Origin of the sequence: Granulicoccus phenolivorans DSM 17626 = NBRC 107789 = JCM 15570, assembly GCF_000423085.1 — a bacterium.
GTDB classification, from domain to species: domain Bacteria; phylum Actinomycetota; class Actinomycetes; order Propionibacteriales; family Propionibacteriaceae; genus Granulicoccus; species Granulicoccus phenolivorans.
Window position 1 is genome coordinate 1 of the sequence record NZ_AUHH01000019.1, and the last position, 57,671, is coordinate 57,671.

Consider the following 57,671-nt stretch of genomic DNA (forward strand, 5'->3'; position numbering starts at 1 on the left):
CGCGGGTCGGCGTACCAGTTCGCGGGCCGGCGTAAGGAGTCGCGGGCGCTCATCCGACCCGCGGGTCCTGCAGGGCCCGCGCGACCGAATTGGACCTGCGCACTCCCGCCAGGCCCCGCGCACTCTCGTCAGACCCTGCGTACTCCCGTCAGACCCCGCGTGGCCGAGACGAACCACCGGCCCTGACCTGCGCCGCCTCGAAACACGCGGGTCGGCGTACCAGTTCGCGGGCCGGCGTATGGAGTCGCGGGCGCTCATCCGACCCGCGGGTCCTACAGTGCCCGCGCGACCGAACTGGGCCCGCGCACTCACGCCAGACCCGCGCACACCGCCCTAGCTACGGGCGAGCACCACCCCACCACTCACATTGAGCGTCTGCCCGGTCACGAACCCGGCGTTCTCATCGGCGAAATAGGCAATCGCGTCGGCAATGTCCTGCGGGGTGCCCGGGCGTCCCACCGGGATCGGCCGGGCCGCCTGGGTGGCCAGGAATTCCGGCGTACGCCCCACCCAGAAGCCGGTGTCGGGGACATAGCCGGGCGCGACGGCATTGATCGTGATCCCGGTCGGCGCCAACCGCCGCGCCAGCCCGACGACCCAGGTGTTCATCGCCCCCTTCGCGCTGGCGTACGCGTGGAAGGCCCCGTTCCCGGTGAAGCTGGCGATCGAGGACACCGCCACGATCCGCCCCGGATTGTTCAGCTGCGGCAGCAGCGCCTCGGTCGGCAACACCGCCGACAGCAGGTTCTTGCTGAGCAGGGTGAACCAGTGGTCCCGGATCTCCTCCAGCGACGCCGTTTGCGGCAGGTCGGCCGAACCACCGGCATTGAGCACCAGCACGTCCACCCGCTGCCCGTCGAGGCTGTCGACCATCCCCCGGACCTGGTCGGGTTCGGTCATGTCCCCGGCGTGGGTGAGGACGGTACCCGAACCGCCGAGGGCCCGGATCTGCTCGGCCGCTTGGGCCAACACCTCCGGCCGGCGCCCCACGATCCGGACCTCACAGCCCTGCGCGACGAACCGCGCGGCGGTGGCTTTCCCGATCCCGGTGCCACCGCCGGTGATCACAACACGTCTGGGCATACTTACACTTCCTTGGTCCGCAGGCAGAACTCGACGACGGTCTCGGTGAACACGTCATTGACATCGGAGGCGGCCGTGTGACCCGCACCGACCAGGCTGCGGATCTCCAGGTGCGGGGCGACCGCCCGGAACTCCTCGATCGCCTCTTCATCGACCACATCGGAGGAACGCCCGTACACCAGCAGCGTCGGGCAGGTCAGCGTGGCACCGGCCCGCAGCGCCCGGGCCTGGGTGTCGGTACGGTGCTCGCCCTGCTGCATCGCCATGATCGCCGGGTCCCAGTGCCAGTACCAGCGGCCGTCCTCCCCCTGCCGCAGATTCTTGCGCAGCCCCTGCGGATTCGGGTTGCGACGGCGGTGCGGAAGGTAGTCCGCGATCGCGTCGGCGGCCTCCTCCAGCGTCGCGAAGCCGCCGATGTTGCCGGACATGAATGCCCGGATCCGCTGCGAGCCCTCTTCCCGGGCCCGGGCCACGATGTCGACCAGCACCAGGCTGCGTACGCGATCCGGCACCGCCTCGGCGACCAGCAGCGACGTCAGACCCCCCATCGAGGCTCCCACCAGCGTCGCCCGCCCGGGCAACTGGTCCAGCACCGTCAGCAGGTCCTCGGCCAGCCGCGGCAGGTCGTAGCGACCGTCGGCCGACCAGGCCGAATCCCCGTGCCCGCGCGCGTCCAGGCTGAGCACCCGGAAGCCGCGGGCCGCCAGATTCGGCCCGGCCTGCCGCCAGGAATGCCGGGTCTGCCCGATCCCGTGCAGCATCAGCACCAGCGGATCGTCCTGGGCCCCCCACGCGGACGCCGCCAGCAGATTGCCGTCGACGCCGCGCAGGGTGACTTCCTCGACCACCTGCTGGGTCATCGGATCACCTTCGGCAGGCCCAGGCCCAGGGTGGCCAGGAACTCCCGCTGGATCTCGCTGACCCCGCCACCGACCGGCAGCCGCAGCTCGTGGGTGTAGGAGAAGTAGGTCTCATCCAGCAGGTGCCGGGTGGCCTTGTCGGACGGATCGCCCACCCGACCCACGACCTCGCCGATCAACTGGCCGAACTCACACAACTGCTCGGAGTTGTACAGCTTGGTGGCCGCGGCGTCGGCCGGCGGCACGGAGCCCCCGGCGGCATCGCCGACCACCCGCCAGTTCATCATCCGGTTGGTCACCTCGGCGGCCTGCAGCCGACCGATCAGTCGCCGGACCTCAGCAATGTCGCGGACCGGCCGACCGTCGGCGGTCTGCGCGGTCTGCGCCCAGGCCCGGACCCGGTCCAGGTGCGCGTCGATCTTGCCCGAGGGCCCGACGGTGAACCGCTCGGAGTTGAGCTGATTGGTGATCACCCGCCAGCCCTTGTTCTCCTCCCCGACCAGCATCCGCGCCGGGATCCGGACGTTGTCCAGGTTCACCACATTGACCTGCCGCGACCGGTTGAGCAGCCGCATCGGGGTCATCGAGACCCCGGGCAGTTTGGTGTCCAGCAGCAACAGCGAGATGCCCCGGTGCCGCGGTTCCTCGGGATTGGTCCGCACGGCCAGGAACAGGTAGTCCGAGGTGTGTGCCCCCGAGGTCCACATCTTGGTGCCGTTGACCACATAATCGTCGCCGTCGCGGACCGCTCGGGTCCGCAGGCTGGCCAGGTCGGTCCCCGATCCGGGCTCGGAGTAGCCGACGGAGAACTGCACGTCCCCGCTGAGGATCCGGGGCAGGAAGTCGGCCTTCAACTCCTCCGAACCGAACGCCATCAGCGCCGGGCCGATCGAATAGACCGTGATCAGCGGGTAGGGCACCTCGTACCGGAAGGACGTGGAGATGACGATCTGGTCGGCCATCGGGCCCAGGGCCCGGCCGCCGTGCTCGGTGGGCCACCCCAGGCCGAGCCAGCCGTCGCGGCCGAGTCGGCGCGCGATGTCCTTGATCTGGGGTCCGTAGAAGTCCTGGGTCATGGCGGCCCGTTCGTCCTCGGTCATCGCCGAGCTGAAGTACTCGGTCGCGCGATCCTGGAGCTCCTGCTCCTGGTCGGTCAACGCAATGCGCATGTCAGATCCTCTCCAGGGCCAGGTCGCCGGCCCGGTCCAGCGCCGCCTCGTGCCCGCCCAGCACGTGCGTGGTGGCCAAGTAGTTGGTGAAGTACCGGTGCAGCGGGAAGTCCCGGTCCAGACCGGTGGCGCCGCTGACGTGCAGGCAGTTCGCGAACGCGGTCCGGACATGGTCGGTGATCATCAGTTCGGCCGCGACCAGCGCCTGTGCCGCGGCGTCCCAGTCGCCGGTCTCCAGTTGCCAGCTCGCCGCCCGCAACAGGTTGTCCAGCATCCGCGAGGGCAGGTACGCATCGGCCATCTGCATCGCGACGGCCTGGAACTGGGCGATCTTGCGCCCGAACTGCTCACGCATCGAAATGTGCTCGGAGGTGACCCGGATCGCGGCGGCCAGACCGCCGGCGGTGCTCGCGGCCAGCCCGAGCTGGGCCAGCAGATCCAGGTAGCGGGCCGCCTCGACACCCAACGAAGCACCGGCCGGCACGTTGGTCAGGGTGATCGTGTACGCCGGCACCTGGCTCGGGGTCGGCATCTCGTTGATGCTCACCCCGGCCGCCTGCGGGTCGACGACGAACAGTTCGACATCCGCACCGGTACGCGCCGGCACCAGGATGGCCCGGGCGCTGGCGGCGTACAGCACGTGCGACTTGGCCCCGCTGAGCCGGACGCCGTCCGCGGTGGACTCGGCCACCGTGGTGACATCGCTCACCCGGGCCCCGCCCGGTTCCCGGATGGCTGCGGTGAGCAGCGCCTCCCCCGCGGTCACCGCGGAGATCAGTTCGGCGTACGGCTCGGCGCCGTAGCGCAGCAGCGGCAGCAGCCCGAGGGTGACCGGCAGGGCCGGAACCAGGTCGCCGTGGGCCCCGACCGAGGTCAGCACCGCGGCCAGCGCGGTCTCCCCCGCCCCGAACCCGCCGGCGCTCTCCGGCAGGAAGGACTCCGCCAGTCCGGCCGCGAGCAACTCCTGCCAGGCCTGCGGGCTGTAGCCCAGTTCCTCATGGGTTTCGCCGGCCACGGTTTCCGGTGGCAGCAGCCGGTCCAGGGTCGTCTCGGTGACGCCGGCCAGTTCGGCGGCCACCTCGTCCAACTCAAAGTTCACGGTCGGGTTCCTCCTTGAAGGCGACAGGGAAGCGGATGTAGGCCAGCCCATTGGCCTGCGTCCGGGCCACCAGCCCACGGGCGGTGGCCTGTTCGGAATCGGTCAGTTCGGCGGGGTTGACCACCTCAGCGACCGGGACGTCGACGGCGCTCAGCGCGTCGACCACCTCCCGGGCGGTCATGGTGGCCGTCCGCGCGGCCACGTGCTGGTTGATCTCGGCGTTGCGCTGCACCCGATCCCGGTGCGGCGCCCCCTTCAGCGACTCGTCCAGACCGAAGGCCTCCACCAGCCGGTCCCAGAAGTGCTGCTCGATCGAGGCGATCGACACCCAGCGCCCGTCGGAGGTCGGGAAGACCCCGTAGCCGGGCTTGGTGAAGGCCCGCCGCCGGATCTCGGCCAGGTCGGTGACCCCGTCGAGTTCGTACTGCCCCAGCTGCAGGTTCATCGCATGCATCGCGGCATCGGTGATCGCCACGTCCAGGTGCTGCCCGCGCCCGGTGCGGTGCCGCTGCTGCAGGGCCGCCAGGGTGGCGATGGTGGCGTACAGGGCACCGGTCAGGTCGGCGATCGGGACCCCCTGACCGAGTGCGGGAGGCTGGTCCAGACCGCCGCCGAGCGCCAGCAACCCGGCCATCGCCTGGTAGTTGATGTCGTGACCGGCGGCCTTGACGTTCGGTCCGCTCTGGCCGAAGCCGGAGATCGAGACGTGGATCAGCCGCGGGTTCAGCTCCGCGGTGACCGCCGGGCCCAGGCCGAGCCGGTCCAGCACGCCGGGCCGGAAGCCCTCCACGAGCAGGTCGGCGTCGGCCAGCAGTTCCTTGAGCCGGGCCAGGCCGGCCGGGTCCTTCAGGTCGACGGTCTCCAGCTGCTTGCCGTCGGCGAGCACCTCGAAGGTACCCGGGGCCATGATCCGGGCCAGGTCGCCCTGCGGGCGCTCGACCTTGATCACCTCCGCCCCGAGATCGGCCAGGATCCGGGTCAGGAACGGGCCGGGGGCCAGTTCGGACAGATCGATCACGCGTACCCCGGCGAGGGGTCCTTGGGCGCTCATCGTGCCTCCTGCATCTGTTTGACGGGTCCGTGCTCGTGATCGGTGACGATGCCCAGGGCGTACAGGTCCTCGATCACCTCGGGGGCGTAGCCGAGCTCGGTGAGAATCTCGGCGGTGGCCGATCCGAGCAGGGGTGCACTGGGCGTGTCGACGACACCGCTGCGGGAGAACGACACGGTCGCCCCGGTCAGCAGGATGTCGCCCTTGTCGGCGTCGTGCAGGGTGCTCACCACCGGGCTCCCGGCGGCCCGGAGTTCGGCCCAGCCGTCGGCCACCGCCTCCTCGGCCCAGACCTCGGCCTCGTTGAGTTCGGCCAGCGCCGCGGCGGTGGTCCGCGCCGCGAAGGCCCGGCCCAGGGTGTCGAAGTCGGCGCGGTCGGTCTCGGCCCAGGCGAGCAGGCGCTCGACCATGTCGGCCGAGGGAGCCGCCACCGCGACCCAGCCGTCGCTGGTTCGGTACAGCGCCTCGGTCGGCTGGTATCCGGTGCGCTCGGCGTTGGTGCTGCGCGCCCCGAAGAAGGTGCCCTCGGTGTCCTGCATCAGCTCCGACAGCAGGAACAGGCCGGTGTCCAGCAGGTTGAAGTCGATATCGACCGCGCGACCGTCCTGCTGTTCCAGCACGCCCACCAGCATCGCGATGGCGCCCAGCAGACCCGCGGAGTAGTCCACGGTCAGCAGCCGGTACCACAGCGGATCCCCGCCGCTGCCGCCGGCGCGCACCTCCAGGCCGGTGCAGGCCTGGATGATCGGGTCGAACCCGGGGTCCTTGGCCTTCGGCCCGGTGTTGCCGTACGCCGAACTGTGCAACGTGAACAGGTCGGGCCGGGTGCTGCGCAGGGTGGCACCGTCCAGCCCGAGCCGTTCGGCCACCCCGGGCCGGAAGTTGTGGCTGGTGCCGTTCATCCGGCCGGACAACCGACCGATGATCTCCCGGCCGCGCGGATCCTTGGCGTTGATGGCCAGGGTGCGCTTGCCCCGGTTGACCGACAGGTACGCCGAGAAGCTGCGATCGCGCATGATCTCACCGTGGGTGGTTTCCACCTTGACCACGTCGGCGCCCAGATCGGCCAGCAGCTTGGTGGCGTACGGACCGGCGACGAAGTGGCCGAAGTCGATGAACCGCAGGCCGGCCAGCGGCCCGTTCCCGGTCCCGACCTCGGTGTCGGCCGCGGCCTCGCGCCGGTCGGCGGGAGCCACCTCGGTGCTCGCGAAGTTCAACGGCTGGGCGACCGAACGTCCGCCGGCATGCTCCTCGATGATTCCGTTCGCGACCGCCTGCGGGTGGTCCCACATCTCGCCGGGATCGCGCACCAGTTCGACGGCCATGCCGCCCTCGAGCAGCACCTTGAGCGCCTGCTCGCTGGTCATCTTCGCGATCGCGGCCCCCATCGACTCGGGATCGCCGAACCAGTTGGGGTGCGGGGTGTCGGGCACCTCGATGCCGAGCACCTCGTACGCCTTCTCCGGCCGGGCCCCGGTGCCGAAGTGCAGCCAGCGACCGTCGGAGCAGCGGAACAGCAGCGGGACGGTGCCCTTGGGGATGGTGCGCCCGAAGCTCGGCGCGGGCCGGCTGGGCAGCATCCAGAACGGCAGGAAGTGCAGCGTGCCCTGTTGCAGCGAGGTGGTGACGAGCTGGCCGGCCCCGGAGCGGGTGCGCTCGACCAGGGCCGCCAGCGCGCCGACCATGCCCTGGAATGCCGCGCCGAAGCTGGGCGCGGCAAAGGTCAGGTGCACCGGGCGTCCGTCGACGATCTCGTTGGCGATGCCGCTGCGGGCCTGGACCAGCAGGTCGACCGCGGGTCGCCCGGCCGCCGGATGGGACTGCGGATAGCCCTCGATGTGCACCACCACCGCGCGCGGGTGGCGCTGCGCCAGTTCGGCCGGGTCGGCATGGGTGACCGCGGGATGGTCCTCGCCACCGGTGAGGATCACGTCGGCGCGCTCGAGCCACGCCGCCAGTTCGTCAGCGGCCGGGCGTACGGCCTGCCGACGCCAGTCGGCCTGGTAGGGCTGGGCCTGCTCCAGCGGATCGCCGCCGGTGGGAGCGAACCGAGCCACGGTGGCACCGAGCCCGGTGAACATCTTGGTCAGCAGCGCGCTGGGCATCCCCAGACCGAGGTCGACCACGGTGAGGGCCTGCATGCTGGGTGCCTGTTTGATTGTGTGTTGAGTCATCGTCCTCGTTCGTCCGTTCCGACGCCGGCCTTCTTCGGGTGGGCGTAGCTGTGCATCACTTCGGGCCGGTCGAGCCGGTCGGCCCATTGCCCCTGCCACTGCCGCAGCGCGGCGTACACCTCGTCCTCGAGCTGATAGTCGAAGGGGTCGCGCTTGTTCTCCCGGGCGTGTTCGCGCACCCAGCGCACGGTCTCCCCGAGCGCCTCCCGGGCCGACTGCTGCTGGGTGTAGCCGAGCAGCCGGCGGATCTTCTCGGTGGAGACGGTCATGTGCTTCGCGGTGGTGCCGCCCAGGGTGAGCAGGTGGCCCATCACCGGGTTCAGGAACTCCGGCAGTCCGACGATCTCCGCGGAGATCCCGACGGCGTCCATGATCAGTTCGACCCATTGCGCGTGGTCGTACTGATCATCGTCGGCGACGTTGAAGATCTCGCCCGCGGCGGCCGGGTGGTCGATCGAGAGCAGGATCGCGTGCGCGGCGTTGATTCCGGCGCACCGGGTGTAGGTGGTCATCCCGGCGTTCGGCAGCAGCAGGAACGGTCGCCCGTCCTCCAGCCGCTTGATGTAGGACCATTCGCTGGTGGCCGGGATCGGCACCGCCTGGGGTCCGTAGATCGCGGGGTAGCGGAACAGCGTGGCCGAGTACGAGCCCCGGGCGTGTTCGGCGAAGACGGCGTCCTCGGCGGCCACGACCTTCTTCACGAAGCCGGCCGCCTTCGTGTTCACCGGCTCCGGGACGTCCCCGCGCAGGGCCTGTTCGGTCGCCATCAGCGGGAAGCCGCGCGGCGACATGGCCGCCGGGTCCATGAAGCCGGCGTACGCCGCAATCGCCCCGACGGCGATGAACCGTCGGCACTTCCCGGCAAAGACCTTGGCCAGGCCTTCCAGGCGGCCGTAGGCGGCGATGACCAGGTCGAAGGTCCGATCCCCGATCGCCTCGGCGACCTGGTCGGGGAAGTTGGGGTCGACGTGGAGGTGCGGGAACCGCTCGATGTCGGGGCTCTCGTGGACCCCGCGATGCAGGATCGTCAGGTCGAACCCGCGCTCGGCGAGGCCGGCGGCGATGTGGCCGCCGGTCCCGCCGGTGCCCCCCACCAGGAGTGCGGTGCGGCTCATCGAGCGGCTCCGCTGAGGGCGTGCACCAGGGCGTCGACCCCGGGCTGGGCGGCCAGGTCGTCGAGGATCTTCAGCGCGTCGTCGATCGCGCCGTCGGCCAGCAGGCCGGTGGTGAAGTTGCGGAACTTGGTGTCCACATCGGCGTCGGTGAACCGGGTCTGCTCGCTGTAGGGGTCGCCGTGGGCGAACTCGCGGTAGTCGGTGTACACCTGATCACCGACGGTGACCTCGATGCTGGCCGGCATCCGCACGTTGTGGCCGTGGGCGTCCAGGTCCTCCTTGGCGACCGGGCCCGAGCGCGGCTCGAGCTCGACGGTGACCTTCTCGGCGAAGCCGCGGACCCGCTGATCGGCGCGGGCGTCCTCGGTGTGCCAGTTCGGGCCGGGTACGCCGCGGTAGGAGGCGGCCCCCAGCAGGTACGGCAGGGAGAACATCCCGTCGACGGCCGTCTCCACCGCCGGGGAGTCCATGTGCTTGGCCAGTGCGGCACCGTGCACCCGGGAGGTGATCGCGGTGACGTCGTCGGGCCCGAAGCCGTGCTCGCTCATCAGGCCGGTGAGCATGTCGATGGAGGAGTTGAGGAACCGGCAGGCCGGGTACGGCTTGTAGGTGACCTCGCCGCACAGCCAGCGCTCCCCCAGCCCCTCGGTCAGGATCGCCTCGTTCACGTCGACCGAGCCGGCGACCCGCCAGAAGGCGCGTTCCCCGTCGAAGACCGAGGTTTCGGAGGTGAACCCTTCGGCGGCCAGCAGCGCCGCCTGGACGCCGGCCTCGGCCAGCGTGCCGTACAGGGCGTACTTGGTCATCGGGCGGGGCAGTTCGAGCCCGAACTGCGAGGACGCCGGCAGCGGCGCGCTGGCCAGCGCGATCCCGAAGGCGTGGCGCATCCGGTCGGCGTCCAGGCCGAGCAGTCGGCCGGTGGCGCTGGTGGCGCCGAAGACGACCGCGGTGTAGCCGCTGACCTTGCCGAAGACGATCTGGCCGTCCTCGCCGACGGTCAGCGAGCGCATCGACATGGCCACCCGGCTGGCCACCTCGTAGCCGATCATGCAGGCCGCGAGGTATTCCTCCCCGGTGTTGCCGTGCCATTCGGCGACCGCGAGTGCCGGCGCGATGACCGCGGCGGCGACGTGTGCCTTGTAGTGGATCGTGTCGTCGGAGTCGATCGCATTGCTGAGGTGACCGTTGATGTTGGCGGCCGCGGTGACCGGCAGCTTGCTGCCGCCGGCCCCCAGGACGGTCGCCTCGGGGTTCCCGCCGCGCGCGGTGACGACCCGTTCCAGGATCACGCTGGAGGGGATGGTCCGGCCGGCGACCGCGCAGGCCAGGGTGTCCTTGATCAGCATCGCGCCGGCCCGCCGGTCGGATTCGGAGATCGCGCTGAAGGGATGGTCGGCGGCGAAGCTCGCCAGCCGGGCGGTGTTGTTCGGGGTGCTGTTCATGGTGCCGCTCACTTCGTGGGTCGATTGGGGACGATGTCGTCGGCGACGATCTTGTCGACGAACGGCTTGACGTTGAGTTGGCCGGACTTCACGTAGGTGTCGATGTCGGACCAGGTGGTGTTGGCCTGGCCGTAGCCGAGCTGTTCGGCCTCTGCACGCCACTTGTCGTGGCTGGCCTTGAGGTCGCCGATGAAGGCCTGGCCGTCCACGCCGGCAGGCGCCTTGCTGGGCAGTTCGGCGGTCTTCTTGTCGAAGTACTGGGTCAGCGCGGCGCGGGCGTCGGGCTGGAATTCGTGGAACTTCACGTGGTGGGCCTTCGCCTCACTCACCGCATCGGCGTAGGTGGCGAACATGGTCGACTCGATGTGCGCCTGGATGTAGACATCGGCGCGGTCCCACAGCAGCTGGCGGGCGGCCAGCGGCAGCTCGTCGTAGCGGGACTTGCTCATCGACCAGCCGACCGGGGTGCCGGTCAGCTGGACCTCATGGTCCACCGTCCAGTCGGTGGTGACCTCGGCCAGGCCCAGCACCTGCGAGGTGGCCAGGGACAGCGCGCCACAGTCGATCACCTTGCGCTGGAAGCTCTGGTACAGCTCCTGGGTCGGGACGTCGACCGAGGTCGCACCCAGCGCGGCCAACTGCTCGGCCTGGCCCTTGGTCGACGGACGCACCTGCTTGCCGGCGAACTCCGGCAGCGAGGTGGCCTGCTGGCCGTTGCACATGATCACCGCCGAGCCGGTCGGCACGGTCGGCAGCAGCGGCTGGACGTCGTTGGCCTGCAGTTCCTCGCGCAGGGCCTTGTTGGTGGCACCGAACTCGATCCAGGCTCCGGCCATCTGCAGCGAACCCACCACCGGTGAGGTCTGGTGCAGGTACATCGCCTGCGAGGCGTAATCGGCGACCTTGAAGGTATCGGGATTGAACGCGGAGACGTGCTGGCCCATATCGACCAGGCCCTCGGACATCGCCTTCTCCATGTCCCGGGTGCTGACCCGGGAGGCGGAGTAGAGCACGTTGAACTTGATCTTGCCGCCGGACCATTCCTCCACGGCCTTGGTCCAGGCCAACGGCGCGGCCGAGTAGTGCGAGTCGGGGCCGGAGGTCAGCTGCACGGTGTACTCCACCGGCTTCATGTCCGCCAGGGCGGCGATGTACTGCTCCTTGGTCGCCCCGGCCGGTACCCCGTCACCGCCGGCGGTGCTGGATCCCGTTCCCCCACTGCACGCGCTGACCGTGAGCAGCGCCAGTGCTGCCAGGGGCGCGATCAACTTCTTCCAGTTCATCCTTGAACCTCCATGCTCCGCATTTTCGCTGCAGTCTACGAAATATCGTGATGTTCAGCAAGGGGTCGTTAACCAGAAAGGGCCGGTCCCGCGTATCGCGGAACCGGCCCCTCGGAGGTGGCAGCGTTGTTTCGGAACAGCTCAGTTCGGAAAAACTGCCCGGCGTACCTCGATCAGCTTGCCGAGCAACTCGTCATGGGCGGGGAGCACGCGTTCCGACGGCCCGATCATGCCCAGGGCGATGCTCTGCCCGCCCACCACGCCGGCCACGGCCAGCGAGCTGACCCCCATGGTGCCCTCGTTGTTGGCCGCGAACCAGCCCCGGGCCACGCTCTCCTCGATCTCGGCCTCCAGCGTGCTGGGGTCGGTGGTCGTGTGCGGCGTACGCCGGGTGAGCGGCTTGAGTCGCAGCAGGTGGCCCCGTTCGTCGGCCGGCAGCGCCGACAGCAACGCCTTCCCCAGCGCCGTGGCATGGATGGTGAAGGTGTCCCCGGCGTTGAGCACGTAGCGCAGCCGGTGCCGCCCCTCGCCGACGGCCAGGGTCTTGATCCGGTCGCCCTCGAGGATGGCGGCGGCACAGGTCTCCTCCGAACGTTCGGCAAGCAGCGCCGCCGCCTCGGCCGCGAAGGCCTGCAGAGAACCGGTGCCGGTGACCTCGTCGGCCAGATACTGCAGGCGACTGGTCGGGTAGTACCGCCGGGTCGACGGCGTACGCATCAGATAGCCGATCTGGTACAGCGTGTCGAGCAGGTCCGAACTGCTGCTCTCGGGCATGTCGAGCAGCCGGGCCACCTCGGACTTGGTCAGTTCCCGTTTCTCCCGCGAGAAGATCTCGAACACCGCCATGGCCCGGGCCGCAGCCGGGACCGGTAGACCCTTGGTGGCTCCACCATTGCGGCCGGTGGAACGTTTTGTCGGGGCGTCGGCCATCGTCGATCCTCTCTCCAGAGCAGTCAGCGCCGGACCGGCAGGTCCGGCGTGGCTCAGCCTAGCCGCCAAGCGAGGATCCGATCCCGGGAATGCTGCGGACTGCCACCCACCGCTTGATCCGACCGTCGGGGGCGAAGGTGCCCAGCCCGAAGGAACTGGAGCGCATCGGCCCACCCTTGGTCTCATAGACCGTGGTCGACAGGATGCAGCGATCCTCGGCGATCCACAGTTCGTCGATCTCGTGGTACCAGCCCCGCGTACGCCGCCGCTCGACCAGCAGGCGCTGCAGGTCCTCGCGGCCCTGCGCCTCGGCCAGCGGGCCGCCGGTCTCGTAGGGCGGATGGGAGTAGAAGCAGTCCTCGGTGAACAGCTCGGCCACCTCGGTCAGCCGCCCGGCCTCCAGCCGCTCCAGGTACTCCTTGACGGTGGTGGCCACCGCGTCCCGGCTCGGAAATTGCTCGCTCATGGGTTGTCTCTCCTTCGTTCCTTATTCCTGGCTCATCAGACTGGGTAGCCAGGTCACCGCATCGGGGACGAAGATCATCGCCACCAGCAGCAGAATCGGCCACGGCAGCACCATCAGCACCGCCTTGAACATGTCCGGCAGGGTGATCTTGTGCCCGACGTTCACTTCGGGGTCCTGGACGATCGAGTGCACCACGTAGGTGAGAATGCCGACCGGGGGCGTGATCACCGCGAGTTCGCAGAGCACGACGATGAACACACCGAACCAGACCGGGGACACCCCGAGGGCGGCCAGGGTGGGCATCAGGATCGGCACGGTGACCAGCATCATCGCCAGCGAGTCCATGAACATGCCGAGGATGATGTACACCCCGATCAGCAGGAACAGGAACTCCACCCGGCCGAACCCGACCTTCGAGACCCCGTCGACCAGATGGTCGATCAGGCCGGTGACCGACAGGAACCGGGTGAACACGTGCGCGCCGATCAGCAGCAGCGCGAGCGCGCCCATCGTGCTGACGGTGTCGGTGAACGACTGCCACAGGGTCTTCAGCACCGTGCCCTTGCCGCGCTGGGCCCAGATCGCGATCGGGATCGCACACAGGGCACCCAGGGCGCCGACCTCGGTCGCGGTGAAGGTACCGGTGAACATGCCCAGCAGCACGACCAGGACCAGGACCGGGATCGGCCAGATCGAGCCGAGACTGCTCCAGCGTCCGCTCCAGGTGCCGCGGGGGCGGGCAATTCCCTTGCCGCCGCCGGCCATTTCCGGTCGGATGATCGAGATCACGACCACCGCGACCATGTAGACCGCCACCAGGACCAGGCCCGGGCCGAGGCCCGCCATCAGCTGCGGCCCCACCGGGACCTCGGCGACGCCGGCGTAGATCACCATGAACAGGCTCGGTGGCAGCAGGTGCGCGACCGACCCGGAGAACAGCACCGATCCGGTGGCCAGCTTCTTGTCGTAGCCCGCCTTCAGCATCTCCGGAACCCCGGCGCGGGTGAGCGCGTACGCCATCCCGAACGAGGACCCCGAGATGGAGGCCAGCCCGGCGCCGGCGGCGGTGGTCCCGACCGCGAGGCCACCGGGGAGCCAGCCGAACCATTGCTTGGCGAAGGTGTACAGGTGCTCGGTGACCCCGGACCGGGACAGCAGCATGCCCATCACGATGAACATCGGCAGCACGGTCAGCGACCAGCTGGCGGTGCTCTCGTACGGCATCCGGGCGAGTACGCCGATCGTGGCGCGCTCTCCCAGCATGGCGTACAGACCCATCAGGGCCGGAACCGTCATCGCGACCCCGACGGGGATCTTCAGCATCATCAGCACGATCATCAGCACGATCCCGAGGATCCCGACCGTGCCCTTGTCGTCGGTGGTGAACATCGCCACGCTGCACCCCACGAGGATCACCGCGACCACCAGGCGCCAGATCAGCCGGCTGGTCCGCGTCCCGTTACCGGAATCGTGCTGAACCTCGATCTCATCGTGGTCCAGGCCGGTGGGGTGCGGCTCGTCGAACTCGGCGAGTTGCTCGTGGGTGGCCCGCTTCGGCAGCCGCAGCGTCTCCACCGCCTGGACGGCGATCGCGATCGCCATCAGGGCGAAGCCGAGCGGCACCAGGTACATCGTCGGCCAGATCGGCATCGCCGAGACCCCGGCGGTCGCCTTGATGGCGGTCTTGGCCAGCGCTTCCTGCAGGCCGTACCAGGTGAATCCCAGCGCCAGCACGAAGGACACGATGTCCCCCAGCAGCAGGAAGTTCTTCTGCACCGGCCGGGGAGCCAGATCGTAGGCCAGGCGCGCTTCGATGTGCTCGTTGCGCTGCTGGGCCCAGACCATGCCGAGCAGGAAGATCGCCGGCATGTACCAGTAGGCACCGATTTCCAGGGTGCCGTGCAGGGATCCCAGCGGGGTCTTGCGGGCCAGCGCGTTCACCACGGTGTGGATCATCAGCAGCGCCACGGCGATGGTCGCCGGGATGCCGAACGCTCCGATCACCTTGTTGATCCGGTCGGCCACCGGGTGCGCGGAGCGCTGTGGCTGTTCCGGTGGTGGCGCCACCGGATCGGTGGGCGCCGTGCTGCCGGCCCCCATGGCCGGCGTCTCGCTCACTTGAGTCATGGTTGTCCCGTTCTGCTCACTTGCTCGGGCGGTGCTTGGACAGCACCTCGGTGGTCAGTCGATCGACCAGGGGCTTGACGTCGACCGGATTGGCGGCCAGGTACTTGTCGACCTCGCCCCAGGAGACGTTGTTGGAGTAGCCGAGTTCGCCGACGATGCCGCCCCACTTGTCGCTGGTCTGGCGGGCGTTGGCGACGAACTGGTTTCCGTCGGCGTTCTTCACCCTGGCCGGAAGCTTGCTCACCTGGTTCTCCTGCTCGGCGGTGATCTTGGCGCGGGCATCCTCGGCCAGCGGCGCGAACTGCATGCCGCGCTTGTTGGCCTGCTCGACGGCGGTGCCGAACTGACCCAGCAGCGCGGTCTTCAGATAGGCGGTGTAGTACGCGTCGAGGCGGTCGTACATCAGCTGCTTGGCCGCCAGCGGCAGTGCGTCCCACTTCTGCGAGGACACGGCCACGCCGCCGTTGCTGGCCGACAGCATCACGCTCGGGTCGGAGGTCCAACCCTTGGCGACCTCGTTCAGCGACATCGACAGCGTCAGCGACGGGACGGTCACCGCGCAATCGACGGTGCCACGCTGCAGCGCCTGGTACAGCTCCTGGGTCGGGATGTCCGACGCGGTCGCCCCGAGGGCCTCGATGATCGGCACGTTGGCCGGCGAGCTGGCCCGGATCTGCTTGCCGCGGAAGTCGGACAGCTTGGAGGCCGGGGCGTCCTTGCAGATGAAGGTGGTGTTGCCCAGCGGGCTGGACGGGATGATGAGTTCCATCCCCTGGCTCGCGGCTTCCTGGCGGATCGAGGCCTCGGTGTAGGTGAAGTCGATCCAGGTGGCGGCCATCTGCAACTGCCCGGCGATCGGGTCGGTCTTGTTCAGGAACATGAGATCGGTCAGCAGCGCATTGTTCGGGAAGCGCTCCGGCTCGGTGTAGAGCAGCACGTAGCCGCTGTCGACCAGGCCGTCGGCGATGCCGTTGGCCATCTGGTACACCGGGACCCGCGAACCGGAGTAGAGGATGTCGAACTTGATCTTGCCGCCGGACCATTCCTCGACCGCCTTGGCCCAGGCCTCCTGGGGCGACGAGGTCTGTGAGCCCTCGGAGGTCGGCAGCTGCATCGACAGGGTCACCGGCTCCATACCGGCCAGCGCGGCGGTGTACTGCTCCTTGGTCGCCCCCACGGCCACCGATTCACCGCCGCCGCCACTGCCGGCGCTGCCGGAACCGCAGGCGGACAACAGCAGGACCAGCACCGACAGCAATGCCGAGATTCCCAGCATCCTTCGATTCTTGAACATGGAGACTCCCTCGTCTCTGGAACACCTACACAGCAGGACACGACGCACGGAGGAGATCCTCGGACATGTCGTCGATATGTCGGAATCTCGGCATCTGTGCCGTTATTCCGCGTTAACCGTAGCAAGGGGAGGCATCCAGGGTCAATGCCTTACCGTTCGGAGCCCGCCACCACAAGCTAAAACAATTTCCGACTACAGAAACTATCCGGCCGACCCCCAGGAGGGTCGGCCGGATCGACAGTTTCCGTATTTTCGATCGTTCTTCGATGTGTCGGTGAATCAGTCGACCACGACGATGTCCAGCGGGGCAATCATCTCCACCGGGAGCGGCTGCCACAGTTCGCTGCGATCCGGCGTCCCCAGGTCGGGCCGGTCCTTGGCGAACTTCTCCACCAGGACCTCCGACAACTCACCGACCGCCTCCAGCATGGTCGCGCCGTGCGTCACCAGCCCCGGTACGCCCAGGCACCGGGCCAGGTAGCCGGATTCGGAATAGCTGGTGGCCACCAGCAGGCGCCACTCCTGGCCGCCATCGAAGGTCTGTGCCATGGCTGGACTCCTGTCAGATCGTTCGGGCAATGTTGCGGCGCAGGATCTCCGAGGTTCCGGCGTAGATCCGCAGGACGCGGTTGGTGCTGTAGATCCGCGAGATCGGGGTCTCGTCCATGAAGCCCATCCCGCCGAACAGCTGCAGGCAGGAGTCGATGGCGCGGGTGGCCATCTCGGTCAGCCACAGCTTCACCATCATTCCGTCGGCCGGCTCGTTGGTCCCACCGCGGATCTTGCGGATCGTGTCGTGCAGGTACGCGGTGCCCACCGACAGATCGGTCTTCACCGTGGCCAGCTGGAACTGGGTGTTCTGGTAGTCCCAGACCGTCTTGCCGAAGACCTGACGCATCTTCACGTACTCCAGGGTCTGCCGGTACGCCAACTCGGCCTGGCCCAGGGCCCGGGCGGCGATCTGCAGCCGGTCGTACTCGATGGAGTCCATCATCAGCTTCATCGCCGCGCCCTCCTCCCCCATCCGCTGGGCCACCGGGACCCGGACGTTGTCGAAGGTGAGTTCGGCGGTGTTCCCGGCCACGAAGCCCGCGGTCTTGATCTTCTTGCGGGTGACGCCCTCGATCGACGGGTCGACCAGGAACATCGTCAGGGCCTTGCCGTTGCGCTCGCTGCTGGTGCGCGCGATCACGTAGAGGCAGTCGGCGATGTCGCCGTTGGTGATGAACATCTTCGAGCCGTTGATCACGTAGTGATCCCCGTCCCGGGTGGCGGTGGTGCGCATCGCCAGCACATCGGAGCCCGCGTCGGCCTCGGTGATCGCCATCGCCTGGATCGCCTCGCCGGCCATGATCTTCGGTGCCCAGGTGCGGATCAGCGGATCGTTGCCGCTGGCGATCAGGGCCCCGGTGGCCATGTCGGTGCTGAACAGGCTGCCCAGGGTGGCGTACGCCTCGGAGCGGGCCAACTCGTGGGAGATGATCACGTTCGGGATGTGCCCGGCCCCGGGACCGCCGTACTCCTCGGGGATCGAGGCCCCCAGGATCCCGGCCTTGCCCGCCTTGCGCCAGATCTCGTGGCGGGAGTCCCAGTCGTAGGGCAGGTTGTCATAGTTCGGCTCGAGTTCCTTGTCGATGAAGGCCCGCACGGTGGCCCGGAAGGCGTCCTCGACATCGCTGAACGGCGAGGAGTGGGCCAATTCGGGGTACTCGGCCAGTGTCGGATCCTGGGTCACAGTGTGTTCCTCCTGCTCATGCGACGACTCCCGCCGCGTACATCGCTTCAATCTCTTCGTCGGGATAGCCCAGTTCGGCGAGCAGTTCCCGGGTGTGTCGGCCGCGGGCCGGGGCGCCGCGCAACGTCTCGGCGTCCAGCGCGCTGCGGCCGAAGGTGACGAGTTGGCCGACCGCCCCGTAGAGGTGGCCGTACCGCTCGTCGGGGCGGGTGGCACAAAAGCCGGTGGCCCGGGCCGTCTCGGAGGCCAGCAGATCGCTCAACCCGCTGGGTCGGCATTCCTCCGCCCATACCCCGGCTTCCCGCAGCCGCGCCAGGGCGTCGGCGAGCGGGAGTTCGCGCAGCCGCGCCTCGAGCAGCTCCTGCTCCGCGGGGCCCCAGTCGGCGGCATGCGCGGGCGCCGGAGTGTTGCCGACCAGTTCGGTCCACAGCGCCTGCGCCTGGGTGTCGGAACGGGCCGCGATCGCGATCCAGCCGTCGGCGACCGGATAGAGCCGGTGCGTCGGGGAGGTGCCCAGCAGGTCCCGGTCGATCTCCGGTACGCCGGCGAAGCTGTCCCCGACCTGGATCTGGTCCGACATCAGGAACATGCCGGTGTTCAGCAGGCTGCCCCAGGCGTCGGCGACCCGGCCGGTGACCCGGCGTTCGTACAGCGCCATCAGCGCGGCGACCGCTCCGACCACCCCGGCGCCGTAGTCCAGGTACGGGGCCCGGAACCACAGCGGTTCCCCGTCGGGTCCGCCGGCGCGCCGCTCCATGCCGAGCAGGGCCTGGATGATCATGTCGAAGCCGGGATCGGTGGCCCGCGGCCCCTCCGGCCCGAACGACAGCGAGGCCAGCGTGATGATGGTGGGGTTGATCCGGCGCAGTTCGGCCGGGGAGACCCCCAGCCGCTCCGGGACGCCGACCCGCCAGTTGTGCATCATCAGGTCGGTGCCGGCGACCAGGCGATCCAGCACCTGCTTGCCGCGGGGGTCCTTCAGGTCGACCACCATCGCCCGCTTGCCCATCTGGACGGCGAGGTAGTGCCGCTGCAGGCCCCGGTTCGGGTCCCCCTGCAGGCTCTCGAACTTGATCACGTCCGCGCCCAGGTCGGCCAGCAGCCGGCCGCTGAACGGGCCGGCGACGAAGCTGCCGAAATCGATCACCCGGATCCCGGCCAGCGGTCCGGCGCCGGACCGGGGGCGGTCGATCTCCGGTGCCGTACCGGGGGTCGGCTCGGTGATCGCGCTCACCCGGAACGGGTCGGCCACCACCCGGGTGTCGCCGCGCTGGCTCAGCAGCCGATTGGCCGCCACCTGCGGGTCGTCCCAGAACTCGCCGGGCCGCAGCACCGGCGCCGCGGGCAGGCCGATGGCCCGGGCCCGGGTCAGCAGTTCCTCCCGGGGGAAGCCGATCACGTGGCTGCCGATCAGCGGCCGATCACCGAAGAACATGTTCGGGCTGGCGCCGACGCGGGGAATCCCCACATCGTTGGGATCCACCTCCCGGTCGATCTCCAGGATCGTGTACAGCTTCTTCACCGCCTGGGGTACGCCCATCACGAACTGGATGAACTCCCCGTCGGCGCACTCGAAGATCAGGTGCTTGACGTCCTTGGGGGTCGCCTTGTCGAACTCGGCGTCCGGGTGCTCGGCGGCTTCCCAGAACGGCATCAGGAAGAACACCGCCCCCTGGTGCAACGAGGCGGTGACCAGTTCGCCCCGGCCGGAATCCAGCCGACCGATCAGCGCGGCCCACAGCCCGTACAGCGCCAGCAGCGCCTGCCCGAAGGTCGGGAACAGCACGTCGAAGTAGACCGGGCGATCGCTGTAGTGCTCGAAGGTCAGCCCCGAGCGGGCCTGCACCAGCAGATCGACCGCGGGGTGTCCGTCCTCGTCGCCGGGAACGTAACCGGAGAGGTCGACCACCACCAGCTGCGGGTACGCCTGCGCCAGCTCGGCAGCGTCGCGGCGGGTCGCCACGTCCGGGTGATCCTCGCCGCCGACCAGGCAGACGTCCGCGGCGGCCAGCAGCTCGGCCAGGTCGGCCGCGTCGGCGGCGTGGACACCGTCGCGCCAGTAGCGGTGGGCCGGGTAGATCCGGTCGAAGACCTCGTCGCCGGCCGGCGCCACGCGGTCGACCCGCATCCCGGCCGCGACCAGGGAGCGGGTGACCAGCCCGGCGGCCATGCCGGTGGCCAGGTCGACCACGCGCAGCGCGGTCGGCGCCTGATACCGGGGTTCACTCATCGGGTCCGCACTGGTCATCGAGCCTTGTACTCCGGCTTGCGCTTTTCGGCGAAGGCACGGCCGTACTCCTTGAAGTCCTCGGTCTTGTCCAGCCGGGACAGCTGCATCTGCTCATCCAGCGCGGTCGCGATCGGCACCCACTGCTTGCGGGTCACCCGGACCGCGTCCCGGGTTGCCAGCGGCGGCGCCTTGAGGATCTCGGCGGCCAGTTCCTCGGCCACCTCCAGCATCTTGTCCTCGGTGGTCAGCCGGTTGGCCAGCCCGAGCCGGTAGAGCTCGGCGCCCTCGATCTGCCGCCCGGTGATCAGCATCTCCGAAGCCAGCTTGGAGGGCATGAAGGTCTTGATCTTGGCCCAGGTCCGCGACCCCGACATGCCGGCGGTGGTCTCGGTGATGGCCACCCGAGCGGTGTCGGCGACCACCATCAGGTCGCATTCGGCGGCCAGATGCGCGCCGCCGCCCAGGGCGTACCCGTGCACCGCGACGATCACCGGCTTGTAGTTCGCGGTCCGGCCCAGCCAGCCCTCGCCACCGGTGCCGCGCAGGTGCTGGGCGCCACCGACGTGGCCCTCGCGCAGGGCCTGCAGCGCGTTCTTGGCGCGCTCGGAATCGGTGCCGCCGAAGCCGAAGGAGCTGTGCTCCTTGACATCGACGCCGGCGCAGAAGCTCTTGCCGGCGCCGTGCAGGATCAGCACCCACAGGTCCTCGTCGAGGTCGAACTCCATCAGCGCCAGCCGCATCTCCGATTCCATCTGATCGGTGAAGGCGTTGTGGCGCTCGGGCCGATTCAGTTCCAGGTAGGCGATGCGACCCTTGCGGGTGAAGTTGATGGTCTGGTACTCGGTCATGCTGTCATCTCCGATTCGTGCTGCAGAAGTTCGTCGTTGTGCTCGCCCAGGACCGGGGCGGGCCGGAACGGCCGGGCGGGAGCCCAGCCCTCGAGGTTCACCAGCGGGCCGTAGCAGCCGGTGACCACCCCGAATCGTTTGTCCTCGGTGTCGATCACCAGGTGTGCCGCGCGGGCGGCCGGGTCGTCCAGGAGCCGAGCGAAGGCATCGCGCCGGGCGGGCACCGCCCAGCCGCCGATCTCCTCGACCGCGGTCACCACGGCGGTGCTGTCGCGTTCGGCGGTCCAGGCCGTCCCGGCCCGGGTCCAGGCCTCGTCGCGGACGTCGGTCGCCGGGTCCAGTCCCAGCAGCGCGGCCCAGGCCGTCCGCGTCGCCGGCTCGCGCAGCACCAGCGCGACCCAGCCGTCACGGGTGCGGTAGAGCCGCTCGAGCGGGGCGAAGCCGAGGCGTTCGCCGTCGAGCGCATCGGCGCCCTCCGCCCCGCGCAGGTCGCCCTCCCCACGCAGGAACAGGGCCGCGGCGAGCAGGCTGACATGCACGTCGACGCCGACCTGGTCGGTGGCCCGGCGGTACAGACCGGCCAGAATCCCGATCGCACCGAGGGCACCGGAGGCATAGTCGACGAACGGCGAGCGGTACCAGACCGGCTCGTTGCCCCGGCCGCCGGCCCGCTGCTCGTGGCCGCACAGGGCCTGCATGACCATGTCGAAACCGGAGTCCAGGGCCTTCGGCCCGGAATCCCCGTAGGCCGTGGTCTGCAGGTACACCAGGCCGGGGTGCCGCTCCCGGACCTGGTCGGGCCCCAGTCCGAGGCGTTCGGCCGCGCCGACCCGCATGTTGTGCATCAGCACATCGGCATCCTCGAGGAGGCGATGCAACTGTGCGCGCCCCGCCTCGGTCTTCAGGTCGAGTACCACCGAGCGCTTGCCCCGGTTGGTCGCCAGCACGTTGCGCATCCCGGTCAGGTTCGACAGCCCGGTGGGCGGGTCGACCGAGATCACCTCGGCACCCAGGTCGGCCAGCAGCTTGGACGCGAAGGGCCCGGCCACCCAGTTGCCGATGTCGACGATGCGTACGCCGGACAGCGGATCCGGCCCGGCCACGGCTTCCGTCGGGGCCGGTGCGGCGGCCCGGGCCCGGTAGCGCAGCGGCTGGGCGACCCGGAGCCGACCGGTCCGGTCGGTCTCCACCAGCCCCTGCTGGCGGACCTGCGGATCCTGCAGGGCGGCGCCGGGCGCCAGCACGGGTTCGGCGGCGATCCCGGCCGCCTTCAGCCGGGCCACCACGACGTCGGAGTCGAGTCGGGCGACGTATTCGGCCAGCAGCGGGCGGTCCCCGAAGTAGGAGTCCGCGCCCCGGCTGGCATCCGGGACGCCCCGGTCGGCCGGATCCACCTCGCCGGGGATCTCCAGAGCTCGGTGCACCTTGGCGACCGCGCCGGGAACCCCCATCACGAACTGCACGTAGCGCCCGTCGCGACACCGGAAGATCAGGTGCCGCACGTCCAGCGGGGGCACCTTGTCGAAGTCCGGGGTGGGCCGCTGCGCCGACATCCACAGGTGGGGCCAGAACAGGGCCTGGCCCTGCTGCAGGCTCACCCGGGCGAGGGCGCCGGCGCCGGTGCGCCGACGCTGCAACAGTCCGGCCCAGGCCGCCAGGGTAGCCAGCAGGCCGGCCCCGTACAGGGTGGACCCGAAGGCGATCTGGGTGGGCCGGTCGGCGAACTGCTCGAACACGAAGCCGGTGCGGGCCTGCACCAGCAGGTCATCGGCCGGGGTCTGGTCGGTGGTCCCGGGCACGTACGCCGCGACCTCGATCACGACCTGCCCGGGGTCGCTGGGCACCTCGTGCTCCAGCGCCCCGACGATGGTTTCCCCGCCGGTGAGCACCACGTCGGCGCCGGCGACCCGGGCCTGCTCGGGGGTGAGGGTTTCCCAACCGTCCCACCAGTGCCGCAGCGCCGGGTAGCGGGCCAGCACCGCGTCGTCGGTGGGATCGCTCACCCGCAGGATCCGCGCCCCGGCGCCGGCCAGCAGCCGGCAGGCGACGGCGGTGGGCAGCCCGTGACCGAGGTTGAGGACGGTCGGGCCGCTCACTGTGCCGATGCCTCGCCCTGGTAGATCTCGGTCCAGGAGTGTCCCTCGGCCAGTTCCACATAGCCGGCGGTGATCGGCTGCCGGGGCGCCAGGCCGCGCGGCTCTTCGCCGCGATCCACGCGCTTGGCGTTGTCGATCACGTTGCGGCGGAACCGGGCGATGGCCAGGTCGGCGGGCACCAGGTGCTCCACCGGGTACAACTCCATCGGACCCATCGATTCACCGACTGCGAAGTCCTCGGGGATGAAGCGGTACAGCCCGGTGAAGGTGGAGCCGTCGGCCATGGCCGCGCGGTTCTGCAGCCAGTTGTTCTCCTTGCGCGGCCGATCCGGCAGGTCCTTGTACGCCCGGCCGATGCCGTGCTTGTTCTTGGCGGTGTCGTCGATGCCGTAGTACTGGAAGATCTCCTCGCGGGCGGCACCGGTGTTGATCACCCGCTGCTCGTCCCAGAAGACCATGAAGAAGTGGGTGCGCTCGGTGTCGACCGGCAGCATCAGCTGCATCAGGTTGTCCGGGGGGACCGCGACCGTGGTCGGGTAGGAGAAGGTGGTGATCCGGGCCGCGGTCCCGGAGTCGCCGTCGGGGGTGGTGAACGAGCGCAGCGCGGCGTACCGCAGGCCGAAGTCGGTCTCCTGCACCTCGATCGAGGGGGCGAGGTCCTTGGAGATCACCGCACCGGTGGAGGACCGGGCCCGGCCGGAGAAGGAGGGCGCCGGGCCCTTGCCGGTGCCGAGCAGCTTCAACGCGTCCTGGTGCAGCACGCCGGTGTGGGAGGAGTCCAGCAGCCCCTCGATCGTGCGCGACCAGTTGGCGTTGGCCACCACGATCTCCGACAGCACGTTCTCCTCGGGCAGGTCGAAGTACGGGTGGTGCGGCAGCTCGGGCTGCTGGTCGGCGGGCCCGAAGTAGCCCCAGACCAGCCCGCCCTTCTCCTGCACCGCGTAGGCGGGCTGCTTGACCCGGTCCTTGAACCGCGGATCCTGCACGTTCGGGGCCTCGACCAGGGTGCCGTCGGTGGCGTACTTCCAGCCGTGGTAGAGGCACCGCAGGCCGCCGCCCTCGTTGCGCCCCAGACACAGCGAGGCGCTGCGGTGGGTGCACAGCTCATCGAGCAGGCCCAGGTTGCCGGCGCTGTCACGGAAGAGCACGTAGTCCTGGCTGAGCGCCCGCACCGGCAGCGGTGCCCCGTCGGCGGTGACGTCCGACGACAGCGCGATGGGCAGCCAGAACCGCTTCATCATCTTGTGCATCGGCGCCCCGACCGATACATCCATCAGCATTCGCTTCTGCTCCGCATGGTCCATGACAGACCCTCCTACACTCCGATATTTCGTGTGATCTTACGTTATTTCGTATTAACCGGCAATGGTTTCGTGGCCTGCAGCACCTGCTGCATCTGCCGGGCAATCCGGTAGCGCATGTTCTGCCACAGCACGGCGTACGAGCTGGTGTACTCGATGTGTCGGCGGTCCTCCCGCATCCGGATGATGCTGTTGCGGGCCAGGTGTTGATACAACCAGATGCTGCTGAACAGCATGTAGAAATCGACCGTCGCCGGGTCGCAGTGGTAGCCGCCGTTGGCGTGGTAGACCTCGAGGAACTTCTCCCAGGTGGTCATCTGCTCGATGGTGCTGCGCAGATAGCCCAGGTCCCGGGCCGGATGCCCCAGCGAGGTCAGCTCCCAGTCCAGGACCGCGGTGAGCTCGTCCCCCTCGGCCAGGACGTTGTGGAACCCGAGATCGCCGTGCACCAGGGTGATCTTGTCGTCGATCCCGCTGACGTGGGCGTCCAGCCAGTCCAGCGCCTGCACCACGCTGGGATAGTCGTCGCAGTAGGTGTGGATCGTCTCGCGGAACTGGGCCAGCCTTTCCCGCAACTGCTCCTGGGAATGATCCTGCAGGACCAGGAAGTCACTGCTGATCTCGGCCACGTCGATCGCGTGCAGCTTACCGACCTGGGCCGCCAGGCCCAGCGCGAGCGGCTCACTCTTGGGCGGGACGAACACATCACCGGCGGTCGACCCGGCCAGCCGCTCCATGATCAGGAAGGAGTTGCCCAGCTGTTCGGTGTCGCGCTCCAGGTGCAGCGGCTTGGGGACCTTCAGCCCGCGGGCGTGCAGTTGGGCGAGCAGTTCGGCCTCACTGACCACAGAGGTCTGGTTCAGTTCGGATTCCTGGTCGATCCGGAAGACGACCTCCGCAGGGAACTCGGCGGCCTCGCTCATCGAGATCGCCAGGGTCGTCTTGGAGCGTCCGCCGGCCATCTGCACCACATTGTCCAGGTGCGCGGTCGCGCCGCCGCCGGGATGGTCGCGCAGGAAGGCCTCGATCCGCTCCACGTCGATGATCGCCCGGGGCACCGCGACGCCCGCCGCCGGCGGGGTCCGCAGTTCGGCGGTGGCCTGCTCGATCCGGTCGATCTCGGCCAGTTCGGCGGTCAGGTCGGCCGGTTCGGCGTACGCCCCGGCGGACTCGGCCAGCCGGTCCAGCCGCAGCGCCAGCCAGCTCAGGACCTCTTCGCAGCGGCTGGCGCGGACCGCGGCCAGCCCGGTCAGCTCGGGCTCGATCGTCCCGGTCAGGGTGTCCACACAGTTCGCGATCACCCAGCGCGCGGTCTGCAGTTCGACCTGCAGATGGCTCAGGTGGTCCTGGGTCTTGAAGTCGGCTTCTCGGGTCATCGCTGTCCCTCCACATCGGCGGCCAGGGCCGGATCCAGCGGGCAGGTGCGCTCGATATGGCCGTAGACGGTCTCCCCGTCCCAGGTGTAGCGGGCCCGGCCCTCGTAGAGCCGGTTCACCCCGAGTCGGCCGGCACCGAAGGCCAGGTCGTTGGGTCGGTACTGCTCCATCGGCAGGGCCCGCAGCACCTCGACGTCGATGGTGATCTGCTGCCCGTCCCCGGTGGTCAGGTGCAGCGGGCGGACGGTGAACGGGTCATCGGGATCGGTGAGGAAGTCCGGGGTGATCTCGAAATCGGTGAAGCTCTCCCCGTCGGAGATGTAGCCCATCGCCATCACCGAGCCGTTCTCGTTGTCCCGGGTGGCCAGGATGTTGAACGAGCGGCCGGAGGGGAACACCGCGTTGCACCAGGAGTGCCGCCGGGTGAAGTCCCGGGGTCCGCGCGAGTGATCGCGTACGCCCCCGGCCTCGCGCAGGCCGAACGTGGCGGCCGGTTCGTAGCGCTCACCGAAGGTAGTGATCTCCCCGGTGGCCCGGGTCGGCTGCTCGTGATGCATGGTGAAGGCCCGGTGGTTGACCAGGTGCTTGCCCATGTCCCACAGCGGGGCGGCGGCGGTGAAGGTCAGGTCGAAGGTGAGCGGCAGCGCCCGGCCGTCGGTCAGCGAGCCCGCGTTGACGTCGGCCTGGGTGACGTAGCGGCCGGAGCCGTTGAACTGCAGCCGCATCCGTCGGAAGGGTTCTTCGACGGTCAGCTTCAGCCCGCAGCTGCCGGGACCACCGGGGTGCGCGCCGTGCCCGAAGCCGCGGGCCAGGAAGTACTGTCCGTCGGGCAGGAAGACGATCACCGTCTCCCGCCACAGCGAGGTGTCGTAGGGCATCCGGGACAGATGGGCCCACACGCCGAGGTCCTGCTCGGTGTCCCAGGCCTGGTAGCAGTAGTTCTCGGTCCACAGCGGGGTTTCCGGCGGGTTCGGCATCGGCAATTCGATGTCGGCGGCCAGCCCGGTGGGGTTGAGGTTGGTGGTGCTGCTGTCGGTGGTCACGACACTCCTCAGAAGGTGATGACGGGCTTGATGGCCTGACCGCTGGCAGCGGCGGCCAGGGCCTTGTTGATGTCGTCGAAGGAGTAGGTCTGGACCAGCCGATCGACCGGGAACCGGCCGGCCAGGTACAGCTCCATCAGGCCCTGGACGAACGCGGCGTTGCCGTCGCCCATCACCACACCGTTGATCTGGGCCGCGCTCATCACCAGCGGAATGGTCGGCCAGGAGAAGACCGCATCCGGGCCGGGGGCGCCCACGATACCCAGCCGGCCCAACCGGCTGGGCAGCATCTGGGTGGCCTGCTGCAGCAGCGCGGGCACCGCGGTGGTCTCCAGGACCATGTTCGCCCCGCCACCGGTGAGCTCCTTGATGGTGGCGACCAGGTCCTCGGTCTGCTTGCCGTTGACGACCGCACTGGCGCCCAGTTCGCGGGCCAGCTCCAGCCGGGGTTCGGACACGTCGACCATGATGATCTGCGCGGCGGCGGTGTTCACCGCGGCCATCAGCGCGGACAGCCCGACCGGGCCGGCGCCCAGGATGACCAGGCTCTCCCCGGGCTGCGGCTTCAGCACCCGCAGCACCGCACCGGCCCCGGTGACCACACCGCAACCGAGCGGGGCGAGCACCTCATCGGGCACCTCGGCCGGCGCCTTGAGCACGGTCCGCTCCTCGACCAGGGTGTGGGTGGCGAAGGTCGACTGGCCCAGGAATCGGGCCGCCAGGCCCTCGCCGTTGCGGGTGATCGCCGGGGTGCCGTCGCTGCGTACGCGCCCCCACTTCAGGCTGCTGTCGGCGCAGGTGAACTGGTGTCCGTTCAGGCACGGATCGCAGTGTCCACAGCTGGGGGCGATCAGGCCGACCTTGTCCCCCACCGCGACGCTGGTCACCGCGGCGCCGATGGCCTCCACGATCCCGGCACCCTCGTGGCCGACGACGCTGGGAGTGGCGAACGGGATGGTTCCGTCGAGCACGTGCAGGTCCGAGCCGCACACCCCGGTGGCGGTCAGGCGTACGCGGACCTCGGTCGGGCCGGGGTCGGGGATGTCGACCTCGCTCAGCACCAGGGGCTGGTTGAGCTGTTCGAGAACGGCTGCGGTTGCTTTCATGAGGCGTCCTTCTTCGTTGGAGGGGGTGCGTGGGTGTCCCGGGCAGCGCCCTGCCGGGACGAGAGGGGTCAGGGCAGATCGGTGGCGAAGGCGATCAGGTCGGCGGCAAACACCTGCGGCTGTTCCAGGGCGCCGAAGTGGCCACCCCGCTCGGCGCGGGTCCAGCGGCGCAACGGCACCCGTCGTTCCAGCCAGGCCTTCGGGGAGCGGTTGATCTCGCCGGGGAAGATGATCGCCCCGGTGGGGACGGTGACCCGGCCGGGCAGTTCGCCGGCCGCCATGGCCACCGCCTGTTCCCGGTAGAGCCGGATGGAGGAGGTGATGGTGTTGGTGAACCAGTACATGCTCACCACCGTCAGGAACTGGTCCCAGCTGACCGCATTGCGCAGGTCGCGCCGGCCGGTGCTGTCGGCGCAGTCGGTCCAGGCCCACCACTTGTCCAGGATCCAGGCACACCAGCCGGCCGGGGAGTCGTTCAGGGCCGGGGCCAGCGCGTCGGGCCGGGTGGACTGGATCGCCCCGTAGCCCGAGCCGATCTCGCGGATCTGCCGGGACGTCTCGAGCCAGCCCTTCTCCTCCTCGGTGACCAGGCTCATCGGGTCCTCGACGTCGGCGGGCGGGAAGGCCTGCGCGATGGTGAGGTGCAGGCCGAGCACCCGGTCGGGGAAGTCGGCGGCCAGGTGGGTGGCGACCAGGCTGCCCCAGTCACCCCCGGAGACCACGAACTGCTGATGGCCCAGGTCGGCCATAAGGTTCGCCAGCCGGCCGGCCATCACCTTCGGGGACATCCCGGGCCCGGGCGCGGACGGGGAGAGCCCGTAGCCCTGCAGCGAGGCCGCGATGACCGGCAGGCCAGCCGCGGTGAGCAACGGGATCGCGTCCAGGAACTCCACCACCGAGCCCGGCCAGCCGTGCAGCAGGAGCACCGGCGGACCGGTGACCTGCTCCGGGGTGCCGGCCAGGTAGTGGATGTCCAGGCCGTCCACGGAGTGCAGATAGTTCGGGACGGCGTTGATCCGGTCCTCGGCGGCGGCGAAGTCGTAGCCGTCGGCCCAGTAGTCGATCAGTTCGCGCAGGTACGCCCGGTCCACCCCGTAGGACCACGGCTCGGCGGTGAATCCGTCGTCGGGCCATCGGGTTCCCGCCAGCCGGCGACGCAGCTCGGCCACGTCGCCGGCGGGGAAGCTGACCCGCACCGGTCGGGAGGTCATCGCAACGCTCCGTAGGTGCGATCGATCGCCGCGTGCAGGTTGCGCGCCAGCACCAGCTCCATCCGGGAGAAGGTGTCGATCGAGGTCACCAGCATGTCGATGCTGGTGTGCCGACCGGCCACCACGTCCCGGGCGACCGAGGCGCACAGCGAGGCGTTGCGCAGCTGGCTGAAGATCGAGAAGAACTGGATGTCCTCCTCGGCCACCTGCTGCCCGCCGTGGGCGTGATAGTGCGCCAGGAAGTCCGCCCAGGGCATCAGTCGCTCGACCGCGGGCCGGGCGTACGCCAGGTCCTCGGCCGGATGTCCCGGGTGGGCGAACTCCCAGTCGACCAGTCCGGTCAGTCCGTTCTCGTCCAGCATCACGTTGTGCAGCGAGGCGTCCCCGTGCACCATGATCGGGTCCCCGCTGAGTTCGGCGGCGTGCTCGCTGATCCAGGCGTGGCCGAGTTCGACCGCGACCGAGGACTGCGGTTCACAGTCCCGCCACATCTGCTCGATCTTCGCGCGGGCCGATTCCACCAGCTCGGGCAGGGTGGCCGCCGGCAGGCCGAGATCGGCCAGGGTGACCGAGTGCAGCCGGCCCAGGGCCTCGGCCAGCGCCAGCGGTCCCTCGTTGCCGCCCTCGGTGTCGAAGATCATCCCGGCCGCGGCTCCGGAGATCCGCTCGGAGACCATGAACGGCTTCCCGAACACCGACCGGTCGGCCTCCAGCAGCAGCGGCGTGGGGACCGGTACGCCGGCGGCGTGCAGGGCCTCCAGCAGCGGGAACTCCTCGACCACGGTGTTGTCGAAGTTGTCGGTGTCCATCCGGATCACCGCTCCCCCGGCCCAGCCCTGCGGACCACCGGTGGTGTCCAGCAGGTAGGTGTGCTTGGACTGACCGCCGACCAGCGCGGTGACCCGATCGACCCGGGGCGCCGCGTCGCCGAGGCGCCCCTGCAGCCACTGGTTCAGTGCCTCGGGGGTGACATCGGCCGCATCGACCTGCTCCCCCTCGAAGCCCTGGGCAACCGGGTGGGTGTCCTTGGTCGCCTCGATCGCCTTTTCCAACTCTTCCCGGCCGTCGTGGTCGGTGGCCGCGACCTGCCGGAACAGGGCCAGGATCCGGTCCCGGTCGGCGCCGTCGCCGGTGCGCAGTTGCTGCGCCAGCTGACGGATCCGCTCGGCGAGCACGGCATCGGAGGCGGGTTGTCCGCTGGGGCCGCCGAGGAGTTCCTCGGCGGTCCGCAGTTGCTGCTGATGTTCCCCCTGGTGGTCGGCCAGGATGTCGTCCAGGCACGTTTCCAGGGTGATCAGCCGGACCAGGGCCATGTCCAGCTTGGTCGCGGTCCGGCGACGCAGGGTGTCGGTCTCCTCGGGATTGCGCAGGGCCGCTCCCGCCTCACGAACCAGCCGCAGGATCAACCCGCTGGGCATCGTGGCGGTCTTGGCCCACCCGGTTGCTCGTTCGTTCAACTTGCGTAGTCCTCCAGGCCGTACCGCTTGTTGGGCCCGACCACCATCATCGGGGAGTGGCCGAAGCCCTCCTCGCCGCGGATGCGGACCTTGACCGGCTGTTCGCGGTGGTAGGGGCGCAAGGTGGATCCGTCGGGCATGATGACGTTCTCCGGGTGCGAGACGTCGTACTGATCGGTCTCCACGCTGAGCTCGTGACCGCGCCAGTAGCCCAGGCCCTTGCCGTCGTTCCAGCCGGCGTCGTAGCCGGTCCCGCGGTAGACCCAACCCCGGCCCATCGCGGTGACGTCGAGGTCCCAGGTCTCGCCGTTGGCGGTCTTGGCCTGCAGCTTCATCGCCGAGAACACGTGCGTGTCGGGCACGAAGGTGAGCTGGTGCTCCAGGGAGACCACCTCCGACTCCACCCCGTCGGCATCCTTGAAGGCGCCGTCGACGTAGAGGGTCTTGCCGTTCTCGTCCTCGATGGTGAAGAAGAAGCCGGAGTAGGAATCGGTGGCGAAGCCGCAGTAGACCAGCAGGATGCCCAGGCCACCGGCCCGGCTCGAGCTCGGGATGCCGCCGCGAGCCTTCTGCCCGGTGAACGGTTCGAAGCCGCCGACCCCGGGGCGGACGCCCCAACTGTGGTCGCGCCAGCCGAACCACCGGTCGAACTGGTGCTCGTTGCCGTCGACCACGATCGACCCGGAGGTCCAACCGACCTGGCTGAAGCGACGGTAGTCCTGGTGCACCCGGCCGTTCGCCTCGCCGTAGTGCGGGTTCTCCGAGCGGGTGAAGACCGGCCGGAAGGTGAGGTCGAACGCGTCGCCGTACTCGTTGGGCTCACAGATCATCCGGGTGACCTTGAACGGTTCGGGGAACTCGGTGCGCATCGGCCCCAGCTGCAGCGGCTCCACGATCGGGTGCAGCGGTCGGGAGAAGCGCATGTTGCGCTGCCACTTCGAATCCACCTGGGTGGCGGCAAACCCGTCCATCACGTTCAGGTTCTTGTAGACCGCCAGGCCGCTCAGCAGGCCGACGTTGCCGTCGGGCGAGTAGAGGGTGTAGGAGTAGCGGTCGTAGAAGCGATGGTCGGTGAAACCCGATTCACCGAAGGGCTTGGGGACTTGGTGATAGAGGGACTCGTCGTAGGAAATCAGTTCCATGTCCGCCTCCTCAGGCGTTCGCGTACAGCTTGGCGCCGGCGGTGAACTTCACCGGTACGGTCAGCGCGCCGCGGTTCTGGTCGATGTTGGCGCCGATCACGACGTCACCGTTCAGTTCGTAGTCCGGCATCCGCTCCAGCACCCGCTGCAGGGTGACCTTCATCTCGACGCGGGCCAGGTGCTCCCCGACGCAGCGGTGGATGCCGTGGCCGAAGGCGACGTGCGGGTTGTTGCCGCGGTCCAGCCGGAACTCGCTGGGGTTCTCGAACTTGGCCGGGTCGGTGTTGGCCGCGCCCCAGGTCAGGCCGACCGCGTCGCCCTCCTTGATCTGCACCCCGAACAGGTCCATGTCCTGGGTCGCGGTGCGGCCCATCAGCTGCACCGGGGACTCCAGCCGCAGCGCCTCCTCCACGGCCGCGTCCAGCAGGGACGGATCGTCGAGCAGCTGCTGCTTGATCTCGGGGTGGGCGGCGACCAGCCACAGGATCGAGCTGATCCCGTTCACGGTGGTCTCGTGGCCGGCGACGACCAGGGTGACGGTGGTCCACACCGCCTTCTGGTGGGTGATCGGTTCCCCGTTGACCACACCGCGGGCGATCTGGACGGCCAGGTCGTCGCGATCGGGGCCGGCGTTCTCTGCCTCGGTGACGATCCGGTCGGTCAGCCCGAACACCGCCATGTTGGCGGCCTTCTTGCGCTCCAGGTCACCGCTCATCGCGGCCTCGTTGAGGTCGTGGGTCAGGCTGACCATCGCCTTGGCGTCGTCGGGCGAACCCAGGATCGAGGCGATGATCGCCGGCGGGACCGTGTTGGCGATCTCGCGCAGGTCACCCTCGCCGCTCTCGATGAAGCGGTCGATCACCTTGTCGGTGACTTCGGCGATCCGCCCGGCCCACTTCTCGGCGGCCTCGGGCCGCAGCTCGGGCACCAGCAGCCGGCGGTAGTGCCGGTGCATCGGCGGGTCGACCTCGACCGGGATCGGGGTGAAGGCGCTGCCCAGGCGCGGGATGGTGCATCCCTTGCCCGAGATCAGCTGATCGGTGTTGGTCGCAGCCTGCTTCACCTGGTCGTAACCGGTGATGGCCCAGTAGCCCCCGAGGTCATCGCCCCGGGCCACGGTGCCGGATGAGGCATCGCGCACCTTGGCGTATCCGGCGGCGGCGTCGTGCGCGCTGTTGATTTCGCCGAGGTGAATAGTGGGGCAACCGTGATCGGACATGGACGTCCCTTCCGTCTTCTTTGACATACGGTATTTCGCGTTAGATTACGAGATGTCGGCTTTAGTGTCAATGGCTTCCGTGCTTTGGGAGCGCGGCCGGCAGGCCAACCCCAGGACGGCGACCGCCGCTACAAGCAGCGCTGTCCCAGCGAGAATGAGTGCCCGGTGCAAGCCGGCCACGAAGGCATCGCGGACGACCGGATCGCGGCTGATCTGATTTGCGTCCGAAATATCGGAGAAAATGACCGCACCCATGATGGCGACCCCGATCGCCTGGCCGAACTGCTTGGCGACGTTGCTGAGGGCGGAGACCATGCCGGTCCGCGAGGCCGGGACCGCGCCCAGCGCAAGCGCGGTCACCGGGGCCAGGGTGCAGCCGATGCCGACCCCGACCACGATCAGGGACAGCCCCATCTGCCACAACGGCGTGTCGGTGCCCAGCCGGGTGAGCAGCAGCATGCCGGCGCCGGTGATGAACAGTCCGACGGTGAGCGGGCGCGCGGCGTCGATCCGGCGCATCAGCGCGCCGATCACCGGGCTGGTCAGCGCCATCGAGATGCCGGTGGCCGACAGGGCCAGGCCGACCTCGCCGGAGCCCCGGCCGAGCACGCTCTGGCCGTAGATGCTCAGGTAGACCATGCAGCCCACGAACGCGAAGAACGTGGTGAAGCCGCCGATCAGCCCGGCCAGGAAGCGGGGCTCGCGCAGCAGCGGCAGATCGACCATCGGGTCGGGTGTCGTCCGCTCCCGCAGGATGAACCCGATCAGCAGGACCACCGCGGCCACGCCGGCCGCCAGAGCCGGCCACGCCGTGACGCCCAGCTCCTGGGCGAGCAGCACGAAGATCACGGTCGCGGCCAGCGTGCCGCCGCCGAGCAGTCCCCCGGGCAGGTCGAGCGTACGCGGGGGGCCGGGAGCGCCCGGGCGCAGAATGATCCAACCCAGCAGCCCCAGCAGCAGCGTCAGCCCGGCCACCGCCCAGAAGATCGAGCGCCAACCCCCGAGCTGGATCAGCAGACCACCCAGGGTGGGCCCCAGCGCGGTCGCCACTCCGGAGGTGGCCGACCACAGGCCGAGGGCGAAGGCCCGCCAGCCCGGGTCCCGGAACGTGCTCCCGAGCAGGCCGAGACTGCTGGGCGTGAGCAGGGCCGGGCCGATCGCCTGGATCACCCGCCCGCCCAGCAACATCGGCATACTGCCGGCGAAGCCGCAGATCAGCGCGCCGAGGGTGAAGATCGCGGCGCCGATCAGGAAGATCCGCTTGTGCCCGAACCGATCGGAGATCCAGCCGCCGAACAGCATGGTGGCCGCCAGCGTCACCACGAAGACGGCCACCACGGCCTGGAGTTCGACCGCGCTGGCCCCGAGTTCGACGCCGAGCCCGGGCAGGGCCAGGTTGGTGCTGTTGGTGGACATCACCGCCAACGCCAACGACCCGGCCACCACCACCAGGCTCAACCACGCCCGCGCCGTGGGCCGTGGCTCCGCCGACCTCACTGCTGTCGGTTCGCCGGCTGCGTACTCGGCAACGGGGTCACCATGGAGATGCCGCCGTCGACGGGGAGTTCGACCCCGGTCACATAGCCGGCCAGATCCGAGAGCAGGAACAGCGTCACCGCGGCGATGTCGTCGGGGAACCCGGTGCGGCGCAGCGGGATCGCCCGGGTGACGGTCTCCAGCACCGAGGTGTCCGGGTTGGGGTCGCCGCCCGACGCCAGGATCCGGCCGGTGACGATCCCGTTCACCCGTACGCCGGCCGGCCCGAACTCCGCGGCGGCCGCCTTGGCCAGATGATGTTCGGCCGCCTTCGCCGCCCCGTACAGGCCGAGCCGCCGGGTCTGCGCGACCCCGGCCAGGGACCCGATGAAGACCGCGGAGCCGCGGCCCCGGGCCGCCAGTCGGGGCAGCCCCAGCTGGGTGACGTAGACCGCATGGCGCAGCACCAGGTCGAACTGCTTGTCGTAGGACTCCGCGGTGGAGTCGGCCAGCATTTCCGGCACGGTGGCACCGACGACGTCGACGATGCCGTAGAAGGCATCCCCGAACTCGGCCTCGGCGCGATCGAAGACGGCGGCCACCTGGTCGCGATCGGTGACATCGGCGCTCATCGCAATGCCGCCGACCGCGTCGGCGGTGGCCTGCGCCGCGTCGGCGGACAGGTCCACCGCGAGGACCCGGCCACCGGCGTCGGCGATCGCGCGGCAGACCTGGCCGCCGATCCCGGCCCCGGTGCCGAGCACGACCACGCCGCGTCCGGCCAGGCTGAGTCGCTGGGAGTAGTTGGTTTCGACGTTCTCACTCATTGTCGTCCCTCTCAGAACTCGTCGCACCAGGGGCGGATGTCCATCTCCTGGGTCCAGATCGTGCGCGGCTGGCAGGCGATGTTCCAGAAGGTCTCGGCGATCAGTTCGACCGGAACCATGCCGTCCTTGCCGCGCGCTTCCTTGGCGTGCGGGAAGGCGCTGTTCAGCCGGTGCCCGTCGATCGCGCCGTGCACGATCAGGTTGGCCACGTGGATGTTGCGCGGGCCGAACTCGCGCGCCATCGACTGGGCCAGGGCCCGCTGGCCGAACTTCGCCGAGGCGTACGCCGCCAGCTTCGGCCGGGCGATGACCCCGGAGATCGAGCCGGTGAACAGCAGCACGCCACCGCGCTCGCCGTCGACCATCCGCTGGGCGGCTTCCCGCATGGTGAGGAAGGAGCCGAAGCAGTTGGTCCGCCAGACCTGCTCGAAGAACTCCGCGTCCATGTCCAGGTGCGACTGGCGCCACTGCGACCCGCCGGCGTTGTAGGCGACCAGCACCAGCGGCTCGGACAGGGAGTCGATGATGTCCAGCGAGCTCTTCAGGCCCGCTTCGGTGCCGACGTCACCGACGCCGACCGAGACCTGACCCCCGGCGGCGCGGATGGCCTCGGCGACCTTCTGCAGCTTCTCCTCGGTCCGTCCGGTGATCACCACGTGCAGCCCTTCGGCGGCGAACTTCATTGCGGTGGCCGCACCGGTGCCCTCCAGGGCTCCGACGCCCACCACCCAGGCCACCGAGCCCTTCGGCGGGGGGCCGCCCAGCGCCGGCCATCCCTGGTACTCGTAGGCCTCATCGGTCGGTTTTGCCATGTCCTGTTGTCTCCTGGTTCGCTGGTGTGAGGGGTCCGGCTGCTGCGGACGTCACTTCTTGATGGTGATGGCCTGGGCCTCGGTGAAGCCCTCCAGGCCGTAGCGGTTCGCGCCGCCGCGGCCGACGCCGGTGAGCTTGACCCCACCCCACGGCGCGCGGCCGTCGAGGGACTGGCCGGCGTGACCGTTGATCCAGACCATGCCGGTCTCGATGCCGCGGGCGACCTCGGTGGCGCGCTCCTCGTCGGCGGACCAGACCGAGCCGCCCAGGCCGACCTCGGAGTCATTGGCGAACTCCACGGCCTGCTCGACCGAGTCGTAGCCGATGATCGGCAGGGTCGGGCCGAACTGCTCGTTGTCGACGATCGCGTCGCCGTTGTGGACCCCGGTGGCCAGGGTCGGCAGCAGGAAGTGTCCCTTGGCCGGGTCGCCGGCGAGCTCGCCGTACTCGTAGACCTTGCCGTTGGCGGTCGCGTTGACCGAGCGGACCAGCCGCTCCACGTTGGCCTTGCCGGCCGCGGTGTGCAGCGGCCCCATGGTGACGCCGGCGTCCAGGCCGTTGCCGACCACGGTCTTCGCCAGGATCGAGCCGATCGCCTCGCGGACGGGTTCGACCTTGGCCTGCGGGACGTAGAGCCGCTTCAGCGCGACGCAGGCCTGCCCGGCGAAGGGGAAGGCGGCCGCGACGAGCTTGCCGTACACCGCGTCGTCGTCGAAGGCGTCGTCCAGCATGATCGCCGCGTCGTTGCCGCCGAGTTCGAGGGTGACCGAGCTGAGCGTGTCGGAGGCCTCGTGCATGATCAGCGAGCCGACCGTCGAGCTGCCGGTGAAGTGCACGCCGCGGGTCAGCGGGTGCTCGACCAGGGTCTTGGCGACATTGGTGTCCGGCGAGCTGATCAGCGACAGCACGCCGGGCGGCAGTGCCTTGGCCAGGGCTCCGAAGACCTGCAGGGTGGCCAGCGGGCAGGTGCTGGGCAGGTGCGCGACGACGCTGTTGCCGGCCAGCAGGGCCGGAGCCAACGTGATCACGCTCATGCCGATCGGCACGTTCCACGGGGTGAGGACCGCGACCACGCCCATCGGGTTGCGGAACACCCGGGTGCGGTGCGTCGGGGACTCACCGAGGTCCTCGCCCTGGGTGAGCCAGTCGACCTGGCCGGCCAGGAACTTGACCGGGTAGCTCATGTAGAGCAGTTCGCGCTCGGAATCGGCCAGCACCTTGCCGTTCTCGGCGGTCAGGACGCGGGCCGCGTCGCCGGCCTTACCGGCCGCGTCGAGGGCGGCGATGATGGCTTCGAAGCGCTCCTGCGGGGTGGAGCGGGCCCACGACTTCTGGGCGGCGTGGGCGGCCCGGACCACGGCATCGACATGCTCGGGGCGGATCCGCGGCATGGTGCCGACGATCTCATCGGTGTTTGCCGGGTTGTAGACCTCTACCCGTCCCTCGATGGCAAGATCAGCGCCGGTGATGAACTCGCGTTCGACAGTTGTCATTTCTCTTCTCTTTCAATCCCGTGCGGTTTGCAGTGAGTGGTAGGAGTTCTTGGTGCGGGCCTCGCGCAGGCTCATGGTGGCGATGTCGGCGCGGATGCGTTCCTCGGCGGCGGCGATCTCCTCGGCCACGGTGAGGACCTCCTCGAGCCGGTCGCCGGGGACGACGACGACCCCGTCGGCGTCCCCGCGCAGCCAGTCGCCGGTCGCGACGCGGACCCCGCCGATGTTGACCGGCTCACCGGTCGCCTCGACCTGGACCCGGTCCTTGCCGGTACGCATGTAGTTGTCCCGGGAGAAGATCGGGTAGTCCAGTTCCAGGGCCCGGTTCACGTCGCGGCAGACCCCGTCGATGACGGTGCCGGCGATCCCCTTGACCGAAGCCACGGAGGTGAGAATGTCGCCCCACACGGTGGCGTCCAGGCGGCCCTGGTTGTCCAGCACCACGACGGTGCCGGGCTCGAGATCGTCGATGTAGTCACCGACGGTGCCCGGATTCTGCGGATCGATCGGGCCGTAGCGCAGGGTCCAGGCACGCCCGGCCAGGGAGAAGCCGCGGTCCAGCGGCTTGATGCCCAGGCACTGGCAGTTGATCCGCAGCCGGTCCATCGCATCGCTCAGGTCGCTGCAGCCCAGGGCCTGCAGCCGTTCGATGATCGCTGCGGTGTCGGCGTTCATCTCTTGGGTGTTCATTCCGCCTCCTCGCGGTTCAGCATGAATTCGTAACTGGCCCCCATCACTTCGGAGATGGGGACGCCGTCGCGGATCCGGGCCGCCATCTGGCGTTCCTTGTCCACGATCACTTCGGCGGCCTGCAGGACCTCCTCGACCCGTTCGGCGGGAATGAACACGACCCCGGAGCCGTCGGCGACCACCCAGTCGCCGGGGCGTACGGTCACGCCCTGGATCTGGATCGGGACGTTCCAGGCCTGCTCGATGATCCGGCCGCGGGCGGTGGTCGGGACCGGATTGGCCGCGAAGACCGGGAAGCCGAACTCCGCGCTCTCATCCAGGTCCCGGCAGGCGCCGTCGATGATCACGCCGGCGCACCCGGCCCGGGAGGCGGCCAGGGACAGGTTGCCGCCCCAGCCGGAGACCCGGGTCCGGCCGCCGTTGTCGACGACGATCACGGTGCCCGGTCCGGAGGCCTCCACCGCAGCGGTGCACAGGTGCTTGCCCGAGGGCTGGTTCCGGCCGGCCTCGACCAGCTGGACCGGGATGACCCGGCCGACGACCCGGGTGGTGGTGGTCAGGCGCTGCAGCCCGTACGCCACCCCGGGCAACTTGAGGCTGTCCAGGGCGTCGGAAACGGCGCAGGCGTCGACCGCCGCGAGGCGCTGTTCAAGGGTGGTCACCGGATCTCTCCTTCGATGTACGCGGTGGCTTCCAGTTGGATCCGCATCCCGCCGGGCAGGTCGTGGGCGAGCACGTGCCGGGCGGGGCGGGAGTCGGGATCGGGGAAGGCCTCGACCCAGGCGGTGTTCAGCAGCGGGCGGACCTCCTTGTCGGCGACGAAGACCGTGACGTGGGCGACGTCGCCGAGGCCGGCGCCGCCGGCCTCGAGCAGGGTCGACAGGTTCGCGAAGGCGAGCCGGACCTCATCGGCCGGGTCACTCGGCAGCTGACCGGTGGCCCGGTCGACGCCGCGGACCCCGCCGGTGGTCAGCAGCGGACCGATCCGGCAGGCCGCCGGGATCGGATTGCTGCCGTGTTCCAGCCCGGCGACGGTGATGCTGCGCCTCATCCGGGAATCCCGGGCAGGCCGTAGATGTCGACGGTGGTCTCCCCGGCAGCCAACCGGCGGAAGATCTCCTGCTCCTCGGCCTCGCGGGCCTCGCCGGCGGCCACGACCTCGGCGGCCCGTTCGGCCGGGACGATCACCACCCCATCGGCGTCGGCGACGACCAGGTCACCGGCATGCACGCTGATCCCGCCGATGGCGACCGGGGTGCCCAGCGATCCGGCGCCGCGCGGGTCCTTCTTGGTCCCGCGGATGCAGATGCCACCGGAGAACGTCGGGAAGCCGCGGGTGGCCAACTGCTCGGCATCACGGACGCCGCCGTCGATGATCAGGCCCGCGATCCCGCGCTGCTGCGCGGCGACGGCCATCACCTCGCCCCAGTGCCCGTGCCCGGTCAGCCCGTCCACGCTGATCACCAGGACATCGCCGGGGGCCGCGGCGTAGATCGCATGGTGCAGCCACAGGTTGTCCCCGCCGGGCCCGGCGACCGGGTACGCCGGCCCGGCGACCTTCATCCCGGGCGCGACCGGTCGGATGGTGTGCGGCAGCGCGCCGATCTTGCCGCCGGCCTCGTGCAGCGTGGCCGCGCCGAGGGCGGCGCCGCGGGCGACCAGGTCCGTGCTCAGGCCGCTGTGGTCCTGCTTCACCTCGACCATGTCAGGCCTCATCCCCGGTACGCAGACGCGGGAACACGATCCGGGCATTCTCGGAGTAGATCTTGCGCCGGTCCTCGTCGGTCAGGCCGTCGAGATGGTCGATGGTGTACTTGAAGTCCTCGAAGGAGTGCCCGGTCTTCGGGTTGATCGCGCCACCGGAGCCGGGACGCTCGGTGCCGAACAGGCAGCGGTCGGGACCGACCACCTTGAACAGCAGTTCCAGCGAGGTCTCGGCGTGCACATCGGTGTCGAACCAGAGCATCCGCAGCGCGTCGTCGTAGCTGGTGAGGTCCGCCGGGGCGTCGGGGAGTTCCTCGCCGGCCATCCCGGCCTTCTCCAGGTCGATGAAGTACTGCTTGATGTGCGGCTTCTTGGTGGCCAGGTCCAGCCAGTGGTGCGCGCGCCAGCGACCGATCTGGTAAGGAATCGACCCGCCGCCGTGGGAGATCATCACCTTCAGTTCGGGGAACTTGTCGAACACCTCGGAGTGGGTCAGCGCGGTGATCGCCAGGGACTCCTCGCTGGCGAAGTGCTCGTCGTAGGTCTCCCGGCCGGTGCAACCGGCGGCATGGATGTGGGCGGGGACATTGAGCTCGACCAGCTTGGCCCACAGCGGGTACCAGTACGGGTCATCCAGGCGCGGGGACCAGCCGTTGCCCTCCCCCGGGTCCGGGTTCACCAGGACGCCGACGAAGCCGAGTTCCTCGACACAGCGCTCGAGTTCGTCGAAGACGATCTCGACCGGCTGCCCGGAGACCTGCGGCAGTCCGGCGACACCGCGGTAGCGGGTCGGGTGCCACTGCACCGCCTGGTGGATCAGGTCGTTGTTCAGCCCGACCCACATCGCGACGTCCTTGGCCACCGGGTGGGAGTGCATCAGCACGAACGGGCGCGGGGACAGGAACTGGATGTCGGTGCCGACGGCGTCCATCATCTTGACGCCGCGGTCGGCGCTGGCGCGCATCTCCTCCTCACGGACATAGCGGTCGTGGTACCACTCCTTGGAGTGCTGGCCGTTGGAGGCCTGCAGCACGGTACGGATACCGAAAATGCTGGCGGGGGTGATCAGGTGTCCGTGGGCGTCGATGATCATGCGTGCTCGCTTTCTTCGTTCGGGGCCCAGAGCATGAAGGCCAGGCCGACCCCGGTGCCGGCCTCGGTGCGCTGCACCGGGAGGTAGGTCTGGTGGACCACCGACAGCCCGCGCATGGCGCCGCCGGTCATGATCCAGTTGAGAATTTCGGAGTTGCCCGAGCGCAGCCCGCGATGATCGAGCGCGCCGAGGGTGGCGGCGTCGTGGGCGGCCAGCGCGGCCAGGACGCGCCGGTCTAGGTCCTCGTCGACCGCGAAGTGGCTCAACCCGCCGGAGGCGACCACCGCGACCCGACGGTCCATCCCGTCCGCGGCCACGGCGGCGGCCAGAGCCTCCCCGATCTGCCAGGCCCGGGCCGGGCGCGGCACGTTCGGCGGGAAGTAGGTGTTCAGCATGATCGGCACCATCGGGATCTGCGCGCCGCCGCCCAGCCGGTCCATCACGAACCCGAAGGCGTGCCCGAAGCCGGCCGCGACGGGATCGTCGACCTGTCCGGCGATGGCCACGTCGACGCCCTCGGCCACCAGACCCTCCACCAGCGCATCGGCCAGCTTGCGGTCGGTGGGATAGCGATGGACGGTGTCCATCCGGTACCCCTTGTTGGCCTCGCGGTACCAGTCGGGCAGGTTCGGGTTCACCTCGTTCTTCGGGTGGGTGATGATCTCCTCGCCGGTGTAGACCGCCATCAGCGGCAGGTGGGCGCGGACGAACAGTTCGTCCTGGTCGTCACCGACCACGATCAGGGCGTCCACCTCGGCCTCGGCGACCGCCCGGGCGAGGATGTCGAGTTCGGCCTGGGCGGTGGCGTACTGCTGGGCGAAGTGCTCGGCAGTGGTGCGGTCGCGGTACCGGGCGCCGACCTCGGTGTTGAGTTCGTCGTAGGTCAGCACGCGGCCGTCGCCGAGGACGAGTTCGGTCTTGCGCAGGTCGTCCTTGGCCCGGTCGGACCACAGTTCCGGGGGGATGGCCAGCAGCGGGCTGTGCGAGGTGCCGACCCCGAGCACGATCCGGCTCATCGTTCCAGCACCAGCCGATCGCTCTTGCTGCCCGAGACGCAGATCATCATGACTTCGTTGGATTCCTTCTCCGCGTCGGTGAGGACCAGGTCGCGGTGGTCCGGGATGCCCGAGATGACCCGGGTCTCGCAGGTGCCGCAGATGCCCTCGGTGCAGGAGAACGGGACGTCGACCCCGGCATCCATCAGGGCGTCCAGAATGCTCTTGCCCTCCGGGACCTGGACGGTCTTGCCGGATTCGGTCAGTTCCACCTCGAAGCCGCCCTCGGTGTCGGGCGCGGCATCGTTCTGGAAGTACTCGATGTGGCGCAGTTCGCGCGGCATGTCGATGGCCTCGAAGGCCTTCAACATCGGCATCGGGCCGCAGCAGTAGAAGTGGCTGCCGGCCGGTGCCTGCTTCACGATCGCCTCGAGATCCAGGAAGGTCCGCGACTCCTCGTCGTAGTGCAGGTGGACCGTGCCCAGGTCGCCGGCCAGCTCCTGGAGTTCCTCGGCGAAGGCCATCTGGGACTGGGTGCGGGTGGCGAACCACAGGGTCCAGGGCTTGCCCAGGACGGTGAGTCGGCGGATCATCGCCAGCAGCGGGGTGATCCCGACTCCGCCGGCGATGAACACGCTGTGCGCGGCGTCCTCATTCAGCGCGAAGTTGTTGCGCGGCGGGGTGACCGGGATGACCTGGCCGACCCGCAGGTTCTCATGCAGCCAGGCCGAGCCGCCGCGCGAGGCGGGGTCGCGGTTGATCGCCACGGTGTAGCGGTCGGCGCGGCGCGGGTCGCCGCACAGGGAGTAGCTGCGGACCAGCCCGTTGGGCAGGCGCAGGTCGACATGGGCGCCGGCAGTGAAGGGGGGCAGATCCCGTTGCTGCACATCGCGCAGTTCGACGGAGATGATGCTGTCGGCTTCCAGTCGGACGGCGTGCACCCGCAGTTTCTGGGTCTCGAGTCGGTCAGACATGGACGGGTCCTTCGGTGGTTTCTGGGGTGGGGGTGGGTTCGGGGGCCTCGAGGCGGATCTCCTGCCCGGTGCGGGCGGATTCGGCGATCGCGAGGCTGACGATCACCGTGTCGCGGCCGAAGCGGCCGTCATGGACGACCGGCGTACCGTCGATCGCGGCGGCGAACTCGGCCAGCACATCGCCGCGGCCGGGCCACCACTGGTGCTCGGTCAGCGGGAGATGGCGTACGCCGGCGTCGGTGTAGGCGACCACATCGTCGGTACCGGGCCGCAGGTCGGCGCCGGCGCAGGTGACGACCAGTTCCCCGAAGTGGGGCTGGTGCGCGGGTCGGGCGACCTTGCGCCGACCGAAGCTCAGCCGATCGGTGCGGGCCTGCCGCTCGGCCTCGGCCGACAGATCGGCGAGTCCGGCGCGGGCCGAGCCGTGGGCCGGGGTCTTGACCGAGCCGCCCTCGGCGACCCAGTCGTGCAGTTCGTCGGAGTCGAAGTGGTCGTAGCCGGAGTAGGTCAGCGTGGCCGCCGCGCCGTCGGCGAACCCGAGCAGGGCGGTGGCGGCGCCTTCGGTGGGCCGGGCCGGGTCCAGGCGTACGGCATGGGCCCGCACCGAGGTGACCGGTGCGGTCGCGATGGTCCGGATCATGTCGACCTGGTGCGGGATCTGGTTGAACAGGATTCCGCCGCCGCGGCTGGTGTCGAGTTCCTCGGGCCGGCGCGGTCGGTAGAGGAAGTCGGTGTAGTTCCAGGCCGCGATCATGCCGAGTCGACCGAACGCTCCGCTGCGCACCAGGCGGCCGATCTCGGCCACCGCCGGGCTGAACCCGTGGGTGTGTCCGACCACCAGCGCCACTCCCGCGGCGTCGGCCGCGGCGACCATGGCGTCGCAGTCGGCGACGGTGAGCGCCATCGGCTTCTCCACCAGGATGTGCTTGCCGGCCGCGGCACTGCGTACGGTCTGCTCGGCGTGCAGTTGGTGTGGGGTGGCCAGGTAGACCGCGTCCACCTCCGGGTCGGCCAGCACCGGGTCCAGGTCGGCGTACGCCGGCAGCCCGGTCACGGCGGTGAACCGTTCCCGGATCGCCGGATCCGGTTCCACCGCCCCGACCAGCTCGATCCGGGGGTGGGCCTGCGCGGCGGCGGCCATCGCGCCGCCGGCCAGGCCCAGCCCGACGATGACCAGGCGCGGGCGCCGGGTCACCTCATGCGGAGGCATCGGCTTTGTCATTCTCGATCCCGACGCCCTCGTCGTGTTTGTGGCCGAGCTCGACGGAGGCAGGCGGGACGAACTCCGCCCCGTAGACCTCCACGAACTTGTCGAAGGTGTCGATCGGGGTCAGCTTGGAGATGGCCCGGACCCGGAAGCTGTTCGGATCCTGCACCGCGGCGGGTTCGGTGCCCTTCTGCAGCGCGTCGACCATGTTCAGCAGGATCCGTCGGGCCGCGACCACGGCCCGGTCGGCGCTGACCAGGTGTTCCCCGGACCGGTCGACGATCCCGGGGTCCCCGGGCAGGGCCTTGGAGTTCTCCGCCAGGGCGCGGTCCTGGTCGTGCACGCCCCAGATTCCGGAGAAGTTCTGAGTGCGCTGCATCTGGCGATCCAGCAGGTAGTCGTTCTCCTTGTTCGCCACCGGCAGGAAGTGGTCGATGATCGTGCCGTCCAGGCAGGTGAAGGTGCCCCGCTCGATCCGCGGCGGGAACAGTGCCCCGGAGCGGTAGTAGGAGTCGAGTTCCGCCTGGTCGAAGGGTTCGTTGACCCGGTAGCCGAAGCTGAACACCGTGGTGGTGTTGTCGTCGATGGGCACCCAGGCCCGGCCGCCGCCGCGCTCGAACTCGCCGGGGGCCCGCGGGATGAGGGAGAACATCGGCAGCATGAACTGGGTGACCCGCCACAGGTACTGGCCCTCGTGGCTGCGCCGGGCGCCGTAGACCATCCCGTACTCGGTCTGCCGGATCTCGATGTGCGGGGCGGCATCGTTGGTCATCTGCGCGCCGGTCGACTTCTGCTTGGTGGATTCCTTGTCGAAGTCGCGGTGCAGCCAGGAGATGTGCGAGGAGTCGATCTCGCCCTCCAGGCCCTGGGACCAGTTGGTCCGCTGGACCCAGCGCGAGGCGTTGTAATGCCCCTCGGGCTGATGGGCGTACTCGTGGCCCGGGAAGGGCGGCTTGACCTCGGCCGGACCCATGTAGACCCAGACCACCCCGGAGTGCTCCTCGACCGGGTACGCCGTGATCCCCACCCGGGAGCGGATGTCGGGGGCGTCGGCGGGCACGTTCGGGGTCTCCACGCAGTTGCCCTCGACATCGAACTTCCACCCGTGGTACAGGCAGCGCAGACCGCAGTCCTCGTTGCGACCGAAGTACAGCGGAGCCAGCCGGTGGGCGCAGTGCGCGGCGACGATCCCGACCCGACCGAGGGTGTCGCGGAAGGCGACCAGGTCCTCACCGAGAATCCGCAGGCGGACCGGATCGCAGTCGGGTTCGGCGACCTCGGAGGTCAGCACCGCCGGCAGCCAGAAGCGCCGGAACAGCTCCCCCATCGGGGTTCCCTTGCCGACCCGGGACAGGGTCTCGTTGGCGTCATTCCTCAACATGTCTGTTCCTCTCCGGGGTCAGGCGAACTTGCCGGGCACTTGGTTGCGGTCGTCCTGGCGCAGGACGAGGTCCCACAGTTCCTGGCCGATGGGGTGTTCCTGCTCTTCGATGATGTGGCCGAGCAGACCGGCGCAGCGACCGATCAGGGCGAGGCCGCGAGCCATGTGCAGCGGCAGCCCGAGGCTGAGCACCATCGCGCCGACCGCGCCGGCGGTGTTGGCCGGCAGGCGGCGGGAGTAGATCGTGCCGGACACCTCGTCCATGGCCAGCAGCAGCTTCCAGTGCACGTCCAGGGTGCCGGTGCGTTCGGCGACCCCGCGCAGCGCGGGGATCCGCGGATCGCCGTTGAGGTGGATGTTGTGACCCAGTCCGTACAGCGGGGCGCGGGCGGCCCGGCGGGCGGTGACGAACTCGCGGGCCCGTTCGGTGATCTGCTCATCGGTCGCGTCGGCGGGCAGGCCCGCCGCGGCCTCCTGCAGCATCTCGGCGGCGTTCTGCATCGCGCCGAGGAAGACCGAGCCGGCGCCGAGCAGACCCGCGGCGACCGCGGCCTGGGGTGCCTCGGGGGCACCCATGTAGGTCAGCCGGGCGGCCAACGCGCTCGGGGTCAGGCCGTGATCGCAGACGGTGACCAGGATGGTGTTGATGACTTCCTTCTCCGCACCCTGACAGGGCCGGCCCAGGGAGGCGATCAGGATCATGTCGACGAAGTCGACCTGTCCGATCAGTTCACCGGCGAGGCTGCGGCCCCGAACGGTGATCTCATCCATGGTGGTCGTGCCGATTTCGGTTTTGATCATGCGATGCCCTCCTCGGTGGGCTGCTGGGGCCGGTCGGCCCGGATGAGTACTGCGTCCAGGGCCAGTACGCCCGCCCCGGCCGCGCCGACGCGCAGCGGGTTGATCTCGAGTTCCTCGATGTCGTCGGCATGCTGGGCGACGAAGTCGGAGATGGCCAGCAGCGCGGCGACCAGGGCGTCCTTGTCCCGGGGCAGCGCACCGCGCAGCCCGTCCAGCAGGGCGGCCGAGCGCGGTTCAGCGATCAACTCCCGGGCGGACTGCTCGGTCAGCGGCAGCAGCCGGCGCGCCACGTCGGCGAACAGTTCCACGAAGATGCCGCCGAAGCCGAAGGTGAGGACCGCCCCGAAGGTCGGATCCTGGGTGACCCCGACCAGCATGTCGATGCCCTCGGGTGCCATCTGTTCGACCATCACCTGCTCCACCCGGACGCCGGTGGCGGCCTGCACGGCCTCGGCGATCCCGGCGTACGCCTCGCGGACCGCCGCGGCGTCGGTGAGCCCGACCCGGACACCGCCGACATCGGACTTGTGGGTGATCTCGTCGCTGACGACCTTGAGGACCACCGGGTAGCCGATCCGCTCGGCGGCGGCGACGGCGTCCTCGGCACCGGCGACCACGGCGTTCTGCGGGACCGGGATACCGGCGGCGGCCAGGGCCGCCTTGGCCTCGGGTTCGGTCGCGGTGCGTCGTGCCGACGCCGCGGCCCGGCGGCCCAGCGGGCGCCAGCCGGTGGTGTGCTGCCAGGAGCCGCGCTCCTGCCAGCGGCGCAGCGCGGTGACCCCGCGGCGGATGCTGCCGATCGGGAGCATGCCGCCGTCGACCAGGGCCTGGTAGCCCGAGCCGAGCCGGTCGCTCATCCAGATCGGCACGATCGGGGTCTGCGTCTGTGCCTGGGTCTCCACGATGGTGTGGCCGATCTGGCCGGTCAGTTCCTCGTAGTCACACGGGAAGGGGTAGACCACCAGGTCGGTATTGGCGTCCTCGCAGGTGGCCAGCAGGCTGGGCCCGCCGATCTCCGGCTTGGTCAGAATGTCGGAGGTGGCATCGACCGGGTTGGTCCAGGCGGCGTAATCGGGCAGCACCTCCTCGAAGCGCTGCAGGGTCTGCGGGGTGAACTCGGCCATCTCCAGGCCGGCGTGGCCCAGGGCGTCCGACGCCATCGCGCAGCCGCCACCGGAGAAGCCGTAGACGGCGTACTTGGGGCTGGCCTTCGGGGCGGCCCGGGTGAGCAGGGCGGCGGTATCGATCAGTTCGTCCATGTCGTCGACCTCGATGATCCCGACCTGCTTGAACACCGCGCTGTTCACCTCCGCCGCGCCGGAGATCGATCCGGTGTGCGAGGCGACGGCGCGCGCGCCGTACTCACTGCGCCCGACCTTCATCCCGACGACCGGCTTGCCCCGTTCGGCGGCGTGCAGGCAGGCGTCGACGAAGGCGTCGCCGTCGCGGATACCCTCCATCGCGGTGGCGATCACCTTGATGTCATCGGCCTCGGCCATGTAGTGGATGAAGTCGGCCACGGTGAGGTCGACCTCGTTGCCGGTGGAGGCCCACAGGCCCACCCCGACCCCGCGCTCCATGGCCTGCAGGAAGCAGCGGCCCACGCCGCCGCCCTGAGTGGCCAAGCCGATCGGGCCGGGCAGTTGATCCAGGTAGTAGGACGGGGAGAACATCAGGCCCAGTCGGGCATTGTTGTTGCACAGGCCCGGGGAGTTCGGACCGTAGATCCGCATCCCGCTCTCCCGCGCCAGGGCGGCCATCTCGGCCTCGGCGGCCTTGCCCTCGGGGCCCATCTCGCCGAAACCGGAGGTGAAGACCACGGCGTACTTGACGCCGATCTCGGCACACTCGCGCAGCACCGGCAGGGTCGCCGCCGCGGGGACGACCAGTTCGGCGACATCGGGCGCTTCGGGCAGGTCCAGCACGCTGGGAACGGTGTCGATGCCGCGGATCTGCGGGCTGGTCCGGTTGATCAGGTGGATCGTCCGGCCCTCGACATCGGAATGGTCGAGCAGGTTGGCGACTGCTCGCTGGCCCAGGCTGAATGGGCGGTCCGAGGCCCCGATAATGGCCACCGAACGTGGGTCCACCAGCGTGTCCAGCGCGCGACTCCTGACAGGCGCCATTAATCCTCCTTGATCATTGACCGTGGTATTTCGTGGCACTCTACGAGATTTCGGAGTCCTTGGCAAGGGGTCGGTCTCCGCCGGCCAGAATCAGCTCCAATCCCTGGGCACTGGCCACCAGCCGGCCGAACTCACACGAGCACGCCGGAACCCCTGCCCAGGTGACTGTCCGGCAGTGCTCGCAGCTCTCGATACCGGCCGGCACCCGGTGCAGGATCGCCTCTTCGAAATGTCGTGGCATCCGCCCTCCACATTGAGTCATGGGTTGTTACGATATACCGTAAGACTATCCGGCGCATCGGACAATAACGAGTTGATTGCGCCCCTCGGAACCATTGGCTGCTCAAGGACGAGTTGAATGAATCACACCGACCAGAAGAAGTTGCTGACCCAGATCAGCCCGGGAAACCCCATGCACGACACGCTGAAGCGGTACTGGTTGCCGCTGTGTCTGAGCTCGGACCTGCCCGAGGCCGGGGGCGCCCCGACCCGGGTCCGGGCTCTCGGACAAGACTATGTACTGTTCCGAAACCGCGAAGGAAAGCTCGGCCTGCTGGATGAGGCGTGCACCCACCGCAGCGCCTCGCTGTGCCTGGGACGCACCGACGGAGCCGGGATCCGGTGCCTGTACCACGGCTGGGAGTACGACGTGGACGGCCGGCTGCTGGACGCTCCGAACGTGCAGGATCCGCGGTTCAAGGACCGGGTGCGGCAGCCCGCGTACGCCGTGCGCGAGGCCGGCGAGATGATCTGGGGCTACTTCGGCAAGGCCGACGAGGAGCCCCCGTTCCCGAAGCATCCCTGGTTCGACGTCGAACCGCAGCACCGGGTGGTGGAGATCATCGCGAACTCCTCGAACTACACCCGGATCATCGAGGGTCTGATCGACACCACCCACACCGGGTCCCTGCACAAGGACGCCCTGACCCACCTCACCCAGGGCTCCGGCCCCACCCCGCCCGACTTCGGCACCCGCAAGCGGGTCGACACCGCCGGGGTGCTCGCCAAGGACCTGGCCCCCACCATCGAGGTGGAGGAGACCGACTTCGGCCTGCGGTACGCCGCCATCTCCCGGTTCACCGAGAACGGTGAGGCCAAGCAGAACGCCCGGGTGACCAGCTTCGTCCAGCCGGCCGGGATCTACATCCATCCCGACAACATCGCCCAGCTGGTCCTGCCGGTCGACGATGACCGGTCCCTGTTCTTCATGATCTGGTGGGACACCAGCCGGGAGATCGCCACCGGCGAGGCCCGCGAACAGATCCTGAAGTACTACGGCATCGACTCGGTCGCGATGGACACCTACGGGCTGGCTCGGGAGACCCACGACCTCACCGACCGCCCGAACCGGGCCAACAACTGGCTGCAGGATCGCGAGGCGATGGAACGGGGCGAGAGTTACACCGGGATGTACCGGTTCATCCCCGAGGACTGGGCGATGAACGAGTCGATGGGCCGCGCGGTGGACTCCCCGATCGAGCACCTGGTCCCGGCCGACCTGGCGGTGGCCCGCTACCGACGACAGATGATCGCCAACGCCCAGGCGGTCGCGCGCGGGGAGGACCCGATCGGGATCGCGCCCAAGGACAACCCGCAGCCGGCGAACTTCTTCCTCTCCGGCGATCAGGACTGGCGCGAGTATTTCCGCACCGGGGAGTACGCCAAGCAGTAACCGATGGGCCGATCCCGGTGGGTTGCTGGCGCCGTCCTTGGCCAGGGCCCACCGGATCGGCAGGCTCTCCCCGGGGCTGTTCGCGGGCCCAACTGCGGTACGCGGGCCGGCGTACGAACCGCGGCCCCTGCAGGCCCCGCACAACCGAACCCGACCCGCCAAACCGGAAATCAACCCGCGAACAGGCTCCAACCCCCGCGCCGGCAACTCCGAGAGATCGCGCCCGAGGCGTCCCCCGCGCTGTTCGCGGGCCCAATTGCGGTCCGCGGGCCGGCGTACGAACCGCGGCCCCTGCAGGGCCCCTCCCCCGCGCTGTTCGCGGGCCCAACTGCGGTCCGCGGGCCGGCGTACGAACCGCAGCCCCTGCAGGCCCCGCACAACCGAACCCGACCCGCCAAACCGGAAATCACCCCGCGAACAGGCGCCCAGGGACATCCCGCTGGGTCAGACCGCGCCGTCCTTGGCCAGGGCCCACCGGATCGGATCCAGGCAGCGGAACGACGCGATGCCGTGATCGTGCAGTTGCTCCCCCTCGGTCGGAGCCCCCAGCGCGGACACAACGAAGAAGCGGTGGTCGAGGACCCGGCCGGTGTGCGGCCGCTCGACCGCGGTCACGATGTGGCCGGCATTGAGCCGCTGCAAGAGACTGCGGACCTCGGCATGCAACAGTTTCCCGTCCTCGTCGTCGTAGCCGGGCCGGGCATTGCCCGGGTCCCGCATGAACGCGGCCCCGGCATTCGACATGATCCGGCTCAGTTCGGTGTCGGCCACCCGGGTCAGGGTCTGCATCGTGTCGAACTTCGACAGCACCACCGCCAGCCGCGGATTGCCCTGCCCGATCAGGAAGTTGAGGTTGTTCAGCACCACCGCGGGGTCGCCGCCCTGGTGCAGCTGGGCCGGGATCAGGTCCTGCAACTGGTTGCGCACCTCCGGCACCCGGGTCGGGTCGAACAGGAACAGCACCGCCGAGGCGTGCTGGAAGAACGACAGGTGCGCCTGCCCCTCGACCCGGTTCTCCAGGTCCTCCCCGGCCACGTCGCGCAGCACGATGAAGCGGCGCATCCCATTCAGGATCCCCAGGGACAGGATGATCGGCTGGCGCTGATAGGCGTCGCCCACCGTCGCGCGCGGGGTCGGGGTGAGAATGCCGCGGGTCTCGTACAACGGCTTCTCATAGGTCTCGCGGTACAGCTCGCGGCTGGCCCCGTCGACGAAATCGACCGTGGTCCGGTGCGCCTCGGCCAGCATCTCCAGCTGCTTCACCACCACCCCGATGTAGATGCTCTTGCCGGTCGCCCGGGCCCCGGCCAGGGCGATACAGGTCGCCTGCCCGGTCCGCCACGCCGGCGGCAGGAAGTGGTGACACACCGGGCAGCACTCGGCGACCGGACCGTGGCAACGGGCGCATTCGGTCAGCGGCGGCGGGGCCCAGTCCGGGCCCGCACCGGCCGGAGCGCTGGCGAAGGAGGTCGGCTTCCACTGCCGCGGGGCCCCGTGCAGTTGACTCCCGATCGGGTCGTCGATGGCGTTACAGGTCCCCTGGCACTGGTAGGCGTAGCGGGCCGAGGTCAGGTCGTTGAAGCAATAGGGGCACTTGGTCTGCATCAGCGCGCCCCCGTCGGGGTCCCCAGCCGCTGCTGCAGCGCGGAGTCCAGCGGCAGGATCCCGCGCAGCAGTTCGGTGACCACCGTACGCAGCGCACGATCATCGCTCATCAGATGCTGGTACAGCTCCGACGGGCCCCACTCGGCGGTCGGGAACAGCACCGCCGGCCCCGGGCAGCGATGCCGCATCACCTCCCAGGCGGGCGGGGCGGCGAGTACGGCCACTTGGATCCGGTGCCCGTCGGTGAGGTCCTCATCGATCGGCATGTCCGCGGGGACGCCGTCGGAGATGAGGCAGCGAACGGTCTGCGGGCGGGTACTGGGGACCTCCCCACGGGCGCGGAAGCCGGTCGCGATCGGGTGGGCGGTGATCGCCTCGAGAACGGTCGGGGCCAGCTTTTCCGCGGCTACCTCCGGCAGCGGATGCCACTGCGCGGCGGCAATGACGACCTGCAGGCCGGCGTCGGCGGAGGTCACCCGGGAGATCCCGGCGTACACCTCGGCGGCCGCCGCGATCGACCCGTCGGCGGCGAACTGGCGCATCGAGGCCGAGGCGTCGAAGACCAGTTGCAACTCGGTCGCCTCGGCGGTCGGGACGCGTTCGGCGCCCAGGATCTCCCGGGCCAGGTCCCGGGCCCGGGACGCCAGCGGCGGCAACGGCGTATCCACGATCACCCCGAGCGCGGTGACGGTGAGCCGGTCCCCGGTGCGGGCCACCTCGACCAGGTCCCGCTGGGCCAGCCCGGACAGGTCCACCCCGCTCAGCACGGCCCGTTCGGGATCGGTGTCGCCGTGCAGTTCGATCCCCGCACTCAGGGACACCACCGCCCGGGACCCGAAGTTGGCCCCGGTCTCCGGCACCGCCCGGACGATCACCGGCTCCCCGACCCGGGGCAGCACGAGCATGCCCGGCCCGGGGGTGATCGCGGTGTGGTCGGGGGCACCGCCCCGCAGGGCAACCAGGCGGGCCCGGGTACCGCCGTTGCCCTGGATCCGCAGCGTGAGCGGCTTGCCGGGCAGGGTGACCGTGGAGCCGCCCTCGAGTACGTAGGTAGGCACAGATTCTCCTTATCGGATCCGCCGGTGCGGCGGAATGCGCATCCAGTTGTTCAGGTATCGCTCGGCATTGCGCGCCGCGCGCTCGTCCGCGGTGCCCTCGACCCGGCGCAGCGCGGCGAACAGTTCGTCGGCGGTGGCGTCGCGACTTTCCGCGGAGCGGTTGATCCGCTCCACCAGCAGTTCCCCGAGCAGGGTGGGATGGTCCTCGGCATCGGTACGCAGCGACCACAGCCACACCGCCACCCGGTCCCGCGGCTGGTACAGCGGCGACTGCGGATCCCCGTGCAGCAGATAGGCCGCCAGCGCGGGCACCTGCAGGTACTGGTTGCCCCAGGCCACCAGCGCGTCGAAGGTCTCCCCCGACACGGTCGGATCATGCTCGGGGGCGCGCAGCCCGCGGGACACCTTGATCGGCGGGGCCTCAGGACTGAGCTGGTCCAGCAGCCGCGGATCGACCTGCTGCCCGCCCAACAGGATCAGCGCGCACAGCAGCTTCAGGTGCCGGGCCAGCGTCGGATGGGGCTCGGGCCGGGGACGCTCGAACGCCCGGGTCACACTGTCCAGCCGCGATCCCAACGCGGCCGGGGAGAGCCCCGCGAACCAGTCCGGGCGCAGCGTCTCCAGCCGGAACCGGGCCAGCGTGGGCACATCGATCGGCCCGTCCTGGCTGCGCTGCCCCAGCGTGCCCCACCATTGCTGCGCCGCCGGAGTCGGGTCACCGGTGAGCACCTGCGACAGGTACCAGCCGGTCGGGATGGCAGTCCGGAACCGGCGGTCGGCCACGGTGAGGAACTCCGCCGGCAGTGCAGGGTCGAACAGGGCCGCGACCCGGTCGGCCAGCGCCCGATCGGGGTGCTGGGTCAGGTGTTCCAGCCCGGACCAGATCGCGACGAAGCGGGTCTTCGCCGAATCCTGCGGCGGAACCCCGGAGCGCAACCGGTGCCAGGCGAGTTCGGCGACCAACAGGTCGATCGAGCCGTCCGCACGCGGGGAGGCGTGGGCGATCGGATCCGGTTCCCCGGCCCGGGGGCCCAACCAGTCCAGCACCCGGGGGCGTACGCGCTCCCCCGGCGGGGCGATCTCGGCGAGCGGGGCGTACCCGAGGGCACCCCACAACCAGGCGCGTGCCTCGGACCCGATGCGGCCCTCGAGGTCGGCGATCAGCGGGTCGACCAGGTGCGGGCGCAGCAGCATCGGCAGCACCACCGCCTCGATCAGCTGCATCAGTTCGGCCTGCAGCACGATCCCGAGCCGGGCCCGCAGCGCCAGTTCCAGCAGATGCACCGCGGTCCGCCCCTGCGCCACCTGCTCCGGGACCGGTGCGGCTTCGTCCAGGGCGACTTCGGCCAGCCCGGTCCGGGCCGCGGCCACCAGGGCGGGGTCTGGCTCCTCGGGAAAGGAACGCGGGGCCGGCAGCCGACCGGCGCCGGAGCGGGCGAGCCAGGCCCGATCCGCGAGGGCCAGCTCGGCGTACACCCCGGCGGCGACGCGGCCGATCACCTCCGGGCCCCGACCGGTGTCGGCGCCGTAGCGGGTCACCAGCGACCAGGCCCGGTCGGTGTCCCCGCCGGCCTCGGCGCGCACCGAGTCGCTCAACGAGTCGACCACCCCGGTGACGTGCGCGGCCTCCTTCGGAGTGTGCGCGGCCAGCACCCGTTGGGCCTCCTCGCGCAGGTCGGTGTCCGCGCGCCGGGCGATCAGCATCGCGGCCGGCCAGGCCGGGTCCAGCCCGATGTCGCCGACGCTGTGGGCGACCCGGTCGATCTCCTCGACGCTTTCCTGGGTGGTGGTCGGGTCGAGGAACAGTTCGCCGATCATCAGCGACCATTCCGTCACCACGATGCGATCGCCGCGGCCGGTGGTGTGCGGTTCGCCGCCGAAGTCGCCGAGGGCCGGTCGGGCCTCTGCGTCGAGGACCGCGACCCGATCCAGCCGGGCCAGGGCCGGCAGGTCGCCGCGCGGGACGCAGGCGAGGTGGATCCCGCGCCCGAAGGCCTCGGCCAGGGTGTTCGGGCGTTCCAGGGTGGAGAAGTAGAACTCCCGGGCGGTCCCCCGCGACATCGCCAGGCTGATCGCGGCGATCCAGTTGGCGGCGTCATCGACCTCCTCGGTGCCGAGCACCACCCGCGGTCCGCCGTGCATCGCCGCGGTCACCGCGTCCAGAAGGAGGGCCAGGGTCCCCATCCGGAACTTCCGGGGTGCGAACAGCCAGTTGCTCACCGTCAGCGCCGAGACCGGCCCGGGGCGGGGCGCCTCGCTGGTCCCGAGTCGGGCGGCGAGGACCTGGTCGGGGCCGTAGGGGGTGAGCCAGTCGGGGCTGCGCCAGCGCTGGATCGGGCGGATCTGATCGGTGCCGTCGGGCCGCCGGTCCAGCACCAGGTGCGCGAACACGTTCCCCGGCCGCCCGGAGGCGTCGGCCCCGGCGGGGGCGACGTGCCAGGAGACGGTGGCCGGGGCCGCCCCGGCCAGCGGGGTGCAGGAGAACTTCCGCGGCAGCTCGTCGATCTGGGCCTGGGTCGGGAACTTCGGCAGTTCGGTGCCGGCATCGAACTGGGTCTGCACCCGGGAGCGCAGCGCCTCGATCTCGCCCGGGTCGAGGTCGCCGCTGGTGTCCTTGACCTGCCAGCCCCCACCGCGGCCGTCGCGCCGGTCGAAGGAGGAGTAGGTGAGTTGCCCGAACCGCGGCTTGATCGGCGGCGCGGCCGGCCCGGGCGCCGCGTACCCCAGGTAGCCGCTCATCGCGGATCACCCAGCCACAGGTTGGCCACCGGCGGGTCGAGCAGGGCGACGGTCCCCTGCTGCGGGTTCGGTGCCAGGTCGACGAACAGCCGGACCCAGCCGGTCCGGTTGGTCACATCGGCGATCCAGCCGGGCACCGCCCAGCTGGTGTTCAGCGACTGCAGCCGGAACCGGGTGGTCGGCTGTTGCGGCTGGTTGTTGTTCAGCAGGACCGGCAGGGTCTCGCCGTCGCGGACGTCCAGCGGCAGCCGGTTCGGATTGTGCACCAGGGCGAAGGGCGGGGAGGACGGATTGAACCGGTCGGCGCGCACCGTCACCTGCAGGATCGCCTGCCCCCGGCCGAACGCCCCGCGCTGCACCTCCAGGTGGTACGCCAGGGTCAACAGCCCGCGATAGCGCACCGTGGTGGGCTTGCCCTCCACCGACTGGCCGCCGGCGAAGGAGACCGGCACCAGATGCAGGTCGCAGCCGCCGGGATCCAGCGGCCGGGGGAAGTGCAGCCCGCCCAGCCGGCGGTAGGTCTCCTCGGAGATCTCCGCGATCGGCTCGGCCCCGGGGATCGCCTCCTCCGCGGGTTGGCCGAGCGCCCCGGCGTACACCTTGATGTTGGCCGCACCCACCGGCCACGCCATCGTCAGGACCTGCTGGGAGACCCGCTCGACCACGGTGGCGTCCTCGACCCGGCCGGTGCGTACCTGCGAGGTCGTGGTGCCGACCTTGGCCTTGCCGTCCAGGATCGTCACCGGGGTGAAGTACAGCCGCGACCAGTTCCGCGGCCACGGCACATTCCGCATCATCGCGTACGCCCGGCCGCCGTCGGCGGACTCGTGCTGTTCGATCGGATGGGCCAGCCGGGCATCGGGACGCAGCTGCATCTGGGGCAGCGCCTCCTCGGGCACGGTCTCCGCGTCGGCGCCGGCCACCGGCGGCTCCTCGGTGCGGTAGATGACCACGCGCCCGGCCGGGGGCGGGGACCAGGTCAGGTCGAACTGCGGATGCGCCTGGTCGTCGTTCAGCCGGCAGGCCAGATCCGGTACGCCGTGCAGCACCGCGGAGGTGGTGACCGGAACGATCGTCGGCAGGGACAGCTGGGGCGTACCCTCCACCTCCGCCTGGACCAGCAGTTGGTAGATGTAGCGCTTGCCGGTCTCGGCGGTGTCGTCGACGAAGCCACCCAGGTTCGGCTCGGCCTCGAGGATCCGGTACATCGGATTGCCCGCACCGGCGTGCGCCCGCTCGGCCGGGACCCGGAAGATCTGCACCTTGGTCGCCTCGGGGAAGACCCGCCACTGCCCGATCACCCGGCCCTCGTCCTCGCGGATGTCCACGTCCTCGGGTTTGGCGACCACCGGCACCAACGCATGCAGCACGGGCTGGTTCAGCTGGGCGTCCCGGTCGTCGCGGCCGGTGTTCACCCACACCTGGTAGTGCCGGACCGCGGAGTAGAAGGGCCGGTTGTCGATCAGTTCGGTCTGTTTGGTGATGGCAATCACCTCCGACATGTCCGGGCTGTAGGGCACATGTTCGTCGTCGGCAACCACCCGGTACAGCACGGAGGTCCCGGCCGGGGCATCGACGGCCGGCCAGCGCAGACTGGTCGTGCGGTCGGCGAGCGCGGAGGCCTTCAGCCGCTGCGGCTCCCCTCCCTCGACGGTGAAGTCCATCGCGGCGAACCCGCTCAGGGCCTGGGCCAGCTCCATCGGCTGCTGCCAGCTGATCGCACCCGGATTGAGCAGTTCCGGGCGACCGGTCTCCGCCGGCGCGGGACCCGGCTGCGGGCCGAGCTGCGCAGTGGTGGGCGCGGGCGCGGCCGGCGGAGCCTGCGGCGGAGGGGTGTCCCGCAGGCCCAGCACGTCGGCGATCGTCGGGGCGAGGTACTTCAGCGACGCCGGGAGCCCGACGGCCACTTCGGCCTCGGTGCGGGCGCCGGAGTTCACGATCTGGCGCAGATGCCGATCCTTGACCTCATCGCTGCCGGACCGGTCGCGCCAGACCATCAACTTCTGCAGCGGATCGATCTCGGGTTCGACCGGGGCGGCATCGGAGGCCTCGATCACCTCGGCCTCGACCGTCTCGGGTTCACTGACCGGAGCCTCGATCACCTCGGCCTCGACGATCTCCGCCACCGCTTCCGCCGCAACGGGTTCGTCCGCCACGGGT

The 57,671-nt window shown here is 69.9% G+C and carries 46 protein-coding genes (1 of these 46 running past the window's edge); 1 reads left to right on the forward strand and 45 read right to left on the reverse strand.

The genetic code is table 11. The features are described from left to right. Positions 1–333: 333 nt before the first annotated feature. From G531_RS0109155 to G531_RS0109355, 41 genes are all read right to left on the reverse strand, one after another. Positions 334–1,083, reverse strand: a complete 750-nt coding sequence (locus tag G531_RS0109155) for an SDR family NAD(P)-dependent oxidoreductase (RefSeq protein ID WP_026927027.1) — start codon at positions 1,081–1,083, stop codon at positions 334–336. A 2-nt stretch (positions 1,084–1,085) separates the two neighbouring features. After that, entirely contained in the window at positions 1,086–1,943 is an 858-nt protein-coding gene (locus tag G531_RS0109160; protein WP_026927028.1) for an alpha/beta fold hydrolase, read from the reverse strand. Then, a complete protein-coding gene (locus tag G531_RS0109165) occupies positions 1,940–3,112 on the reverse strand; it encodes an acyl-CoA dehydrogenase family protein (protein ID WP_026927029.1) in 1,173 nt (390 codons plus the stop codon). The genes G531_RS0109160 and G531_RS0109165 overlap by 4 nt, the downstream gene beginning before the upstream one ends. A 1-nt stretch (position 3,113) precedes the next feature. Further along, positions 3,114–4,211: an acyl-CoA dehydrogenase family protein gene (locus tag G531_RS21545; RefSeq protein ID WP_162143165.1), complete on the reverse strand. Its 1,098-nt coding sequence runs from the start codon at positions 4,209–4,211 to the stop codon at positions 3,114–3,116. Further along, complete coding sequence (locus tag G531_RS0109175; protein ID WP_026927030.1) at positions 4,201–5,262, reverse strand: CaiB/BaiF CoA transferase family protein; 1,062 nt, start codon at positions 5,260–5,262, stop codon at positions 4,201–4,203. The genes G531_RS21545 and G531_RS0109175 overlap by 11 nt, the downstream gene beginning before the upstream one ends. Continuing rightward, positions 5,259–7,436: a CoA transferase gene (locus G531_RS0109180; RefSeq protein ID WP_162143166.1), complete on the reverse strand. Its 2,178-nt coding sequence runs from the start codon at positions 7,434–7,436 to the stop codon at positions 5,259–5,261. The genes G531_RS0109175 and G531_RS0109180 overlap by 4 nt, the downstream gene beginning before the upstream one ends. Further along, positions 7,433–8,551: a Rossmann-fold NAD(P)-binding domain-containing protein gene (locus tag G531_RS25655; protein WP_026927032.1), complete on the reverse strand. Its 1,119-nt coding sequence runs from the start codon at positions 8,549–8,551 to the stop codon at positions 7,433–7,435. Before G531_RS25655 ends, G531_RS0109180 begins: the two co-directional genes overlap by 4 nt. Continuing rightward, positions 8,548–9,993 carry an MmgE/PrpD family protein gene (locus G531_RS0109190; RefSeq protein WP_026927033.1) on the reverse strand — a complete coding sequence of 482 codons (1,446 nt, stop codon included), beginning with the start codon at positions 9,991–9,993 and terminating at the stop codon, positions 8,548–8,550. Before G531_RS0109190 ends, G531_RS25655 begins: the two co-directional genes overlap by 4 nt. Before the next feature lie 8 nt (positions 9,994–10,001). Continuing rightward, complete coding sequence (locus G531_RS0109195; RefSeq protein WP_026927034.1) at positions 10,002–11,276, reverse strand: type 2 periplasmic-binding domain-containing protein; 1,275 nt, start codon at positions 11,274–11,276, stop codon at positions 10,002–10,004. A 141-nt stretch (positions 11,277–11,417) separates the two neighbouring features. Continuing rightward, positions 11,418–12,206 carry an IclR family transcriptional regulator gene (locus G531_RS21550; protein WP_051215289.1) on the reverse strand — a complete coding sequence of 263 codons (789 nt, stop codon included), beginning with the start codon at positions 12,204–12,206 and terminating at the stop codon, positions 11,418–11,420. A gap of 58 nt (positions 12,207–12,264) precedes the next feature. Further along, positions 12,265–12,672: a nuclear transport factor 2 family protein gene (locus tag G531_RS0109205; RefSeq protein WP_026927035.1), complete on the reverse strand. Its 408-nt coding sequence runs from the start codon at positions 12,670–12,672 to the stop codon at positions 12,265–12,267. Between the two features lie 21 nt (positions 12,673–12,693). Then, positions 12,694–14,790: a TRAP transporter large permease gene (locus tag G531_RS21555; protein ID WP_162143167.1), complete on the reverse strand. Its 2,097-nt coding sequence runs from the start codon at positions 14,788–14,790 to the stop codon at positions 12,694–12,696. Between the two features lie 25 nt (positions 14,791–14,815). Continuing rightward, positions 14,816–16,093, reverse strand: coding sequence for a TRAP transporter substrate-binding protein DctP (gene dctP / locus G531_RS0109215; protein WP_035758439.1), 1,278 nt, complete (start codon positions 16,091–16,093; stop codon positions 14,816–14,818). Positions 16,094–16,372: 279 nt separating this feature from the next. Continuing rightward, positions 16,373–16,642, reverse strand: a complete 270-nt coding sequence (locus G531_RS0109220) for a type II toxin-antitoxin system HicB family antitoxin (RefSeq protein ID WP_026927037.1) — start codon at positions 16,640–16,642, stop codon at positions 16,373–16,375. Positions 16,643–16,655: 13 nt separating this feature from the next. Further along, a complete protein-coding gene (locus G531_RS0109225; protein WP_051215291.1) occupies positions 16,656–17,828 on the reverse strand; it encodes an acyl-CoA dehydrogenase family protein in 1,173 nt (390 codons plus the stop codon). A gap of 16 nt (positions 17,829–17,844) precedes the next feature. Beyond that, on the reverse strand, positions 17,845–20,076 hold the full coding sequence (locus tag G531_RS0109230; protein ID WP_026927039.1) for a CaiB/BaiF CoA-transferase family protein: 2,232 nt from the start codon (positions 20,074–20,076) through the stop codon (positions 17,845–17,847). Further along, entirely contained in the window at positions 20,073–20,906 is an 834-nt protein-coding gene (locus G531_RS0109235; RefSeq protein WP_026927040.1) for an enoyl-CoA hydratase/isomerase family protein, read from the reverse strand. The genes G531_RS0109230 and G531_RS0109235 overlap by 4 nt, the downstream gene beginning before the upstream one ends. Next, positions 20,903–23,002, reverse strand: coding sequence for a CoA transferase (locus G531_RS0109240; RefSeq protein WP_026927041.1), 2,100 nt, complete (start codon positions 23,000–23,002; stop codon positions 20,903–20,905). Before G531_RS0109240 ends, G531_RS0109235 begins: the two co-directional genes overlap by 4 nt. After that, positions 22,999–24,306, reverse strand: a complete 1,308-nt coding sequence (locus G531_RS21560) for a Rieske 2Fe-2S domain-containing protein (RefSeq protein ID WP_051215292.1) — start codon at positions 24,304–24,306, stop codon at positions 22,999–23,001. Before G531_RS21560 ends, G531_RS0109240 begins: the two co-directional genes overlap by 4 nt. 41 nt (positions 24,307–24,347) lie before the next feature. Beyond that, positions 24,348–25,679: a phosphotransferase family protein gene (locus tag G531_RS0109250; protein WP_026927042.1), complete on the reverse strand. Its 1,332-nt coding sequence runs from the start codon at positions 25,677–25,679 to the stop codon at positions 24,348–24,350. Further along, the gene (locus G531_RS0109255; protein WP_026927043.1) at positions 25,676–26,722 is read right to left on the reverse strand and encodes a DUF7064 domain-containing protein; all 1,047 of its coding nucleotides are present in this window, start codon (positions 26,720–26,722) and stop codon (positions 25,676–25,678) included. Before G531_RS0109255 ends, G531_RS0109250 begins: the two co-directional genes overlap by 4 nt. Positions 26,723–26,730: 8 nt before the next feature. Next, positions 26,731–27,828, reverse strand: coding sequence for an NAD(P)-dependent alcohol dehydrogenase (locus G531_RS0109260; protein WP_026927044.1), 1,098 nt, complete (start codon positions 27,826–27,828; stop codon positions 26,731–26,733). Positions 27,829–27,896: 68 nt separating this feature from the next. Further along, entirely contained in the window at positions 27,897–29,039 is a 1,143-nt protein-coding gene (locus G531_RS0109265; protein WP_035758440.1) for an epoxide hydrolase family protein, read from the reverse strand. After that, positions 29,036–30,496: a phosphotransferase family protein gene (locus G531_RS24510; RefSeq protein ID WP_060929985.1), complete on the reverse strand. Its 1,461-nt coding sequence runs from the start codon at positions 30,494–30,496 to the stop codon at positions 29,036–29,038. The genes G531_RS0109265 and G531_RS24510 overlap by 4 nt, the downstream gene beginning before the upstream one ends. Then, positions 30,493–31,638: an Rv3169 family protein gene (locus tag G531_RS0109275; protein WP_026927046.1), complete on the reverse strand. Its 1,146-nt coding sequence runs from the start codon at positions 31,636–31,638 to the stop codon at positions 30,493–30,495. The genes G531_RS24510 and G531_RS0109275 overlap by 4 nt, the downstream gene beginning before the upstream one ends. A gap of 10 nt (positions 31,639–31,648) precedes the next feature. Then, positions 31,649–32,857 carry a cytochrome P450 gene (locus tag G531_RS0109280; protein WP_026927047.1) on the reverse strand — a complete coding sequence of 403 codons (1,209 nt, stop codon included), beginning with the start codon at positions 32,855–32,857 and terminating at the stop codon, positions 31,649–31,651. A 45-nt stretch (positions 32,858–32,902) separates the two neighbouring features. Continuing rightward, the gene (locus tag G531_RS0109285) at positions 32,903–34,300 is read right to left on the reverse strand and encodes an MFS transporter (protein ID WP_145978607.1); all 1,398 of its coding nucleotides are present in this window, start codon (positions 34,298–34,300) and stop codon (positions 32,903–32,905) included. Between the two features lie 50 nt (positions 34,301–34,350). Continuing rightward, positions 34,351–35,160, reverse strand: a complete 810-nt coding sequence (locus tag G531_RS21570; RefSeq protein WP_051215294.1) for an SDR family NAD(P)-dependent oxidoreductase — start codon at positions 35,158–35,160, stop codon at positions 34,351–34,353. An 11-nt stretch (positions 35,161–35,171) separates the two neighbouring features. Next, positions 35,172–35,972 (reverse strand): SDR family NAD(P)-dependent oxidoreductase, encoded by an 801-nt coding sequence (locus G531_RS0109295; protein WP_051215295.1) that lies wholly within the window; start codon positions 35,970–35,972, stop codon positions 35,172–35,174. 51 nt (positions 35,973–36,023) lie between these two features. Then, a complete protein-coding gene (locus G531_RS21575) occupies positions 36,024–37,466 on the reverse strand; it encodes an aldehyde dehydrogenase family protein (protein ID WP_051215296.1) in 1,443 nt (480 codons plus the stop codon). Between the two features lie 12 nt (positions 37,467–37,478). After that, positions 37,479–38,156 carry an RraA family protein gene (locus tag G531_RS0109305; RefSeq protein WP_026927050.1) on the reverse strand — a complete coding sequence of 226 codons (678 nt, stop codon included), beginning with the start codon at positions 38,154–38,156 and terminating at the stop codon, positions 37,479–37,481. Continuing rightward, positions 38,153–38,818, reverse strand: coding sequence for an RraA family protein (locus G531_RS0109310; RefSeq protein WP_026927051.1), 666 nt, complete (start codon positions 38,816–38,818; stop codon positions 38,153–38,155). Before G531_RS0109310 ends, G531_RS0109305 begins: the two co-directional genes overlap by 4 nt. Then, entirely contained in the window at positions 38,815–39,207 is a 393-nt protein-coding gene (locus G531_RS0109315) for a RidA family protein (protein ID WP_026927052.1), read from the reverse strand. Before G531_RS0109315 ends, G531_RS0109310 begins: the two co-directional genes overlap by 4 nt. Then, the gene (locus tag G531_RS0109320) at positions 39,204–39,860 is read right to left on the reverse strand and encodes a 4-carboxy-4-hydroxy-2-oxoadipate aldolase/oxaloacetate decarboxylase (protein ID WP_051215297.1); all 657 of its coding nucleotides are present in this window, start codon (positions 39,858–39,860) and stop codon (positions 39,204–39,206) included. The genes G531_RS0109315 and G531_RS0109320 overlap by 4 nt, the downstream gene beginning before the upstream one ends. 1 nt (position 39,861) lies before the next feature. Then, complete coding sequence (locus tag G531_RS0109325; protein ID WP_026927054.1) at positions 39,862–40,953, reverse strand: amidohydrolase family protein; 1,092 nt, start codon at positions 40,951–40,953, stop codon at positions 39,862–39,864. Further along, a complete protein-coding gene (locus G531_RS0109330) occupies positions 40,950–41,969 on the reverse strand; it encodes a DODA-type extradiol aromatic ring-opening family dioxygenase (protein ID WP_026927055.1) in 1,020 nt (339 codons plus the stop codon). Before G531_RS0109330 ends, G531_RS0109325 begins: the two co-directional genes overlap by 4 nt. Then, the gene (locus G531_RS0109335; RefSeq protein WP_026927056.1) at positions 41,966–42,922 is read right to left on the reverse strand and encodes a PDR/VanB family oxidoreductase; all 957 of its coding nucleotides are present in this window, start codon (positions 42,920–42,922) and stop codon (positions 41,966–41,968) included. The genes G531_RS0109330 and G531_RS0109335 overlap by 4 nt, the downstream gene beginning before the upstream one ends. Continuing rightward, positions 42,915–44,132, reverse strand: a complete 1,218-nt coding sequence (locus tag G531_RS21580; RefSeq protein ID WP_051215298.1) for a Gfo/Idh/MocA family protein — start codon at positions 44,130–44,132, stop codon at positions 42,915–42,917. The genes G531_RS0109335 and G531_RS21580 overlap by 8 nt, the downstream gene beginning before the upstream one ends. Then, positions 44,119–45,510: a Rieske 2Fe-2S domain-containing protein gene (locus tag G531_RS21585; protein WP_051215299.1), complete on the reverse strand. Its 1,392-nt coding sequence runs from the start codon at positions 45,508–45,510 to the stop codon at positions 44,119–44,121. The genes G531_RS21580 and G531_RS21585 overlap by 14 nt, the downstream gene beginning before the upstream one ends. Positions 45,511–45,528: 18 nt before the next feature. Next, positions 45,529–46,311 carry a citryl-CoA lyase gene (locus G531_RS0109350; protein ID WP_026927057.1) on the reverse strand — a complete coding sequence of 261 codons (783 nt, stop codon included), beginning with the start codon at positions 46,309–46,311 and terminating at the stop codon, positions 45,529–45,531. Then, positions 46,308–48,437: an acetate--CoA ligase family protein gene (locus G531_RS0109355; RefSeq protein WP_026927058.1), complete on the reverse strand. Its 2,130-nt coding sequence runs from the start codon at positions 48,435–48,437 to the stop codon at positions 46,308–46,310. Before G531_RS0109355 ends, G531_RS0109350 begins: the two co-directional genes overlap by 4 nt. A gap of 358 nt (positions 48,438–48,795) precedes the next feature. Here G531_RS0109355 and G531_RS0109365 point away from each other — a divergent pair, with 358 nt between their 5' ends. After that, the gene (locus G531_RS0109365) at positions 48,796–50,109 is read left to right on the forward strand and encodes a Rieske 2Fe-2S domain-containing protein (protein WP_026927060.1); all 1,314 of its coding nucleotides are present in this window, start codon (positions 48,796–48,798) and stop codon (positions 50,107–50,109) included. A 444-nt stretch (positions 50,110–50,553) separates the two neighbouring features. Here G531_RS0109365 and G531_RS0109370 read toward each other — a convergent pair whose 3' ends face one another. The 4 genes in view from G531_RS0109370 to G531_RS24520 are tightly spaced (at most 9 nt apart) and all read right to left on the reverse strand, a layout consistent with a single transcriptional unit that may run on beyond the window. Then, positions 50,554–51,714 carry a hypothetical protein gene (locus G531_RS0109370; RefSeq protein ID WP_026927061.1) on the reverse strand — a complete coding sequence of 387 codons (1,161 nt, stop codon included), beginning with the start codon at positions 51,712–51,714 and terminating at the stop codon, positions 50,554–50,556. Next, positions 51,714–52,772, reverse strand: a complete 1,059-nt coding sequence (locus G531_RS0109375; protein ID WP_026927062.1) for a hypothetical protein — start codon at positions 52,770–52,772, stop codon at positions 51,714–51,716. The genes G531_RS0109370 and G531_RS0109375 overlap by 1 nt, the downstream gene beginning before the upstream one ends. Before the next feature lie 9 nt (positions 52,773–52,781). After that, entirely contained in the window at positions 52,782–55,511 is a 2,730-nt protein-coding gene (locus G531_RS24515; RefSeq protein ID WP_051215300.1) for a GAP1-N2 domain-containing protein, read from the reverse strand. After that, positions 55,508–57,671, reverse strand: partial view of a SaeA-related protein gene (locus G531_RS24520; protein ID WP_145978606.1) — the 3' portion only. Its footprint extends 623 nt past the window's final position; 2,164 of the gene's 2,787 nt are visible here — the last part of the coding sequence; its start codon lies beyond the right edge, outside the window — the gene reads right to left on this strand; the stop codon is at positions 55,508–55,510. The genes G531_RS24515 and G531_RS24520 overlap by 4 nt, the downstream gene beginning before the upstream one ends.

What these genes read in the sequence shown, in the direction of transcription:
- G531_RS21550 (WP_051215289.1), bottom strand. Translation starts at nt 12,206, where the DNA reads ATGGCCGACGCCCCGACAAAACGTTCCACCGGCCGCAATGGTGGAGCC.
- G531_RS0109320 (WP_051215297.1), bottom strand. Translation starts at nt 39,860, where the DNA reads ATGGTCGAGGTGAAGCAGGACCACAGCGGCCTGAGCACGGACCTGGTC.
- G531_RS25655 (WP_026927032.1), bottom strand. Translation starts at nt 8,551, where the DNA reads ATGAGCCGCACCGCACTCCTGGTGGGGGGCACCGGCGGGACCGGCGGC.
- G531_RS21580 (WP_051215298.1), bottom strand. Translation starts at nt 44,132, where the DNA reads ATGCCTCCGCATGAGGTGACCCGGCGCCCGCGCCTGGTCATCGTCGGG.
- G531_RS0109160 (WP_026927028.1), bottom strand. Translation starts at nt 1,943, where the DNA reads ATGACCCAGCAGGTGGTCGAGGAAGTCACCCTGCGCGGCGTCGACGGC.
- G531_RS0109205 (WP_026927035.1), bottom strand. Translation starts at nt 12,672, where the DNA reads ATGAGCGAGCAATTTCCGAGCCGGGACGCGGTGGCCACCACCGTCAAG.
- G531_RS0109305 (WP_026927050.1), bottom strand. Translation starts at nt 38,156, where the DNA reads ATGAACACCCAAGAGATGAACGCCGACACCGCAGCGATCATCGAACGG.
- G531_RS0109315 (WP_026927052.1), bottom strand. Translation starts at nt 39,207, where the DNA reads ATGAGGCGCAGCATCACCGTCGCCGGGCTGGAACACGGCAGCAATCCG.
- G531_RS0109325 (WP_026927054.1), bottom strand. Translation starts at nt 40,953, where the DNA reads ATGATCATCGACGCCCACGGACACCTGATCACCCCCGCCAGCATTTTC.
- G531_RS0109155 (WP_026927027.1), bottom strand. Translation starts at nt 1,083, where the DNA reads ATGCCCAGACGTGTTGTGATCACCGGCGGTGGCACCGGGATCGGGAAA.
- G531_RS0109230 (WP_026927039.1), bottom strand. Translation starts at nt 20,076, where the DNA reads ATGACCAGTGCGGACCCGATGAGTGAACCCCGGTATCAGGCGCCGACC.
- G531_RS0109190 (WP_026927033.1), bottom strand. Translation starts at nt 9,993, where the DNA reads ATGAACAGCACCCCGAACAACACCGCCCGGCTGGCGAGCTTCGCCGCC.
- G531_RS0109195 (WP_026927034.1), bottom strand. Translation starts at nt 11,276, where the DNA reads ATGAACTGGAAGAAGTTGATCGCGCCCCTGGCAGCACTGGCGCTGCTC.
- G531_RS21570 (WP_051215294.1), bottom strand. Translation starts at nt 35,160, where the DNA reads ATGAGTGAGAACGTCGAAACCAACTACTCCCAGCGACTCAGCCTGGCC.
- G531_RS0109220 (WP_026927037.1), bottom strand. Translation starts at nt 16,642, where the DNA reads ATGGCACAGACCTTCGATGGCGGCCAGGAGTGGCGCCTGCTGGTGGCC.
- G531_RS0109335 (WP_026927056.1), bottom strand. Translation starts at nt 42,922, where the DNA reads ATGTCTGACCGACTCGAGACCCAGAAACTGCGGGTGCACGCCGTCCGA.
- G531_RS21575 (WP_051215296.1), bottom strand. Translation starts at nt 37,466, where the DNA reads ATGACAACTGTCGAACGCGAGTTCATCACCGGCGCTGATCTTGCCATC.
- G531_RS0109235 (WP_026927040.1), bottom strand. Translation starts at nt 20,906, where the DNA reads ATGACCGAGTACCAGACCATCAACTTCACCCGCAAGGGTCGCATCGCC.
- G531_RS0109275 (WP_026927046.1), bottom strand. Translation starts at nt 31,638, where the DNA reads ATGGAACTGATTTCCTACGACGAGTCCCTCTATCACCAAGTCCCCAAG.
- dctP (WP_035758439.1), bottom strand. Translation starts at nt 16,093, where the DNA reads ATGTTCAAGAATCGAAGGATGCTGGGAATCTCGGCATTGCTGTCGGTG.
- G531_RS0109295 (WP_051215295.1), bottom strand. Translation starts at nt 35,972, where the DNA reads ATGGCAAAACCGACCGATGAGGCCTACGAGTACCAGGGATGGCCGGCG.
- G531_RS0109370 (WP_026927061.1), bottom strand. Translation starts at nt 51,714, where the DNA reads ATGCAGACCAAGTGCCCCTATTGCTTCAACGACCTGACCTCGGCCCGC.
- G531_RS0109350 (WP_026927057.1), bottom strand. Translation starts at nt 46,311, where the DNA reads ATGATCAAAACCGAAATCGGCACGACCACCATGGATGAGATCACCGTT.
- G531_RS21585 (WP_051215299.1), bottom strand. Translation starts at nt 45,510, where the DNA reads ATGTTGAGGAATGACGCCAACGAGACCCTGTCCCGGGTCGGCAAGGGA.
- G531_RS24515 (WP_051215300.1), bottom strand. Translation starts at nt 55,511, where the DNA reads ATGAGCGGCTACCTGGGGTACGCGGCGCCCGGGCCGGCCGCGCCGCCG.
- G531_RS0109260 (WP_026927044.1), bottom strand. Translation starts at nt 27,828, where the DNA reads ATGAAAGCAACCGCAGCCGTTCTCGAACAGCTCAACCAGCCCCTGGTG.
- G531_RS0109180 (WP_162143166.1), bottom strand. Translation starts at nt 7,436, where the DNA reads ATGACTCAACACACAATCAAACAGGCACCCAGCATGCAGGCCCTCACC.
- G531_RS0109355 (WP_026927058.1), bottom strand. Translation starts at nt 48,437, where the DNA reads ATGGCGCCTGTCAGGAGTCGCGCGCTGGACACGCTGGTGGACCCACGT.
- G531_RS21560 (WP_051215292.1), bottom strand. Translation starts at nt 24,306, where the DNA reads ATGGACCATGCGGAGCAGAAGCGAATGCTGATGGATGTATCGGTCGGG.
- G531_RS0109165 (WP_026927029.1), bottom strand. Translation starts at nt 3,112, where the DNA reads ATGCGCATTGCGTTGACCGACCAGGAGCAGGAGCTCCAGGATCGCGCG.
- G531_RS0109175 (WP_026927030.1), bottom strand. Translation starts at nt 5,262, where the DNA reads ATGAGCGCCCAAGGACCCCTCGCCGGGGTACGCGTGATCGATCTGTCC.
- G531_RS0109265 (WP_035758440.1), bottom strand. Translation starts at nt 29,039, where the DNA reads ATGACCTCCCGACCGGTGCGGGTCAGCTTCCCCGCCGGCGACGTGGCC.
- G531_RS0109250 (WP_026927042.1), bottom strand. Translation starts at nt 25,679, where the DNA reads ATGACCCGAGAAGCCGACTTCAAGACCCAGGACCACCTGAGCCATCTG.
- G531_RS0109280 (WP_026927047.1), bottom strand. Translation starts at nt 32,857, where the DNA reads ATGTCCGATCACGGTTGCCCCACTATTCACCTCGGCGAAATCAACAGC.
- G531_RS0109330 (WP_026927055.1), bottom strand. Translation starts at nt 41,969, where the DNA reads ATGAGCCGGATCGTGCTCGGGGTCGGCACCTCGCACAGCCCGCTGCTG.
- G531_RS0109365 (WP_026927060.1), top strand. Translation starts at nt 48,796, where the DNA reads ATGAATCACACCGACCAGAAGAAGTTGCTGACCCAGATCAGCCCGGGA.